This is a genomic window from Allobaculum stercoricanis DSM 13633 (assembly GCF_000384195.1).
GTDB lineage: Bacteria > Bacillota_I > Bacilli_A > Erysipelotrichales > Erysipelotrichaceae > Allobaculum > Allobaculum stercoricanis.
On sequence record NZ_KB913034.1, the window covers coordinates 894,145 to 951,815 of the forward strand.

Annotated in this window: 55 protein-coding genes and 1 pseudogene (2 of these 56 only partly in view); 37 read left to right on the forward strand and 19 right to left on the reverse strand. The window is 35.9% G+C overall.

What is annotated here, in order from left to right:
• The 6 genes from ALLST_RS0104140 to ALLST_RS0104165 all read left to right on the forward strand — a co-directional run.
• Positions 1-687, forward strand: the 3' portion of a protein-coding gene (locus ALLST_RS0104140; RefSeq protein ID WP_019892821.1) for a pseudouridine synthase. 39 nt of this gene lie to the left of the window's left edge; only the last 687 of its 726 coding nucleotides appear in the window; the start codon falls outside the window, past its left edge; it ends in the stop codon at positions 685-687.
• Positions 687-1,451 (forward strand): RsmE family RNA methyltransferase, encoded by a 765-nt coding sequence (locus ALLST_RS0104145; RefSeq protein WP_019892822.1) that lies wholly within the window; start codon positions 687-689, stop codon positions 1,449-1,451. Before ALLST_RS0104140 ends, ALLST_RS0104145 begins: the two co-directional genes overlap by 1 nt.
• Before the next feature lie 77 nt (positions 1,452-1,528).
• Positions 1,529-2,842, forward strand: a complete 1,314-nt coding sequence (gene mtaB, locus ALLST_RS0104150; RefSeq protein WP_019892823.1) for a tRNA (N(6)-L-threonylcarbamoyladenosine(37)-C(2))-methylthiotransferase MtaB — start codon at positions 1,529-1,531, stop codon at positions 2,840-2,842.
• Positions 2,829-4,277 carry a UDP-N-acetylmuramoyl-L-alanyl-D-glutamate--2,6-diaminopimelate ligase gene (locus ALLST_RS0104155; protein WP_019892824.1) on the forward strand — a complete coding sequence of 483 codons (1,449 nt, stop codon included), beginning with the start codon at positions 2,829-2,831 and terminating at the stop codon, positions 4,275-4,277. The genes mtaB and ALLST_RS0104155 overlap by 14 nt, the downstream gene beginning before the upstream one ends.
• Before the next feature lie 279 nt (positions 4,278-4,556).
• A complete protein-coding gene (gene rpsU, locus ALLST_RS0104160) occupies positions 4,557-4,736 on the forward strand; it encodes a 30S ribosomal protein S21 (RefSeq protein ID WP_019892825.1) in 180 nt (59 codons plus the stop codon).
• A 224-nt stretch (positions 4,737-4,960) separates the two neighbouring features.
• The gene (locus tag ALLST_RS0104165) at positions 4,961-5,917 is read left to right on the forward strand and encodes a PhoH family protein (RefSeq protein ID WP_019892826.1); all 957 of its coding nucleotides are present in this window, start codon (positions 4,961-4,963) and stop codon (positions 5,915-5,917) included.
• Between the two features lie 157 nt (positions 5,918-6,074).
• On the opposite strand, the gene ALLST_RS0104170 is transcribed toward ALLST_RS0104165, so the two are convergent.
• Positions 6,075-6,494, reverse strand: coding sequence for a Spx/MgsR family RNA polymerase-binding regulatory protein (locus ALLST_RS0104170; RefSeq protein ID WP_019892827.1), 420 nt, complete (start codon positions 6,492-6,494; stop codon positions 6,075-6,077).
• Between the two features lie 577 nt (positions 6,495-7,071).
• On the opposite strand from ALLST_RS0104170, the gene ALLST_RS0104175 reads away from it, so the two are divergent.
• Entirely contained in the window at positions 7,072-7,794 is a 723-nt protein-coding gene (locus tag ALLST_RS0104175; RefSeq protein ID WP_019892828.1) for a YebC/PmpR family DNA-binding transcriptional regulator, read from the forward strand.
• Between the two features lie 83 nt (positions 7,795-7,877).
• On the opposite strand, the gene ALLST_RS10080 is transcribed toward ALLST_RS0104175, so the two are convergent.
• Positions 7,878-8,678, reverse strand: coding sequence for a tRNA 2-thiocytidine biosynthesis TtcA family protein (locus ALLST_RS10080; RefSeq protein WP_019892829.1), 801 nt, complete (start codon positions 8,676-8,678; stop codon positions 7,878-7,880).
• Positions 8,679-8,932: 254 nt separating this feature from the next.
• On the opposite strand from ALLST_RS10080, the gene truB reads away from it, so the two are divergent.
• From truB to ALLST_RS0104255, 15 genes are all read left to right on the forward strand, one after another.
• Entirely contained in the window at positions 8,933-9,757 is an 825-nt protein-coding gene (gene truB, locus ALLST_RS0104185; RefSeq protein WP_019892830.1) for a tRNA pseudouridine(55) synthase TruB, read from the forward strand.
• Positions 9,757-10,716 carry a bifunctional riboflavin kinase/FAD synthetase gene (locus tag ALLST_RS0104190; protein ID WP_019892832.1) on the forward strand — a complete coding sequence of 320 codons (960 nt, stop codon included), beginning with the start codon at positions 9,757-9,759 and terminating at the stop codon, positions 10,714-10,716. The genes truB and ALLST_RS0104190 overlap by 1 nt, the downstream gene beginning before the upstream one ends.
• Positions 10,717-10,755: 39 nt before the next feature.
• Positions 10,756-11,085, forward strand: coding sequence for an Asp23/Gls24 family envelope stress response protein (locus ALLST_RS0104195; protein ID WP_019892833.1), 330 nt, complete (start codon positions 10,756-10,758; stop codon positions 11,083-11,085).
• Between the two features lie 43 nt (positions 11,086-11,128).
• Positions 11,129-11,731, forward strand: coding sequence for a transcription antitermination factor NusB (gene nusB, locus ALLST_RS0104200; RefSeq protein ID WP_019892834.1), 603 nt, complete (start codon positions 11,129-11,131; stop codon positions 11,729-11,731).
• Positions 11,718-13,121, forward strand: coding sequence for an exodeoxyribonuclease VII large subunit (gene xseA / locus ALLST_RS11025; protein WP_019892835.1), 1,404 nt, complete (start codon positions 11,718-11,720; stop codon positions 13,119-13,121). Before nusB ends, xseA begins: the two co-directional genes overlap by 14 nt.
• Positions 13,122-13,233: 112 nt before the next feature.
• Positions 13,234-13,455, forward strand: coding sequence for an exodeoxyribonuclease VII small subunit (gene xseB, locus ALLST_RS0104210; protein ID WP_019892836.1), 222 nt, complete (start codon positions 13,234-13,236; stop codon positions 13,453-13,455).
• Entirely contained in the window at positions 13,439-14,296 is an 858-nt protein-coding gene (locus ALLST_RS0104215; RefSeq protein ID WP_019892838.1) for a polyprenyl synthetase family protein, read from the forward strand. Before xseB ends, ALLST_RS0104215 begins: the two co-directional genes overlap by 17 nt.
• A gap of 66 nt (positions 14,297-14,362) precedes the next feature.
• Positions 14,363-16,309, forward strand: a complete 1,947-nt coding sequence (gene dxs, locus ALLST_RS0104220) for a 1-deoxy-D-xylulose-5-phosphate synthase (protein ID WP_019892839.1) — start codon at positions 14,363-14,365, stop codon at positions 16,307-16,309.
• Entirely contained in the window at positions 16,299-17,027 is a 729-nt protein-coding gene (locus ALLST_RS0104225) for a TlyA family RNA methyltransferase (RefSeq protein ID WP_019892840.1), read from the forward strand. Before dxs ends, ALLST_RS0104225 begins: the two co-directional genes overlap by 11 nt.
• Positions 17,020-18,660: a DNA repair protein RecN gene (recN, locus tag ALLST_RS0104230; RefSeq protein ID WP_019892841.1), complete on the forward strand. Its 1,641-nt coding sequence runs from the start codon at positions 17,020-17,022 to the stop codon at positions 18,658-18,660. The genes ALLST_RS0104225 and recN overlap by 8 nt, the downstream gene beginning before the upstream one ends.
• Entirely contained in the window at positions 18,653-19,840 is a 1,188-nt protein-coding gene (gene dinB, locus ALLST_RS0104235; RefSeq protein ID WP_019892843.1) for a DNA polymerase IV, read from the forward strand. Before recN ends, dinB begins: the two co-directional genes overlap by 8 nt.
• 3 nt (positions 19,841-19,843) lie before the next feature.
• Positions 19,844-20,560, forward strand: a complete 717-nt coding sequence (locus ALLST_RS0104240; RefSeq protein ID WP_019892844.1) for a tRNA1(Val) (adenine(37)-N6)-methyltransferase — start codon at positions 19,844-19,846, stop codon at positions 20,558-20,560.
• A 12-nt stretch (positions 20,561-20,572) separates the two neighbouring features.
• Positions 20,573-21,514: a tyrosine-type recombinase/integrase gene (locus tag ALLST_RS10090; protein ID WP_019892845.1), complete on the forward strand. Its 942-nt coding sequence runs from the start codon at positions 20,573-20,575 to the stop codon at positions 21,512-21,514.
• Positions 21,515-21,653: 139 nt separating this feature from the next.
• Positions 21,654-22,535 carry an Mrp/NBP35 family ATP-binding protein gene (locus ALLST_RS0104250; protein ID WP_019892846.1) on the forward strand — a complete coding sequence of 294 codons (882 nt, stop codon included), beginning with the start codon at positions 21,654-21,656 and terminating at the stop codon, positions 22,533-22,535.
• On the forward strand, positions 22,507-23,013 hold the full coding sequence (locus tag ALLST_RS0104255; protein WP_019892847.1) for a tetratricopeptide repeat protein: 507 nt from the start codon (positions 22,507-22,509) through the stop codon (positions 23,011-23,013). The genes ALLST_RS0104250 and ALLST_RS0104255 overlap by 29 nt, the downstream gene beginning before the upstream one ends.
• A gap of 153 nt (positions 23,014-23,166) precedes the next feature.
• On the opposite strand, the gene tnpC is transcribed toward ALLST_RS0104255, so the two are convergent.
• Both tnpC and tnpB read right to left on the reverse strand, forming a co-directional pair.
• Positions 23,167-24,948 carry an IS66 family transposase gene (gene tnpC, locus ALLST_RS0104260; protein WP_019892848.1) on the reverse strand — a complete coding sequence of 594 codons (1,782 nt, stop codon included), beginning with the start codon at positions 24,946-24,948 and terminating at the stop codon, positions 23,167-23,169.
• 132 nt (positions 24,949-25,080) lie between these two features.
• Positions 25,081-25,461 carry an IS66 family insertion sequence element accessory protein TnpB gene (gene tnpB, locus ALLST_RS10095; RefSeq protein WP_019892745.1) on the reverse strand — a complete coding sequence of 127 codons (381 nt, stop codon included), beginning with the start codon at positions 25,459-25,461 and terminating at the stop codon, positions 25,081-25,083.
• 282 nt (positions 25,462-25,743) lie between these two features.
• Between tnpB and tnpA the strand changes: the two genes are divergently transcribed.
• The 10 genes from tnpA to ALLST_RS0104315 all read left to right on the forward strand — a co-directional run bounded on the left by tnpA (position 25,744) and on the right by ALLST_RS0104315 (position 34,692).
• On the forward strand, positions 25,744-26,154 hold the full coding sequence (gene tnpA, locus ALLST_RS0104270) for an IS200/IS605 family transposase (RefSeq protein ID WP_019892849.1): 411 nt from the start codon (positions 25,744-25,746) through the stop codon (positions 26,152-26,154).
• Positions 26,144-27,268, forward strand: coding sequence for an RNA-guided endonuclease TnpB family protein (locus tag ALLST_RS0104275; protein WP_019892850.1), 1,125 nt, complete (start codon positions 26,144-26,146; stop codon positions 27,266-27,268). Before tnpA ends, ALLST_RS0104275 begins: the two co-directional genes overlap by 11 nt.
• A gap of 96 nt (positions 27,269-27,364) precedes the next feature.
• Positions 27,365-27,973 carry a hypothetical protein gene (locus ALLST_RS0104280; RefSeq protein ID WP_019892851.1) on the forward strand — a complete coding sequence of 203 codons (609 nt, stop codon included), beginning with the start codon at positions 27,365-27,367 and terminating at the stop codon, positions 27,971-27,973.
• Between the two features lie 20 nt (positions 27,974-27,993).
• Positions 27,994-28,464, forward strand: coding sequence for a DUF3284 domain-containing protein (locus ALLST_RS0104285; protein ID WP_019892852.1), 471 nt, complete (start codon positions 27,994-27,996; stop codon positions 28,462-28,464).
• A gap of 563 nt (positions 28,465-29,027) precedes the next feature.
• The gene (locus tag ALLST_RS0104290; protein ID WP_019892853.1) at positions 29,028-30,296 is read left to right on the forward strand and encodes an exonuclease domain-containing protein; all 1,269 of its coding nucleotides are present in this window, start codon (positions 29,028-29,030) and stop codon (positions 30,294-30,296) included.
• A gap of 275 nt (positions 30,297-30,571) precedes the next feature.
• A complete protein-coding gene (locus tag ALLST_RS0104295; RefSeq protein WP_019892854.1) occupies positions 30,572-30,874 on the forward strand; it encodes a PTS sugar transporter subunit IIB in 303 nt (100 codons plus the stop codon).
• Between the two features lie 90 nt (positions 30,875-30,964).
• On the forward strand, positions 30,965-31,312 hold the full coding sequence (locus ALLST_RS0104300) for a hypothetical protein (RefSeq protein WP_019892856.1): 348 nt from the start codon (positions 30,965-30,967) through the stop codon (positions 31,310-31,312).
• Positions 31,313-31,571: 259 nt separating this feature from the next.
• On the forward strand, positions 31,572-32,888 hold the full coding sequence (locus ALLST_RS0104305; protein ID WP_019892858.1) for a MurT ligase domain-containing protein: 1,317 nt from the start codon (positions 31,572-31,574) through the stop codon (positions 32,886-32,888).
• Entirely contained in the window at positions 32,885-33,637 is a 753-nt protein-coding gene (locus tag ALLST_RS0104310; RefSeq protein WP_019892859.1) for a type 1 glutamine amidotransferase, read from the forward strand. The genes ALLST_RS0104305 and ALLST_RS0104310 overlap by 4 nt, the downstream gene beginning before the upstream one ends.
• Positions 33,638-33,927: 290 nt before the next feature.
• Positions 33,928-34,692 carry an SDR family NAD(P)-dependent oxidoreductase gene (locus tag ALLST_RS0104315; RefSeq protein WP_019892860.1) on the forward strand — a complete coding sequence of 255 codons (765 nt, stop codon included), beginning with the start codon at positions 33,928-33,930 and terminating at the stop codon, positions 34,690-34,692.
• A gap of 128 nt (positions 34,693-34,820) precedes the next feature.
• Here the strand turns inward: ALLST_RS0104315 and ALLST_RS11030 are convergent, their stop codons facing one another.
• On the reverse strand, positions 34,821-35,372 hold the full coding sequence (locus ALLST_RS11030) for a DUF1836 domain-containing protein (RefSeq protein WP_019892861.1): 552 nt from the start codon (positions 35,370-35,372) through the stop codon (positions 34,821-34,823).
• 183 nt (positions 35,373-35,555) lie between these two features.
• On the opposite strand from ALLST_RS11030, the gene ALLST_RS0104325 reads away from it, so the two are divergent.
• Together ALLST_RS0104325 and ALLST_RS0104330 are read left to right on the forward strand one after the other, a co-directional pair.
• Positions 35,556-36,488 carry a hypothetical protein gene (locus ALLST_RS0104325; RefSeq protein ID WP_019892862.1) on the forward strand — a complete coding sequence of 311 codons (933 nt, stop codon included), beginning with the start codon at positions 35,556-35,558 and terminating at the stop codon, positions 36,486-36,488.
• Positions 36,489-36,965: 477 nt separating this feature from the next.
• Entirely contained in the window at positions 36,966-37,226 is a 261-nt protein-coding gene (locus tag ALLST_RS0104330) for a hypothetical protein (protein ID WP_019892863.1), read from the forward strand.
• A gap of 170 nt (positions 37,227-37,396) precedes the next feature.
• Here the strand turns inward: ALLST_RS0104330 and ALLST_RS10105 are convergent, their stop codons facing one another.
• The 3 genes from ALLST_RS10105 to istA all read right to left on the reverse strand — a co-directional run bounded on the left by ALLST_RS10105 (position 37,397) and on the right by istA (position 41,046).
• A complete protein-coding gene (locus ALLST_RS10105; protein ID WP_019892864.1) occupies positions 37,397-38,290 on the reverse strand; it encodes an AraC family transcriptional regulator in 894 nt (297 codons plus the stop codon).
• Positions 38,291-38,847: 557 nt separating this feature from the next.
• Positions 38,848-39,603 carry an IS21-like element helper ATPase IstB gene (gene istB / locus ALLST_RS0104340; RefSeq protein ID WP_019892562.1) on the reverse strand — a complete coding sequence of 252 codons (756 nt, stop codon included), beginning with the start codon at positions 39,601-39,603 and terminating at the stop codon, positions 38,848-38,850.
• 9 nt (positions 39,604-39,612) lie between these two features.
• Positions 39,613-41,046 carry an IS21 family transposase gene (gene istA, locus ALLST_RS10110; RefSeq protein ID WP_019892865.1) on the reverse strand — a complete coding sequence of 478 codons (1,434 nt, stop codon included), beginning with the start codon at positions 41,044-41,046 and terminating at the stop codon, positions 39,613-39,615.
• A gap of 341 nt (positions 41,047-41,387) precedes the next feature.
• On the opposite strand from istA, the gene ALLST_RS11035 reads away from it, so the two are divergent.
• Positions 41,388-41,600 (forward strand): recombinase family protein, encoded by a 213-nt coding sequence (locus tag ALLST_RS11035; protein WP_019892866.1) that lies wholly within the window; start codon positions 41,388-41,390, stop codon positions 41,598-41,600.
• 244 nt (positions 41,601-41,844) lie between these two features.
• Here ALLST_RS11035 and ALLST_RS10120 read toward each other — a convergent pair whose 3' ends face one another.
• The 7 genes and pseudogenes from ALLST_RS10120 to ALLST_RS0104400 form a co-directional block, all read right to left on the reverse strand.
• Positions 41,845-42,876, reverse strand: coding sequence for a YdcF family protein (locus tag ALLST_RS10120; RefSeq protein WP_019892867.1), 1,032 nt, complete (start codon positions 42,874-42,876; stop codon positions 41,845-41,847).
• A gap of 141 nt (positions 42,877-43,017) precedes the next feature.
• The gene (locus ALLST_RS0104360; protein ID WP_019892868.1) at positions 43,018-45,600 is read right to left on the reverse strand and encodes an ABC transporter ATP-binding protein/permease; all 2,583 of its coding nucleotides are present in this window, start codon (positions 45,598-45,600) and stop codon (positions 43,018-43,020) included.
• Between the two features lie 1,337 nt (positions 45,601-46,937).
• Positions 46,938-47,168: a hypothetical protein gene (locus ALLST_RS0104375; protein WP_019892871.1), complete on the reverse strand. Its 231-nt coding sequence runs from the start codon at positions 47,166-47,168 to the stop codon at positions 46,938-46,940.
• A 772-nt stretch (positions 47,169-47,940) separates the two neighbouring features.
• The gene (locus tag ALLST_RS0104380; RefSeq protein ID WP_156816563.1) at positions 47,941-49,110 is read right to left on the reverse strand and encodes a hypothetical protein; all 1,170 of its coding nucleotides are present in this window, start codon (positions 49,108-49,110) and stop codon (positions 47,941-47,943) included.
• A 78-nt stretch (positions 49,111-49,188) separates the two neighbouring features.
• Positions 49,189-49,317 (reverse strand): annotated as a pseudogene (locus tag ALLST_RS11685) (transposase); the annotation flags it as partial.
• Between the two features lie 607 nt (positions 49,318-49,924).
• Positions 49,925-50,689, reverse strand: a complete 765-nt coding sequence (gene lgt / locus ALLST_RS0104395) for a prolipoprotein diacylglyceryl transferase (protein ID WP_019892875.1) — start codon at positions 50,687-50,689, stop codon at positions 49,925-49,927.
• 83 nt (positions 50,690-50,772) lie between these two features.
• On the reverse strand, positions 50,773-51,666 hold the full coding sequence (locus tag ALLST_RS0104400) for a metallophosphoesterase (RefSeq protein WP_019892876.1): 894 nt from the start codon (positions 51,664-51,666) through the stop codon (positions 50,773-50,775).
• Between the two features lie 278 nt (positions 51,667-51,944).
• On the opposite strand from ALLST_RS0104400, the gene bsh reads away from it, so the two are divergent.
• Entirely contained in the window at positions 51,945-52,949 is a 1,005-nt protein-coding gene (gene bsh, locus ALLST_RS0104405) for a choloylglycine hydrolase (RefSeq protein ID WP_019892877.1), read from the forward strand.
• A 170-nt stretch (positions 52,950-53,119) separates the two neighbouring features.
• Here bsh and ALLST_RS10125 read toward each other — a convergent pair whose 3' ends face one another.
• A complete protein-coding gene (locus ALLST_RS10125; protein ID WP_019892878.1) occupies positions 53,120-54,301 on the reverse strand; it encodes an SPFH domain-containing protein in 1,182 nt (393 codons plus the stop codon).
• 533 nt (positions 54,302-54,834) lie between these two features.
• Here ALLST_RS10125 and ALLST_RS0104415 point away from each other — a divergent pair.
• Positions 54,835-55,686, forward strand: coding sequence for a hypothetical protein (locus ALLST_RS0104415; RefSeq protein WP_019892879.1), 852 nt, complete (start codon positions 54,835-54,837; stop codon positions 55,684-55,686).
• 640 nt (positions 55,687-56,326) lie between these two features.
• On the opposite strand, the gene ALLST_RS11040 is transcribed toward ALLST_RS0104415, so the two are convergent.
• From ALLST_RS11040 to ALLST_RS0104430, 3 genes are all read right to left on the reverse strand, one after another.
• Positions 56,327-56,566 (reverse strand): HD domain-containing protein, encoded by a 240-nt coding sequence (locus tag ALLST_RS11040; protein WP_019892880.1) that lies wholly within the window; start codon positions 56,564-56,566, stop codon positions 56,327-56,329.
• A 148-nt stretch (positions 56,567-56,714) separates the two neighbouring features.
• Positions 56,715-57,008, reverse strand: a complete 294-nt coding sequence (locus tag ALLST_RS0104425) for an HU family DNA-binding protein (RefSeq protein ID WP_019892881.1) — start codon at positions 57,006-57,008, stop codon at positions 56,715-56,717.
• Between the two features lie 5 nt (positions 57,009-57,013).
• Positions 57,014-57,671: the 3' portion of an NAD(P)H-dependent glycerol-3-phosphate dehydrogenase gene (locus ALLST_RS0104430; RefSeq protein WP_019892882.1), read on the reverse strand. It continues 338 nt past the right edge of the window; the window shows 658 of its 996 coding nt (coding positions 339-996); its start codon lies beyond the right edge, outside the window; the stop codon is at positions 57,014-57,016.

Below are 57,671 nucleotides of genomic sequence, written 5' to 3' on the forward strand. Positions count from 1 at the left end.
GTATGTTCTCGTCGCAAAGCAGAAGAATTAATTTTGGCAGGTAAAGTCAAAGTAAACGGAAAGACTGTTTCCATTTTAGGGACCAAAGTTTATCCAAGCGATCGCATTATGGTGGATGGGCAATTGTTATCCAAAGAAGAAAAAGTTTATTACGTTCTCAATAAACCTAAAGGTTGTGTAACAACCGCTAAAGATGATAAAGATCGCAAAACGGTTATGGATTACGTTCCAAGTGGAGCTCGCCTTTTTCCCGTCGGGCGTTTGGACTACGATACATCTGGCGTTTTGCTGATGACCAACGATGGTGCTTTTGCGAATAAAATGACACATCCACGTTATCATTTGCCTAAAACCTACGAAATTAACTTGCAAGGCATCTTAAGTGATGAAGATGTCAAAAAATTACGCCGCGGGTTTACCCATAATGGCGAAAAGTTTGCCTCCGCTAAAGTCTTTATTAAAAATACAGACTTTGCTCGTGATCGCATGTTATTAGATTTAACGATTTATGAAGGACATAATCACCAAGTAAAAAACATGATGGCTGCATTAGGTCATCAAGTGCGTCGTTTACATCGTTCTCGTTTTGGCTTTGTGACGGTGGATGATTTAAGACCAGGGGAATGTCGTCGTTTAAAACCTTATGATGTGCGCAAACTCATTGCCATGAGCGAGGAGAAAAACTAGTGAAACAAGTTTTTTATGCAAAACCATTAAATGTTGGCGATGTCGTTGAACTGGATGAAAAAACTGCTCATCATCTTTTCGATGTCACGCGTACAACCTCTAAAGAAACAATTCGCATTGTTGATTGTGATCATCAATTGTTTTATGGTCATGTGCAAACGAAACCATGGATTGAAATTGTTGAAAAACTCGATAATCAAAATCAAGGAAAATTAGACATCACATTATGTGCAGCTTTAATTAAAGCGGACAAATGGGAATGGATGTTGCAAAAAGCGACAGAACTTGGTGTGAGTCGTATTGTTCCATTTACATCTAAAAACACGATGATTCAAATCGAACCCAAAAAAGCAGGCCGAAAATTAGAGCGCTGGCAAGCAATTTGCCAAGGAGCGTGTCAACAATCGAATCGCACAGATTTAGTCCAAATTGAGCCTATTTGTACCATTCAGGAATTAGATCGCTATAAAAGTCAGATGAATGTTTGTGCTTGGGAAAAAGAGGCGCTAGAAGATCATATTTGTTGCACACTGAACAAAATTGATCAGTCTGTCACATTTGTGATTGGTCCAGAAGGTGGAATTACAGCACAAGAAGCAATGGCGTTAGAAGAAAAGGGTTTTGTTCTTTGTTCTTTAGGAGAAAACATTTTACGAGCTGAAACAGCAGCTTGTTATGTTTGTGCGACAGCGCAATATGCTTATTCGACAAATTTAGCAAAAAAGCTTGTCGACAAAGAAATTGAAACAAAAGAGATACAATAAAGTTTGCCAAAGACATTTGTGTCTTAAGCAAACTTTTTTTACAAGAAAAGACGATCAAATCGTATTGAGGAGAATGAATGAAGACGTTTACGATTGAAACGTTAGGCTGTAAAGTCAACGAATACGAATCGGCATTCTATACCTCACTTTTAGAAGAACACGGCTATCGCCAAGCTAAAAGTGATGAAAAAGCAGATGTCATTATTATAAATACATGTACAGTCACCAATACGGCTGCAGCAAAATCGCGTCGTAAAATATCGCGATTAAAACGCGAAAATCCCCATGCATTTGTCGTGGTGGTTGGTTGCTATGCCCAAGTGGTTGAGCAAGAAGAAAGAGATTCTTTACAAGCAGACTTATTGATTGGGGCATCACATAAAAATGAGCTCGTTGATTTAATCGAAAAAGCGCAAAATACGCATGAGCCGCATCAAAAAGATTTTGTCGAAAACTCACGAGATCTTACTGAATTTGAATCGATGCCAATTGGGGTGTTTGAAGGTCAACATCGCGCATTTTTAAAGATTCAAGATGGTTGTAACCAGTTTTGTACGTATTGCCAAATTCCTTTAGCAAGGGGATTTGAACGCTCACAAATTCCAAGTGAAGTCGTTTCTAGTGCGCAAAAATTAGCTCAAAATGGCCATTTAGAAATTGTTTTAACGGGTATTCATACCGGACGCTATCACTTTAGAGAAACGGATCTTTGCGATTTACTGGAATTGTTGCTGGAACAAACTCCAGAACAAGTTTGTTATCGTTTATCGAGCATTGAAATTACAGAAGTGAATGATCGCATTTTAGATTTGATGGCGAAAAATCCACGCATTTTACCGCATTTACATATCCCATTACAAGCTGGTGATAATCGCACACTCAAACGCATGAATCGCCCATATACAGTAGAAGAATTCATTGCCCGCATTGAGGAAATTCGCGCTAAAATCCCGAATATATCTATTTCTACGGATGTTATTTGTGGATTTGTACAAGAAAGCGATGATGAATTTGAAACGACGAAAAAGACGATTGAAGCATGCCAGTTCTCGTTTTTACATGTGTTCCCTTATTCAAGACGTAAAGGGACCGCAGCGGATCGTATGACGGGGTTTGTCGATGGCAATATTGCCAAAGAGAGAACAGATCAATTGCTTGAACTCTCTAAAACATTGCGCCAACGCGATATGGAACGCTTTATGCATACCCAAGTATTGATTGAACGAGAAGACGTTCATCATCCAAATTGGTATCTCGGTTATACTTCACAATACCATCCAGCGACAATTTATAGCGAGGTTCCCCTTAAAGGGCGACTAAATGTTAAAATAGATAAAATTGAAAACGGACGTTATGTCGTTTCACACGAGGCTGAAAATGAGACTATCTAAAATATTCAAGAATGTCCCAACTGTAAATACAGAAGGACTTTCTTTTGATTCACGAAATGTGAAACCGGGGGATACATATTTCTGTCTTCCTGGTTTAACGTATGACGGTCATGATTTTATTGACCAAGCAGTAGAAAAAGGAGCGATTGCGATTGTTCACTCCAAAGTGATTGACCATCCAACTAGTGGGGCAGTCTATATTCGTGTCGATGATACAACGAATGCGATGAACCAAGCAGCACGTATTTTTTATAATCGCCCAGCGGATTCAATGCGTATGTATGGAATCACAGGGACAAATGGGAAAAGTACAATTGCCAATATCATTCGCCACTTTGAACAACCCGAAACTCCTTGCGGTTATATCGGAACAATTGCGATTGCTTATGGAAATACGGTGTTGGAACCGGATTTAACAACACCAGACGCAATTTTCTTACAAAAAACATTACGGAACATGGCGGATGCCGGAATGAAAGCTTGTGCGATGGAAGTATCCAGCCATGGTTTAGCACAAAAACGGGTGGATGCCATCGATTACGATTGTGCAGTATTTACCAATTTGACGTATGACCATTTGGATTTCCATGGAACAATGGAAAACTACTTCAATGCCAAAGCAAAACTATTCTCGCATCGTGTTAAAACAAGCGGGGTTTCGATTTTAAATGCTGATGATCCAACATATAAAGATTTAAAACAACTTAGCCAAGCACGCACTATTTCTTATTCAATTGAAAGCGAGGCTGATTACCGGGCAATTAATATCAAGATGGATCAAACTTCAATTATTTTTGATTTGGTCTATGGTGGTAAAACATATCCTGTTGAATCGAATTTGGTTGGTGAATTCAACTTATATAACTTGTTAGCTGCAATTGCGGCTGTTAATGAAACAAGCGATCAAACTTTAGAATCGATCATCGCAAAAGCGAAAAACATTCCCCAGGTTGCAGGAAGAATGGAACAAATTCATGAAGGACAAAATTTCAATGTGATTTGTGACTTTGCTCATACACCAGATGGAATGGAAAAAATGATGCGTTTTGGCAGAATGATCGTCAAACCAGGTGGCAAACTTATTGCTGTGTTTGGCTCAGCTGGTAAACGTGATAAAGCAAAACGAAAAGTCTTTGGTCAATTAGCAGAAAAATATTGCGATTCCGTTTATTTAACAGAAGATGACCCACGTGATGAATCTCCAGAACAAATCGCCAATGAAATCAGAACAGGAATGAGCGCAGTGCGTAATGTTTTTGTTGCAGATCGTTATGAAGCGATTCGACAAGCGATCGAATCAGCCAATGATGGAGATACCATTTTGATTTTAGGAAAAGGTGACGAAACATTCATGTATCATGAAGAAGGACGTGTACCTTGGATGGGTGACAACAACGCTGCGAAAGAATGCATTCAGCGTTTGCTCAAAGAATAAAAAATAACATCAAACTCATCTTGCATTGGAACTGTTCATGAACTAGAGCGTCAAATAAAACGAAAGATTGGCGCTCTATTTTTAATTTGAAATTGTATTTCGATGAAAAAAAGAATGGAATTCGAACGTATTTTTGGTCGGATTATAGTCCCGATTAGTCTATTCTTAAAAAAACAGTTTGTTTCATGCAAAAATCCACTATTTTTTGTCATTCGGTGTTGAAATATTCATATCGTTCAATATAATAGTTATTGTTCATTCGGGAAGGGGGGTTGTAACATGCCAAAAGTAATCGTAAAAGAAAACGAACAGCTTGATGATGCTCTTCGCAGATTCAAACGTCAGGTTTCCCGCAACGGTACCCTTGCTGAAGCTCGTAAAAGAGAATTCTACGTTAAACCGGGCGTTAAGAAAAAACTGAAATCCGAAGCTGCCCGTAAAGCAAGAAGAGGAAAATAATCTGCGCAAGCAGATTTTTTTTTTACGCAAAAATGCGGTAGGTCTTTTATTAATTCAGCATGACAGAATAAATTGTCAGATCACATTTTTTACTATTATTTAGAAAACAAGTACAATATGCCTAACGTGTGTTTGCTTCAAACGAATCGTTTTTTTTGAATTTGAATTGAAGCACACTGATAAAAGTGAATCCATATTCATTCATTTTGAAAAGGAGTAACCAAATGAAATTTAAACTCGACTGCTCGGAACTGCCTTATGATGTCTTGATCGCACTTCCTGGTTTTCAGGACGATCACTTTAAAATCATCGAACAAGCATTTCCAGTGAGAATTAAGATGCATTCTTCAGAAATTACTTTGGAAAGCAGTCAAGAGATCGTTTTTCATCAAATCGAAAGCGTATTAGATGCAATGGTCCAAAAGATTGCTAAAGATGGCGCAATTGAAAATGATGAAATCGAACGTCTTTGTTATTTAGCGAGTCGGGGACATGATTTAACCGATGAGTTTAGTAATGAAAAGCCTGTTGTCAAAACAAAGAGTGGGAAAGTCATCTTTGCCAAAACGAGTAACCAAAAACGTTTAGTTCATGCTTTTCGCAATGAAAAAATTATTTTTGCTTCTGGTGTTGCCGGAACAGGGAAAACATATTTAGCCGTAGCTTATGCCGTAGATCAACTCAAACGGGGGAAAATTGAAAAAATTATTTTAACGCGTCCTGCTGTTGAAGCGGGGGAATCGCTTGGTTTTTTACCAGGCGATATGAAAGAAAAAGTCGATCCTTATTTAAGACCTTTATATGATGCATTAAATGAGATGCTCGGCGCAGAAACGGTTGAGCGCTATCAAGAAAAAGAAATTATTGAAATTGCTCCTTTAGCGTTCATGCGCGGAAGAACTTTAAATGATGCAATTGTCATTTTGGATGAAGCACAAAATACGACAAAAGCCCAAATGAAAATGTTTTTAACGCGTATGGGTCGAAACTGTCGCATGATTATCAATGGTGACATTAGCCAAATTGACTTAATTCGTAAGGCGGATTCAGGATTGATCCAAGCTTGTCATATTTTAAAAGGAATTGACGGGATTGCGATTCAATATTTAGATCAAAGTGACGTTGTCCGAAATCCTCTCGTCCAAAAAATTATCGAACGATACGAAACAGTTGAACAATAGCAATAAAACTCTTTTAAATAGACTCGAAATCAAAAACGAGTACTGTTTAAAAGAGTTTTTTCGATTAGATGGAAATGAATGCATAAGATAGGTAAAAGAGGAATATTGCAATAAGAAAAACAAAAACCACATGTTTGCAAGCATGTGGTCGTTTTGATTAAGGTCTTGAATAAGTAAAAATAGGAGATGCAAGGGGAGAGAATGAATCTTTTCTCTTTTCGATGGGTAACATTGTTGTGATCTCATCATGATCGTAACCAATCGCAATGTTGGATCGCGAAACGAGAATAGGACGTTTTAAAACAGAAGGATGTTGTTGAATGAAATGAGTCAATTCACCGATTGACATGTCATCGATAATATCTCTTAGTTCTTCATAAGCTTTCGATCGAGTGGAGAGAAGATCTTCTGTTCCATTTTCACAACGCGTTAGTAAATATTTGATTTCTTTTTCGTTTAACTCTTTGGACAAAATATTTTTCTCAACAAATTTGATGTGGTTCTCTTCAAGCCATTTTTTTGCTTTACGGCAATTGGCACAGCCTGGAGAGGTATAAAACAATACCGAAACGTTCATTGTGAAAACTCCTTTAATTTTGCGATCTATGGATTTAAATCAAAAACAATCGTTTTTACGTAAAAATAAATACTAAATGATTGAACGATAACTCTATAATTGAGATTCTTTTGCAAGAATCAATTGCATGTAGATCAGCCGTCTCTTCTTTATTTATGACAATTTAAGGCGTTGGTAAAGTGATTTTTATACAAGCGTTTACAATTATTTCTGGTTTTGATTGATTGTATCAATAACTTTCATTTCTTTACATGTTCGGTTTCAAAAAGCGAGCCTCTAAATCAATGCTGATGTAAAGCGGGTGTTCCCTCTCTCAATGCAATTGCGATAAATATTTAATTTTTCGTTGGATCAAACGAAAAGGACTGTTTTGAATATGTGCTTCATGTTTTTTTCTCTGAATCAATAGTTTGAGATAGAATTGATAAAAACTCGGTGAAAAAATCGCTTATTTTGCATCAATAGTCAATTTTTTAAAATAGAACCTTGTGATAAATTGAGCAGGATTAAGATTTTTTTCGTTTCTTGGCAAGAAACGTGCTATATTAAATAGGCAAAATTTTGAAAGGTGATAATAATGGGAAGACATTTTGAGGTGCGTGCAGCAGCAATGGCCAAAACTGCCGCCGCCAAAGCTAAGGTATATTCCAGATATTCCAAGGAAATTTTAGTGGCCGCAAAAAGTGGTGTTCCTGATCCAGATATGAACCAGCCGCTGAAAAAAGCGATTGCTCGTGCAAAAGCAAACTCAGTGCCTACTGACGTAATTAAACGTGCTATCGATAAAGCTAAATCTTCTGCAGATGAAAGCTTCTCTGAAGCACGCTATGAAGGATTTGGATTAGGTGCCGGATCTACAGTCATCATCGACTGCTTAACAGACAATCCAAACCGTACAATCGCAAACTTACGTGCTTGCTTCAACAAATCTCACTCCAAAATGGGTGTTAATGGCTCCGTATCTTTTGGTTATGAAGATTTAGGCGTTATCGTCATCCAATATGAAGATGAAGAAGCAATGATGGAAGCAATGCTTGAACACGATATCGACCTTCGCGATACAGAAGTTGAAGATGGATACATGACTGTTACAGTGGATCCAACTCAATTAGATGAAGCGAAAGAAGCGATTGATTCTTTAATTCCAGATGTTCACTACGAAGTATTAGAACGCCGTATGGTTCCAAATGAAGAAGTTGAACTCGAAGGTGAAGAATTAGATTTATTCAAACGTTTGTTAACTTTATTAGACGACGTGGATGACGTACAAAACGTTTACCACAACGTATCTAACATTTAATTTGAATATGAAAAAGGCAGTCTTAAACGCAATATGCGCAGTCAAGACTGCCTTTTAATTTATATCAATAGGGTTTGATGAAACTATTTTTTGGGTCTTTCGTCGTGTTGAATGATGCGCGAATTCATTCTTCCCGCTGGAGTGGTTTTGGATGGATTCGGTTTCCAGAGTTGATCAGCCGGACGATTGACGAGTGCAGTCATGAAATTATCGTGGGCATCAGGATAGAGAGTATAAAACTTGTCGAGAAGTTCTTTCATATTTTGTCGTTCAGAATGACCATCATTTGGACAGACCGGTTTAACATGTGGAATATTGTTTTGTTCACATGCTTTGATAATTTCTTCTTCTTTGAGATAAATCAAAGGACGAATGATACACATATTCATTCGTGACATATATTGCACAGGTGCAAATGTCGAAATTCGTCCACCATGAATCATATTCATCAAAAGCGTTTCTAAAGCATCGTCACCATGATGACCAAAGACGACTTTATTACAACCTAATTCTTTAGCAGTATCTAATAATGTTCCTTTTTTTAAAACGGAACAGAGCGAACATTGAATACGTCCATTTTTCTTGTTTTGTTCAAGATTTAAAATTTCAAAAATCTGAGAAGGAACAATGTGCAATTCGAGGTTATGTTGATCAGCAAATTGTTTCATTAATTCATTTTCTTTTTGTTCAAAGCCCATATCGACGTGAATTGCGCAAAGGGAAAAATCATTTTCACTAAAACGCTGATACACAGACAAAGCTAAAAACAACAACATCGAGTCTTTACCACCCGATAATGCCACAGCAAGTTTATCACCCGGTTCGATCATGTCAAAATCGATATCCGCTTGACGTAAAGCTCTTAATATATTTTGAAGTTTCATTGTATTCTCCTGGTTTAGTCAACAATTGGCTTATTGTTTGAATGTTCAAAACAAAATAGCCCGTTACAGTAAAACATAAAAATTCAAATTTGTAGATTGAAATTCTTGATCTTTGTAAATGATCTGAATTGCCTGAGTGTTTTACAATATAAACAAAGAGACATGCCAACAACTTGCCTTATTTATACACATGAGATTAAATGGATTTTGTCTTAAAGATTGGCGTATTGTGAAAATCAATTTAAAATGTAGTTATGAACGGAATTATTGTAATAAATAAACCTGCAAATATGACAAGCTTAGATGTCATTGCTTGTCTACGCAGACGATATAGACAAAAGAAATTTGGCCATGCGGGAACTTTAGATCCGATGGCGACTGGCGTCATGGTTGTTCTTGCGGGAACAGCGACGAAAATTTTACCTTATATCCAAGATACCGATAAGCAATATATTGCTTCAATTCAATTAGGTGCTAAATATGATACAGATGATGTATTTGGACAAATTGAACAAGAAGCACAGATCCATACGGATTTTGATTTTGAAGCGGTTTTAAAAACATTTATTGGCAAACAACATCAAAAAGTGCCTAAGGCTAGTGCTAAAAAAATACAAGGCAAAAAGATGTATGAATATTTACGAGAAGGCTTGGAAGTACCAGATGTTTATACCGACATTGAAATCTATGATGTTAGTGTGATCGATCAGCAAGAATTGAGTTTTTCGATCGATTGTTCTTCGGGAACTTATATTCGCTCTGTTTGTCGTGATTTTGGCCAAAAAACGAACAATTTAGCTGCGATGAAAAGTCTAGTTCGCACAAAAGCAAATGGTTTTAGTATTGAACAAGCACAAGATCTAGATGCCCAAGAACATGTGGTTTATCCAATTAACAAGTTGTTAAATTTGCCAGAAATTCAAGCGCCAGAACCTGATCGCATTCGCAATGGACAAACTGTCCAATTAGATTGTGATGATGATCTTGTTTTGGTTATGGATCAAGGTGAAAACTTGGCGATTTATAAGCGAAAATACGAAGGGAAAAATTGGTTTTCTTGTGAGCGGGGGTTGCGATAATGAAAACAATTCGTATCGATCATAAAAATATTCCAAAACTCCAAGAAAGCGTTTGTGCGATTGGCTATTTTGATGGCTTACATATTGGACATCAAGAGTTGATCGAGCAAGCAAAAGCAGATGCCCAAAAATTACATGTGCAAAGCGCTGTTGCTACATTTGATCCTGATCCTTGGAAAATTATCCACCCCGATGCGAATTTAGAACATTTAAGTGATTTAGATGACAAAGCGACGTTATTAAGCCATAACCAAATCGACGTATTTTATATTTTAGATTTTACTGCTGACTTTGCAGAACTTTCGATTGAGTCTTTTCATCAAGTGATTGAAGATCTCAATATTCGCGAACTCGTCTGTGGTTATGACTACCACTATGCAGCAAAAGGGGCAGGGAGTGTTGAAACTTTACAACAAGCACGAGGATTTGAAACGAAAGTGATCGGTCAAGTCTCGAAAGCAAATGATAAAATTTCCTCAACTCGTATCGAAAAACTGATCCGCCAAGGCGATGTTAAAGAAGCCAATGAACTTTTAGGTTATATTTATTCAATCAAAGGGATCGTTGTTCATGGTTATCAACGAGGTAGAATTCTTGGCTTTCCAACTGCTAATTTAAGTGTTGGACCAGAATCGATCTTACCGAAAAATGGAGTCTATGCCGGTTATGTTCAAATTCGCGAAGATCTTTACCCGGCAATGATTAATGTTGGGTATAATCCGACATTCAATAATCAAGAAAAAACGATTGAAGCGAATATCTTAAATTTCTTTGAAGACATTTATGATGTTCCAACACGCTTTTACTTTGTTGAACAATTAAGAAACGAGAAAAAGTTCGATTCACTAGACGAATTAAAAGCACAGCTTACAAATGATCAAAAAAGTGTACTTCCTTGCTTAAATAAACAAAAGGCTCTCTATTCTCGAACCACCAAATTATGGAGTTTGCGCTCTTAGGATGTTATACTAATTGAGTAAAAAGAGTTAGGTGATATTATGTCAAACGAAACCAACAGCATGAAAGTTGCGGGCGAACTCGGAACGATTGTTTATAACCGCAACGTTTTTGCGACAATTGCTCGCAATGTCATTGAAGATGAAAAAAATGTCGAATTAGTCGACAATACTAAAATTTCTAGAAACGATCGTTTAGCAACGATCGAAGATGGCAAACTATATCTTACAATTCCAGTACGTATTGGATGTCAAGCGAATGTAAGTGACGTTTGCGCCAATTTACAAAACAAGATCTTTGAAACGATTGAATACATGACGGAATACAAACCTGAAGCGATTAAAATTCAGGTCGTCGGATTTATCTTTTAAGGGGATCTTTGGATTCCCTTTTTTTGAAGAAAGGATTGAACTCATGAAACAAACTGACCGTAAAGAAAAAAAGACATTGGCTGATGTGAACCCGATGGAACCTGAAGCATTAAAAAAAGGTATTGAAAATCTTCCACCTATTATCCACGATGCGATTAAAGATCGACTGGATGAAATTCCAGTTTATATTCAAGAAGCTTTAGTCCAAAGAATTCAATTACCACGGCGTGCGATGATTGATTACAAAATTCCATTCAACCGCCACCAAATGCGCTTGTTGGCATTAGAGGCTGTTTATCAACATATCTTATTAGAAAAAGATATTAAAAAATGCTTATTTGATGTGTTATGCGAAAGCAATCAAGTAGACGGCTATTTATATTCCTTAACGATTGGAACAGTCGAAAACGAAGAAAAATACAAAGAAATGCTTTCTGACCGTTTACGTAGCGACTGGGAATTTGAACGTCTTTCCATTTTGGAACAAGGTATTTTATTAATCAGTTGCCAAGATTTATATGTGAATGCGATCCCAAAAGCGGTTGTTATTGATGAAGCAGTCACTATGGCTAAAGAATACTGCGATGATGCAGCGCCAAAAATGATTAATGGTATTTTGGATAACTTAGAAGATGTTACAGATTAAAGTTAGTGTCTTGGTTAACAAGGTCAATGCATTTCTATCTAGCCATGTTAAACTCGATCAAGCCCTCGTCTCTGGGGAATTGTCGAATGTGAAATATATTAATGGGCATTGTTACTTTGATCTCAAAGATGATCAAGGACAACTTTCTTGTACGTTATGGAAAAGCAATGCCGCAAAATTGGGCTTTACTTTAGAAGATGGAATGGCAGTTCTTGTCCATGGCAAACTGACCGTTTATGAAAAACGCGGACAATTGCAACTCTCTGTAGACTATGTGCAACGTGATGGGATTGGTGCTTTAGCAATTGAATTAGAAAAAAGACGACAATATTTTGAAAAGCTGGGTTATTTTAATCCAACGATCAAAAAGCCTCGTCCTCAAGAAATCAATCGCATTGGTGTCGTTACTGGTCGCACAACTGCAGCTTTACAAGACGTGTTAAAAACCGTTCGTAATCGCTGGCCAATGTTACGTGTCCATTTATTTGAAGCACCTGTCCAAGGTGTTGATGCGCCAGCTAAAATTGTCAAAGCGCTTCAACAAGCGGATCAAGCAGGAATGGATGCGATCCTTTTAGTGCGTGGTGGTGGAAGCTTTGAAGATCGTTTTTGTTTTAATGATCCGGCTATTGTCGAAGCTTTACATGTCATGAAGACTTATACCGTTACGGGGATTGGTCACGAAGTGGACTCTTCTTTAGCTGATTTTACAGCAGACCATTATGCATTTACCCCAACAGCCGCTGCCCAATGGGTGACACCAGATCAATATGAAGTGCGCCAAACGCTGCAATCGTTTGAGCAACAACTCAAAAAAGCCGTGACGCACCATTTTGAAACGAACGCTCAACGTTTGATGTACTTACAATCAAATCCGCTTTTAGCCAATCCCTTAGAATTTGTGCAAACGCGAAAAAATAAATTGAACTTTTTAAGTGTTCAACTCTTGAATTTAAGCCAACAGCGTTTTGTTGCTTTAAGGTCAGTGGTACAAACGAATCGCAATGAACTCGAAAAAGAAATTCGTCAAATTCAAAATACGAATGAAAAACGTGTTCAATCTTTGCACAATCGTTTACTTTTACATTCGCCTTTAAACGACATCCAAATGCAAAAAGCGCATTTGCTAGCGATGGATCAAAATATGATTCGTTCGTGTCAATATATTCAATCGAGTGCAAAAGCAAAGTTGGATTCCTATCAACAACTGATGGATAGTTTGAATCCACAACAAGTTTTAAAACGCGGGTATTCGATTGTCACTTTAAATGGTCGTGCGATTAAGCAAGCAACTGACTTAACGTTGCAAGATCAAATCGAGATTCAATTTGATCAAGGTCACGCAACTGCTTCAGTGCTTTCGGTTGATCAAGACCAAAATCATGAATAAGTATCATTCATAACAACGAATTTAAATCATAAAGATAGATCTGAGTCAGATCGAATGAAAAGCAGGCATTGCGAATCAAGCGATCAAGCCTGCTTTTTTAGAAAGGATTTTTATGGCAGAACAGAAATTGACATTTCAACAGTCCATGTCACGCTTAGAACAAATCGTGAATACTTTAAACAATCCAAATGTTGAATTAGAAGAAGCAATGACTTTATTCAAAGAAGGATTAGAGCTGTCTAAAACTTGTCAAAAACAATTAGACTATTTCGAACATGAAATGAATCAACTGATCGAAAAGGATGGTCTTGAAAATCATGATCAAGATGAATGATGAACGTGTATTACACGAATTTGAAACGTATTTAGAACATTGCTTCGATCATTTACCCGCTTCAAGAACAAAAGAAGCGATGAAATATTCTCTATTAGCACCAGGAAAACGGGTGCGTCCTATGTTGCTTTTTGGGGCATTGGATGATTATGGAATGGACTATCATCAAGGATTTGCTTTTGGGGCAGCAATCGAAATGATTCATACATATTCTTTAATTCATGATGATATGCCAGAAATGGATAATGATGATTGGCGCCGAGGCCGTCTTGCTTGTCATAAACAATTTGGTGTCGATGTTGCGCTTTTAGCTGGCGATTCTTTACAAAGTTTAGCTTTTGAACAACTTGCTAAAATCGATGATGTAAACCAAGTCGCTAAGCTTTGTTTGCTTCTTGCTCAAAAAATCGGGGCGAATGGCATGTGCTATGGACAAGATCTCGATTTAAAAGCCAATCAAAATACAACATTAGAGCAATTGATTGAAATTGAAACGTATAAAACGGGATGTTTAATTGCTCTTCCTTTAATGGGTGCGGCAATTTTAGCTCATGATGAAACATCTGTAGCGAAGTGGGAACAAATCGGCCATTTACTAGGCATTCAGTTCCAGATCCAGGATGATTTATTAGAGATCACATCTTCCGTCAGTGCGATAGGCAAAAGCTTATCTGATCAAAAAAATGATAAAGCAACGGCATTAAATTTCTTTAGCTTAGAAGAAGGTCAAGCTAAAGTGCAACAATATAAACAAGATATTCAAGCATTACTTACCCAATTATCCATTCAGACCCCATCAATTGGGATGATGATTGAACAACTTTCAACAAGAACAAAATAAACAATGAATATTTCGCATTCCGATTGATTTTTTCAATCGGAAAATTTAGTAAAAAGGGGAGGTTTCATGAAACTTTCGCAGCTCGAAAATCCAAGTCAGATTAAAAATCTATCTCTTGAAGAATTAGAGGATTTGGCGAATCAAATACGCCTTTTCCTTTTGCAAAGCATTAGTCAAACAGGTGGCCATTTATCCAGTAATCTAGGCGTAATTGAACTGACACTTGCGCTTCATTATGTGTTTGATTCACCGAAAGACAAAATCATATTTGATGTCGGCCATCAAAGTTATACCCATAAAATTATTACAGGACGGCTATTTGAATTCGATCATCTTCGCCAATTTAAAGGTCTGTCGGGTTACCAAAAACGCAATGAAAGTGAGCATGATCCTTGGGAAGCAGGACATTCTTCCACTTCCATTTCGGCCGGACTTGGCCTTGCGATTGCGCGTGATTTAAACCATGAACATTATGAAGTGATTAGTGTGATTGGCGATGGTGCTTTAGGTGGGGGAATGGCTTTAGAAGCATTAAACGATCTTGGTGCGCAAAATCGCAAAATGATTGTTGTGTTTAACGATAATGCCATGTCCATTTCGCCTAATATTAGTGGTATTGAAAGCTCGATCACAAAACTTAGAACGTCTAAAGTGTATCGAGATACGAAAAAAGACTTATACGATTCTTTAATCACGACAAAAACTGGACTAGAAATATTAGATTTTCTTCGTCATTCTCGTGATTGTATTAAAGAAAAAGTGATTGATGCGCCTTTGTTTAGCGACTTTGGCTTGGATTATATCGGGCCAGTTGACGGAACCGATATGGGCAGTATGATTTCTGCTTTACAAACGGCTAAAGAACATGATGGACCAATTGTTGTTCATGTTTTGACGACAAAAGGAAAAGGCTATGCGTTTGCGGAAAATGACGAAATTGGTGAATGGCATGGTGTTTCACCCTTTGATTTAACAAGTGGTCAAGCAAAAGAAAAACCAAGTTTAGATACGATCTCATGGTCCCAAGTCATTGCCCGAACACTCAATCGCTTTGCCTTTAACGATCCTAAACTTTGTGTGATCACACCGGCAATGGCTACTGGAAGTGAGCTTATTCCATTTTCTCAAAAGTATCCGGACCGCTTTTTTGATGTGGGCATAGCCGAAGAGCACGCCGTGACCATGGCGGGCGCCATGGCGCAAGGAGGATTACATCCTTTCGTTTCGATTTATAGTTCGTTTTTACAACGCGCTTATGACCAAGTGTTACACGATGTCGCTCGTATGGATTTACCTGTCGTATTTGGCGTTGACCGTGCGGGGCTTGTCGGCAGTGATGGGGATACGCATCAAGGCATTTATGATATTGCCTTTTTGTCCACGATTCCAAACACAATCATTGCGCAACCCAAAAACGCAACTGAAGCGCAAAACTTGTTATATACGGCATTCCAACAAAAACATCCATTTTTTGTTCGTTACCCAAGAGGAAAAGTCAATTATTCCGTCAATCTAAATTTAGAACAACTACCAATTGGAACTTGGACTTATTGTCAAACGCAAATTCAAAGTCAAAACTCTACTTTTAATTTTGATCATCAAGAAAAAAAATCCAATCAAAGTCGTGATGAGATTACGCGTTTAAAACAAATGTCTGCAATCGAACAAATTATCATTTCTTATGGTCCCCAAGTGGAAACGATTGAACAAAGGGCAATCTTAGAAAATAAGAATTGGCTAGTCGTCAATGCACGTTATTTAAAACCTTTAGATATAGAAATGTTAGATGTTTTACAAGGTATGAATACACCGATTACGGTTTATGAAACGGATGAGGCCCAAGGTGGATTGGCAGATCAAATCGCCGCTTATTTCTATAAAAAAGAACAAGATTACCATGTGGTTACGCTGCGTGATGGCTATATCCAACATGGCAAAGTCGATCAACTTTTAAAAGAACAAAATTGCTCGATCGATGACTTATTTGAACAGGTGAATGCATATGCGTCTTGATCAATATCTTGCAACTTCACTAGGCTCGAGAACAAGAGCAGCGGACGCAATTAAAGCGGGACGTGTTTCAGTGAATGGCCAAGTGATTACCAAACCAGCGTTTGACATGAATTTGGATGATCAAATTGAAGTCCAACAAATTGAACATGATTATGTTTCACGAGCAGGCGGGAAACTCGCAGCTGCTTATGATGCATTTTCAATCGATACCCTAAACCAAGTTGTTTTAGATATTGGCGCAAGTACGGGTGGATTTACTCAATGTGCTTTAGAACATGGGGCTAAAAAAGTTTATGCGCTAGATGTCGGACATCTACAACTCAATGAAACTCTTGCCCAAGATTGTCGTGTAGTCAAAATGGAGGGTGTCAATGCTAGAGGCATGCAAAAAGAATGGTTTGAGGAAACAATCGATTTTATTTGTATGGATGTTAGCTTTATTAGTGCTATTACAATTTTAGAACCTGTTTTTGAACAGTTTGTACCACTACATTGCGTCATTTTATGTAAACCGCAATTTGAATGTGGTCCAAAAGCATTGAATAAAAAAGGCGTAATCCGCCATGTGAAATATGAAAAAGAAGCGCTTGAAAAACTCACCCTCTTTTTAAAGCGCTACTATAAAACGGTTAAATCGATTCCTTCGCCAGTAGTTGGCCGCAAAGGCAATCAAGAATACGTTCTTTATGCGAAAGGAAGGAGGCTTTTCGATGATTGATCAGTTAATGGTTCAAGATTATATCTTGTTTGATCATGCAGTAATTGATTTTAGACGCAATATGGCTGTGATTACCGGTGAAACAGGAGCGGGTAAATCGCTTTTAATCGATGCGATCCATGTCATATCTGGAGGAAGAGTCTCTAAAGACGTTGTGCGTAAAGGGAAAAAACGTGCCGTTTTACAAATGGTTTTGAGTGAGCCAAATGATGAAGTCAAAGAAATGCTCAATGAGGCAGGATTTGATGAAGATGAAAGCATCATTTTAACGCGAATCATTCAAGCCGAAGGAAAGAGTCGAATGCTGGTCAACGATCGGCAAACGACCAATTCCTTTGTTGCTAAGCTGGTTTCCAAAATGATCGATATCCATTCTCAAATGGACACGATTCGGTTAATGGATCCTGCTTTACAATTGGATTTGTTAGACCGTTATGCGAAAAACGATTCGTTACGTAAAGAACTAGAAGTGGCTTATCGCAAGCTGCATGCCAAAATTGTTGAGATCCACAAGCTCAAGCAAGAAACGTTTTCCGATGAGCACTTAGAAAAGATCACAAAACAAATTAATGAAATTGAACAAGCTAAAGTCAAACCCCAAGAACTAGAACAATTACAAGAAAAAATCGAGCAAGCAGACAGAGCTCAATCTACATTAGAAAATCTATCCCAAGCGCTTTATTTATGGAAAAAAGAACAAGGCATTAACGATCAATTTGCCCAAGCAATCAAACGCATGGAATCTGTTTATACTCATGAAGACTATGGTTTGAAAATGCAAGATTTGTATTATCAAGTACAAGATATATTTGAACAAATTGAACAAACCAAAGAGGATGTTACAGAAGGTTCGCTGCAATTAGATGCGATGCAAGAACGCGAATTCTTCATTCAATCCCTATATAAAAAATATGGTGGAAATTATGAAGAGATGATGGAAACGTTAGCAAACTTAAATGAGCAAGTCGATCGTATATTAAATCGCCAAGACGTTTTAGATCGTTTAGAAAAAGAAAAACGTGAACTGACTAAATCATACACACAACTAGCAAGTGCGATTCATCGCTCACGAAAACAAGCCGTCGAATCTTTACGCCAGCAAATTGAAATGCACGCTAAAGATTTGATGTTAGAACATTGTCGTTTTGATATTCGCTTCAATCAAAAAAAGGCTTCTAAAGATGGTATGGATGATATCGAATTTATCGCAAGTATGAATCCGGGTCAGCCTTTAACACCATTAAAACTATCTGCTTCTGGTGGTGAATTATCCCGTTTAATGTTGGCTTTAAAAGTTGTGTTTCAAGCTGAAGATGGCATTGGCACGCTAATTTTTGATGAAATTGATACGGGTGTTTCGGGGAAAGTTGCCCTTGCCATGGGTTCAAAAATGCATGCGCTTGCAAAGCATTATCAAGTGCTTTGTATTACTCATCTTTCCTCAGTTGCTGTATGGGCGGACGATCATTTTTGCGTTGTTAAACGTACGGATGGCTTAAGTACGACAACGAGTGTCAATCCACTAAATGAACAACAACGTTTAGAAGAGCTCGCAATTATGACGCACGGCATGGCCGATACAAAAGCAATCGAGAGTATGAAAGAATTACTAGAAAGAGTACGACATGGCTAAAGTATTATTTCATATTGATTTAAATGCATTTTTTGCTTCAGCAGAAGAGCTTCGGCACCCCGAATTAAAAAACAAGCCCCTAGCGATTGGCTCAAATAGCGCTAGGGGCGTTCTTTCGACTTGTAACTATGCTGCTAGAGAATATGGTGTCCATAGCGCAATGCCCTCTTATCAAGCAAAACAACTTTGTCCTGATCTTGTGATTTTAGATGCAGATCACAAGTATTATCGATCTCTATCCAATCAATTTTTTGCGTATTTAAAACAATATACAGGAAAAATTGAAGTGTTATCGATTGACGAATGCTTTATGGACGTCACGATGATCATTTCTAAATATCCACGACCTTTAGATTTAGCTGTTCAAATTCAACAAGGCGTATTGCATAAACTTGGATTGAAATGCTCGATCGGCGTAGCGCCAACCCGCTTTTTAGCCAAAATGGCGTCTGATTTAAGAAAACCGATGGGGATTTCAGTCATTCGTAAACGCGATATTGAATCTAAGCTGTATCCGCTTGATGTAGGAGCATGTTTTGGGGTTGGAAAAAAGACCGTTGGTAAATTGAAAGAAGTTGGAATTAACACGATTGGAGATCTAGCGAATCCTGAACATGAAGATCTGGCACAAAGTGTTTTAAAAAATGCGTGGCCGGAGATTCAAGAGAGAATTATGGGTCGGTCTAGCGATGAGCTCATTTATTCGTCAACTCGTAAATCTGTTTCGCATTCCAAAACGTATAGTACAGATGTCTATACAATCGACGAAGTGATTGTTCGAGCGAGTGAATTAGTCAAAGAGTTGAGTGCAGCGATGCAAAAACAACAAATTAAAGGCAGCGTTTTTTCGATGATCTTTCGAGATAGTCAATTTAACAATCAAGTGCGTTCGACTAAACTTCCATGTATGACCAATGATTATTACATATTAAATGAAGCGGCTAGATCACTCATTTATCGTTATTTTGAACCTGTCGGGTATCGTCATTTAGGAATTAGTGTTGGCTCTTTAGCAAACGAAGAGAAAATCGTGGATCAACCGACTTTATTTGATGACTTTAAATCGACAACAAAAGATGTCATTGCCAATTTGAATACTCAAATTGAAGGAGCAAAGCTTATGACACTTTCCCAAATGCTCAAAGAAAAAGAAAACCAAAAGAATGAGAAAGGAGAATAATGAATGACCTGTCCAAATCAAAACGAGATGACAATTGAACAATTGCTTCAAGAATGCCGTCAAGATTATTTTGTTGAACCTTCTTGTAAAATTCTCCAACACAAAAATCATTTTTGTGTCAACTCTGATTCAGCTGATTTAGCGCGCTTTATTACGATTCGACCTGATGAAGAAATTTGCGAAATCGGGACGAATAATGGCGCATTGTTAGTGTATTTAGATCGCTTTAAACCGAAAAGTTTGACAGGAATCGAAATATTGGACATGCCCGCTTTATTAGCAAAAGAAAATTTAAAAACGATTCAACATGCGACAAGTCATGTGTTTTGCGGTTCAGTTGTAGATTTTCCGGATTACCAATTTGATGTTGTACTGAGTAATCCACCATATTTTGAATTATCCGATCGTGAGAAAAAACAAATTGAACAAGGGACTTTTTCTCATCGACAACTTGCTCGCTTTGAACATAATCTTGATTTAGAAACTTTAATTCAACAAGTTTCACGATTGTTGCGTTCGTATGGCCGTTTTTACCTCGTTCATCGACCTGATCGATTAGTGGAAACGATTTTAATGATGAATCGCTACAAGCTTGCAGCATCGAAAATTCAAATCATTTATGATGCTCGTGATCAACAACCAAAAGCATTTTTACTAGAAGCAGTAAAAGAGGGAACTTGTAAAGCAAGAATATTAGAACCTTTATATCGTGGCGCCTAGAAAGGATACATCATGGATATCGAAAATCTGATTCGTACGTATTTAATTTGGATTGAAAATGGCCAAGGCAAAGCTAAGGCAACTATCGATTCCCAAAAAGAAGATTTGAGGTTATTAGCGCGCTATTTAAAAGAAGAGAGCGTGCGATTAGAAGATGTCGATCAAATTTTCTTGCAAGGTTTTCTTGATTCGTTATCCTTACGCTATCAAGCAACTTCTGTATCCCGTCTAACGAGTACGTTACGTTCTTTTTTTGGTTACTTAAATGTCTTTTATGGATTGAAAGATCCAAGTACACTTTTACAAGCACCAAAGCGTGAAAAGAAATTGCCGGTATGGGCAGCAAGTGAAGAAATCGATGAGATTCTCAAACGTTTTGATTCAAGTCCTAAAGGAATCTTAGATAAGACTATTATCATGGTGTTATATTGTTGTGGTTTGCGAGTCAGCGAGTTATGTACGCTCAAACAAAATGATGTCCGTTTAAACCAAAAACAAATTCGTGTGTACGGCAAAGGGGGCAAAGAGCGAATGATCCCCTTAGTCGACGCATGTGTTTTGCAAATGGAAACGTATAGTCAAACGATTCGTAAACCAACCGGTAATGCAGGACTCTATTTCTTTGTGTCGCCAAAAGGAAAACAACTAAATCGGCAATACGTGTATCGTTTGGTAAAAGCTTGTGCTTTACAAGAAAACTTATCACCCCAGTTTTCACCGCACTCGCTTCGTCATTCGTATGCGACAAGACTCATTGAAAAAGATACGGATTTACGTTTAGTTCAAGAACTGCTCGGTCATAGTGACATTGCTACTACGCAAATTTATACCCATATCGATTCATCACGTTTGATCGACACGATTGATCTTGCTTTACCAAGTCCCAATCTTGATCTCGATTCTCAGGCGCTTGATCAAAAATCGCTAAATGACAATGAATCAAAAGCATTGTAAAGGTATTGAAAACAAAAAGAACTTGCTTAGTGTGCTACAATAGAAAAGCACGGTGAAAGAACAAATTTTTAAACTTTGTTCATCGACCGCATCAATTTTGAAAAAATAATTTTTATTTTTTATAGAGGAGGTTTTGAAGATGAGTTGTGAAGGATGCCCATCTGCAGGTAAATGTTCAAAAGACCCATCCAGCTGTGGTCTAAAACAAAATCCTGATAATCATATTAAAAGTATTGTTGCCGTAATGTCCGGTAAAGGTGGCGTAGGGAAAAGTACAGTAACTGTTATGCTTGCTCGTGCTTTAGCTCGCCAAGGTAAAAAAGTAGGAATTTTGGATGCTGATATTACAGGACCATCTATTCCACGTTTAATGGCATTAGAACATGAACAAGCTTATGCTGATGCAAAACAAAATGTATTGCCAATCATGAGTGAAGATGGCATTAAAATGATGTCTTTGAACTACATGTTAAACGACGAAAACGATCCTGTTGTTTGGCGTGGTCCAATCATCTCCAATGTATTAAAACAGTTCTACTCTGATGTTCTTTGGGGTGAATTAGATGTTTTATTAATTGATATGCCACCAGGAACAGGCGATGTTGCATTAACAATTTTACAAGATTTCCCAGTGGATGGTGTTGTCATGATTTCTACACCTCAACCAATGGTATCTATGATTGTTACTAAAGCAATTCGTATGTGTGGCATGATGCATATGCCAGTATTCGGTATTGTCGAAAATATGGCTTATCTCAACTGTCCACATTGCAATGAAAGAACAAACTTCTATAATCCAGAAGATTTAGAAGAATTCAAAAACAATGTCGGCGTACGAATTTATCAAACATTACCAATGTTAGATTTATTACGAGATGTAAATGCGTATGATACATTCAACTTGGCACAACAAGAAGAAGTAAATCAATTGTTTGCAGAATTTGCGAGCGACTTAATGGATGATGTTCAACTTGCTAAGGAAGGGAAGCTGAATGGAACCCCAACTGCTTCAGCAGCTTAAACAAGAATATCACGAGCTTCTGGATCAACATAACCTAGCACAAGCGATGCCTTTAATTCGGCAAGCGGCAAACTGGGGCGATTTAGAAGCGCAGATTCTGGCCAAAAATATCTTTTTGCATGGCTTATATCATCATCCTATTACCCATCATGCAGCACTTGAATATGCGCAAGTTGCAGCGATGAATGGAGATGCAAGTAGCATGTTTGATTTAGCTTGGCTTTATCAAAATGGAAAAGGAATTATCCATGATGATCAAAAAGCTCTCTATTGGCTAGATAAAGCTGCTAATCAAAACGAACCACGAGCAATGGATGCTTATGGAATGTTATATATGCAAGGAAGGATCATTCAAAAAGATCCTCAACAAGCAAAATATTGGTTTGAAAAAGCTTATGCATTAGATCCCAATGATCAATATGCCAAACATGTCAAAATGGCGAACTTGTTGATCAAAAAACTAAATCATCAAAATTAAAACTGAACAGGTTGCAGAATATTTAGTTCGATTCTGCAACCTTTTTTAATCGGTTAAAAAGAGATCAATCCTTTGTAAGCGTCAAATGAATGACGTGTGTTATTAGAATAAAAGGCGCTGTATTCTGTTTGTAGCTAAACAGAATACAGCGCCTTAATTATTTGACTGAAGATATAAGTTTTCAGGAAGATTTTTAGAGTATGGAACTAACTCTTCCACTACTTTCTGTGGAATTTGCTCTTCTTTGTAATACTTCAATGTATTCAAAACGTGTTCTAGGTACATGAATGGGTTTAATCCATTCATTTTAGCTGATTCTAGCAGTGTCATATACCCAGCAGCCGATTCTGCTCCGCTGACACTATTCGAGAACAAGAAATTCTTTCTTGCGATCACGAAACTCTTTATTTTTCTTTCAGCTAAATTATTATCGATCGGATAAATGCCATTTTCTATGTATCTCGCTAATTCTTCTTTACGCTCCAAGAAGTATGTTGCAGCTTTATGAGCTTTCGTTTTCTCTTCGAATCCTTCTGCTACAATTTCAACTTCTTGCACTAACTTTTCAAAACGAGGATTGCTTAGCTTTTTTCTGGCCTGTGTTCTCTGTTCAGTTGAACAATCAGAAAAGTCATTCTCGATTTGATACAGTTCTGCGATTTGTTTTAAAATGGCAACTAAACGATTTAAAGACTCATGTTCTTGAAGGAAGGCTTGAGCTTTTTCCGGAATATCATCGGAATTTTTATACGCATTCAAAATCTTTTTCAATTGGGCATAATCATCCCTACAGTTAACGGCATCATAAAAGTACCGTCTTGCATGTGCCAAACAAGATAGTTTTGTGCATCCTGGATAGGATCTGTAGCCTTGCAGTCCATCTGTCATGAGTGCGCCGGTAAAATCTGTCCCAAGCATACTTATGATAAATTCTTTTTTTCGACTTTCATTGAACTGGTAAAGAACCATTTGTTGTTGTGCATATTCTCCACTAACTCCACAGATCATATAGGAAGTCGATCGGTCTTTTAAGGCAAGACACTGTAGCGGTGTTTCATCCATATGGATGACATTTTGCTTCACTAGATCCTGATTGATCTGTTCGCAGATGGGGATTAGATATTGTTCATAGCACGTCTGTAAAATATTACTCATTGTCTGTCTAGACAGATCTACTCCCAAAGCAGAGGCGTCCTTTTCAAGGCGGTATAACGGTGTGCCCATCATGAATTTTTCATAAGCGAGTCCGGCAACAAGAGAAGTTGTGGCAATGCTCTTGTCAATGAGATCTGGTTCTTTCGGTTGAGCTTTGANGATCATCGATTTTCCGTTTTCATCTGTACATCCTNCCGGACAAACCTTTTTTTCCAGTTTGATTTTTCTGATTAGGTATTGAGCTGGTTGGTATTCAATAACGGTTTTTTCCGAATAATCTAAATGGGACATCTTTCTGCCACAGAATGGGCAGAGAGTGTTTTCATCGAGTTGAATAACATCGATGATATCGGGTTCGTGGTTTCTGCAGTCTTTTCTTGGTTTGTTTTTCTTAACGGCATCTAGCTTTTTCAGATCGTTTAATTGGTTGTCCAACTTTTTTCGATGATTTTGGACTTTAGCTAAAACTTCGCGATACTGTTCTTCAGTAATCTCACAGGCTTCACGTTTTTCGTTCAAGAATTCGATTGTGTCTTTTTCCAAATCAGTTGGTTCTAAGGTATCTAAGTCAAAGAGTCTGAGTTGAATGTTTTCAGTTTTTGCGGCAAAAAGAGCGTTTTGGAGATAATTATTGAGCTCTTTTCTGCCTTGAGATTCGCAGACTGTATCAATAAGTAAATTCACGACATCGTTTTTGTCCATGTCTTTTGTTTGTTCACGAATCTGAGTCGCTATGTTAGTTCGGATTTTTTGTTTAATTTCAGGATCTATTCTTACCATAACTGTATTATATCTTATTTATGCATAATATGAAACTTAATAAGATATTATATTAAATTTAAGTATGTTAAATATGTGTTTTTTCATATGTATATAGTTCTTGTCAAAAACCCAGCAGAGTGGCCTGCTGGGTTAAATGTATTTTGGTTTTTGAGGTAAAAATTGAGGGTCTGGCACAATTGTCATTCCGGATAGTAGAGCTTGTAACTGTGATGAGCTGATTGTTTGATATTGATTTATTTCAGTAAAAGGCCATTTTAAATGAGATCTAGCTAGACGTTTATAGACCAACCAGTAACCATTGCCATCATGGAGGATTCCTTTCATTTTATCTTTGGTTCGGTTAGTAAAAAGATACAAAGAACCATCCGTTGGATCTAGGTGATAAATTCCCTGAATGATAGAAGCATAACCATCAATCCCTTTACGAAGATCGGCTGGGTTATTCACTAGAATAATGTTTTTGACTTTGGAGAAATCTATTCCAAGATCTAAATAGCCGAAATCATTCATAATAAAAAGCCCCCTGAGATAACTGATCGAATTATCTCAAAAGGCTATTCATCTTAATACCCGTCATTCATTTGACGCTTACAATCCTTTCTAAAAGTGATCGATTCGTTCAACTCACATTAAATGTTGCGTTTAATTTGATAATTCACCAACAAAAAACAGGTGCGCAATACCCTTCCTCTATGAAATAGGGAGGGGTTAGCACCGTTCCCTTTACAAAATCCTTGTGTTTTTTGTTGTATAATTTAATCAGTCGTAATGTATAGAAGGGTTATAAATTCAATGAATTTCGATACAAATAATCATTCAGTGTTTTTATTACATTATCATCTAATTATGTGTATTCAATACCGTAATAAAGTGATAGACAACACAATTTCAAATAGATTACAAGAGATTTTCGAATATATTTGCCCAAAATATAATATTTTATTGGAAGAATGGAACCATGATGTCGATCATGTACATGTTCTTTTTAGAGGACAACCAAATAGCGAGATTTCAAAGTTTATTAATGCTTATAAATCTGCGAGCAGTCGGATGATTAAAAAAGAATTTCCTTCCATTCGACACTCATTATGGAAAGAAATGTTTTGGTCGCAAAGCTACTGTTTGATCAGTACAGGCGGTGTAACTGTAGACATTATTCAACAATATATACAATCACAAGGAGAAAAGAATCATGGCAAATAGAGCGTTTGTATATGCGATTCAACCAAATATAGAACAAAGTATACAGTGCCAAAAGACATTTGGTTCTTGTCGATTTGTGTATAACCAAATGTTGGATGTTCAAAGACAACGCCATCAAAATGGAGAAAAATATTTGTCAAAATTCAATGCAAATGATTATTGCAACCATGAACTTAAAAATAAATTCCCGTTTCTTAAAGAGATTGATAAATTTGCTCTTACAAACGCAATCTTTCATTTAGCAGATGGGTATGACAGATTCTTTAAACGATTAGGTGGTTTTCCAAAATACAAAAGTAAACACAAATCACGCAAGTCATATACAACAAATTTTACCAATAACAATATTGATATTGGCGATCGCTATGTTAAGTTGCCAAAATTAGGAAAAGTAAAAGCGATTATACATCGTAAAGCGCCAAGTGATTGGCTAATTAAATCCGCTACTGTATCTCAAAATAGAGATGGTTCTTATCAGGTATCTGTACTTTATGAGTATGAACAGGTGTCGGCTTCTGTTGCTGTAAAAGAAGTGCTCACTTTAGGTTTGGATTATGCATCCAATGGCTTATATGTGGATCACAATGGGAACCGTTGTAATATGCCACGTTTTTTTCGTGATTCAGCAGATCAATTAGCAAAACGGCAGAAAAAATTAAAGCATAAGGTTGTTGGCAGCGGTAATTATAAAAAACAACAAAAACGTATTGCGAAAATTCATAGACATATTGCAAATCAACGTAAAGATTTTCTACATAAAAAGTCTACTGAGATAGCCAATCAGTATTCTTGTGTTTGTGTAGAAGATTTAAATATGCGTGTAATGGCAAATAAAGGTTTCGGTAATGGAAAAGCTACATTAGACAACGGCTACGGAATGTTCGTGAATATGCTTGATTATAAATTAACAGAACGTGGTGGTTGTCTAGTAAAAGTAGACAAATGGTTTCCATCCAGTCAAATTTGTCATCATTGTGGCGAGAAATCTTCCATCACAAAGGATTTATCTATACGAGAATGGACTTGTCCTCATTGTGGAACGATTCTCGATCGTGACCAAAATGCTGCGCAAAATATTAAAATCGAAGGACTTCGTATGCTGAAAGCATCATAAAGTATCATGATTACGTAGGTGTGGGACGCGCCAAACGCAACGCTTGTAGACATTGTGGGAAAACTGCTCATAGGAGTGTGATAATAACCGCGGTGGTTGAAGCAAGAAGCTCCGACTTCTTTAAGTCGGGGTAGTTCACTAAAAACTGCTATCATTACCATTGTGAAATATACAGTTATAAAAACAATTACTTATATTGCTATGGTTTTATCGAGTGGACTGATGGTCTTCAATGTTGTCCATCAAAGCCCTATCTGGAAATTTTGGCTTGTGATCTTTACGTTATTTACTGGTGTTTATTACGCCTATTTGCGGCCTAAAATTTTACAGGAAAAAGAACATGAGATTTATACAATTCTTCCACAATCAGCCCGAAAAGCGCTTTTAGCTCACCGAAAACCGAAGATTAAGAGTAAACAACTTCCATTGTTAAAGCATGAAGAAGTGTATTGGATCGATCAAATGCGTACGAACTACTATCAATCTAAGCCGCATGTGTTTTATCTTACAAATTTACGCTTCTTTTGTTTAGATGAAGATTTTCACTTTGTTCATCGCTTGCAAGATCTAAAATTTGATTTCAATCTTACGCAAGCCAATGTAGTGAATATTCAAGTCAAAAAAGCGAATATCTCATTTCTTTGTCCTTCAAAAACAGAAATGGAATTAGCTTTAAATCTCATTGATCAGGATCAAAGTCTATAAAATATTAAAGGAATATAGTTATGCAAATTGAAGTAAACGAAGTTTTAAACGTTAGCCCTGAAGATTTTTACGATTACATGATTGATACAATTATTGAACAAATCGAAATCGACCTCGATGTTCAATTAAATCGCGAAGATATCAAAACTGGATATACCCATCGCGTAAGATCAGTAGATCAAAAGAGTGGAAAAACGACACGGACCCGCTATACGATCAAAGATGCCAAGCGCCCAGAACGTTTTGTGGTTGTCTTTTCAACGGCAGAACATTCGACAAAAGTAACGTATGAATTCAAACCGCTCGAAAATGGGACAAAAACAGACTTTTTATACATCATGGAAAAAACATATGGCGATACAGCATTAGAACCAAGAGGATGGCGAGCAAAATTCTCAGCGCGGACAACTCGATCCCGTTTGTTGCGCTCCATTAAAGCCGCCCAAAAAGATTGCATCGCAAAACTTGCAGAACAAGAACAACAAGACTAAACGAATTTACTTAAATAGTCTATTCATTTTTATATGCCACATCATCCGGAAGACAATTGTTAAAAAAGGACTTTGTGTTCCGGATTTTTATATATCCTTAATTTTCGAATTGAATTTTATCAAGAATAAAATCAGCGCTTCATAAGTGATTTGTCAGGATTAAATTTATGTAGTCAAACATTGCCTCAACAATTCTCATGAAATCAAGAGTGATTTTCTATGATTTGAGAAAGTTTTAGTTTAAAATCGCAAAGGACACAATCTATTTTTAAGACTGTTATCGCATGATCTAAGATAATTCCTAAAATCAAAAAGATTAGAGAAATGAATTTGTCTGAAATTGGAATTTTTGATCTAGCTGACAGTCAAGTATCGAAAATAGGGATTATAGAGTAAACTCTATAGTAAAGGGATTATTAATCACCCAACGAAAACAACAATGTTTGTAGACGATTCAAGATCGAATTGCTAAACCATGAATTTGGCTGGTTTGGTAAGATCTTTAGGTGATCAATCAGAGGACAAATCCTTTACGTGCTGTAAATGAAAGGGAGGTGTAGACAATGAAATTTCCATATCCAGGAAAATATACGTTTGTAGATGTCGAAATTCCCAATCTCAATAACAATTGTATTTGTGCAATCTCAATTCTTGTTTTTGATGAGGGTGAACAAGTCGTAAGTGCAACGGAACTGATTAATCCCCAAACATTTTTCTCCGCTCCTAATATTCGAATTCATCACATTCAACGCAAAGATGTCATTAATGCCCGAACACTTGAACAATTTTGGCAAGATTACAAGCAATACTTCGAACAACCTTATATTATTGGGGCGCATAATGCGATGAGTGATATTAGTGTACTCAACAAAGACTTGGCGAGATTCCATACTGAAATCCATGCTACTGAGTATTTAGATACGATGGATGTGATGGAACAGTTTTACTACAAAGGTAAACAAGGTAAAGGAGATCTAAAACTCTCCAATATCGCTGAACACCTCAATATTGAACTTGATCATCATAATCCGCAAAGTGATGTCAACTGCTGTTGTCAAATCGTTTGTTACATGTATGATCACTTTCAAATGGATATTACGCCATTCATTCATAAAATTCGTAAAACGAAATTTAAACCTAGCAAGCATCAAGATCAACCTACCGCAAGGCAATTGAAATCTTATTTAAGCTATGTCCATAAACAACTTCATTCCAATGCTCCCTCAACTAGACTTTCCGCTTCCAAAGCTAAAGCGAAAGGGGATCAATGTTATGAGGAAGGAAATTATGAAGGTGTAATTTTCAACTATGAGCTAGCGGCATTTAAGCATTGGATGTCACCTGGCATGTATTTACGTCTAGCGCAAGTTTATGAATCCTTAAATCTACGCTACGATTCCATTCGCATTCTAGAAAAAGGAATTCAAAACATTAAACGTGTTTCGCCTAATTGGAAAATGTTAAAATCGGCACAATACGATATTTATTCGCAACGGGCTAAACAAAAACGAAAAGGCAAGCGCCAACTGACTTCAAGCGGATCGATTAAAAACGCACCGAATAAAGATGCAATTGTTAAACCAAAGGCTACATTGAATAAAAAGAATATTCAAAAAGATACTGCTACAAATCCATCACTTCAAGGTCAAAAAACAGTTGAAGTGACTAATGGAGAACGCACTTCTTCGCAAAAAGCGATTAAATCGACTAAAACAACAAAGTCGAATAAACATCATAGCCAACGGACGATTTTAAGACGAAAAGCACAAACTCAAGTGGCGCAAAAAGCGAAAAAAGTTCAAAAACAAGAATCAAATACTGATTCAAAATAAATCAAGCTCTTTTTTAGTGATTCACTAAAGAAGAGCTTTTTAAGTGCATTATTTGAAGTGAAATAAGTCGTGAAATTAGATAGAAAAGATTGAATATGGATCAAATTGTTTGAAACGAGCAATAAATACATGAAAGTTCTAAAAAGAGAGTTGAAAATGCTTTTAAATATGTACAATGAATATAGTCAATCATCCACATAAATAAAAAATTGTTAAGATCAAGTCTAAACAACTGCTTTGATTTTGATCTATCGATTAACGAAGGAGGGATTTGGATGAAAAAAATTTTAATCGCTTGTAATGCTGGAATTTCGACAAGTATGCTAGTCCGAGATATGCGGGTTGTTGCCCAAAACAAAGGGGTTACATGCGATATTGATGCAAAAGATGTTGGCGAGGCAAAACGCCATTTAGATCAAGTAGACTTATTAATTTTGAGTCCACAAGTTAGACACGAAGAAAGCATTATTCATTCATTAAAGCCAGAACTTCCTGTTTATGTGATGGAAATGAAAGATTATGGTGCCTTAAATAGTTCTAAAATTCTAGAAAATGCCATGAACTTACTTGATGATTAAACCAATCTTACAAAACCTTTCAACAGTGTACCTGTATTCGAAATGAAGTATTTTCTACAATAAAGATGCATATTATGAAAGGAGATTAAGATGAAAAATCAAAGACGACACGCTAGCCAAGGACTTGTTTGTTTAGCGATGAGCTCACTTTTATTTGCGGCATGTTCCACAAAACCTGCTCAACAAACAAGCATTGATTCAACTGCTTCCGTCATTGCGACGATTACAGAAATCCAAGAAACAAATTTATTGGTTGAACCCATCGAAGGATCTGAGGAATTGAATAGTTCAGATGTATTCTCAGTTTCCTATGTCAATATTGAAATGCCGGCAGATATTCAAGTTGGAGACCAAGTCGAAATCTTCTACAATGGTCAAATTCAAGAAACAGCTCCTGCAATCTTAGATGGCGTTGAACGAATCGAATCTGTTAAATAAAAAATAAGGAGACATGAAGACGAAAAACAGGTGATCGAATAACACTTGTTCAATAAGTTTCATGTCTTTTTTTATTGCATTTTACAAATGCGGTACAATATTGAGGCACTCGGAATCTATCATAGAGAATCCAATTGTTTCGTTTAAGATTCAAAGTTGCATTTTTTGTTTTCACCAATAAATCGAATTATAATAACTCTGTAATTTTAAAAAGAACATTATGAAATAAAAAAACAGCCGAAAAGGCAGAGGAAATATTATGTCAAAATTATCTGTACTCGCTGCAAGAACTTCGTTGTGCTTGCTGTCTATGGTGGGTCGCGGTGGCTCAATGCCCGGGACAATCGCTTTGAAGCTCGATCCAGACTCACTCTCTAAGCTTAAATTTAATGGACCTGTTATTCTTGTTACTGGAACAAATGGAAAAACAAGTACCGCGAATATGATTTCTAGTATGTTTGAAAAAGCGGGAAAACGCGTCATTTCGAACCGTAAAGGCGACAATATGAAAGCAGGAATTACGACCGCTATCTTAACGCATACAAAAATGAATGGAACAGTCGATGCGGATGTCTGTGTATTAGAAGTAGATGAATTAAATATTCGCCATGTCTTACCTTATATCCCTGTTAGCGCACTTGTCGTTACAAACTTCTTTCGCGATCAATTAGACCGTGCAAAAGAGATGGAACAGCTAATTAACTCCATCGAAAGCGTCTTACCTAATTATCAAGGCACTTTAGTATTGAATGGAGATGATCCGAATACAGTACGCCTTGCTTTAAAAGCGCCTAAAGCAAATGCTGTTTATTTTGGGATTGGACAAAATCAATATTCAGTTTTAAATGGCCTTGAAGCAGCTGAAGGAAAATTCTGTCCTATTTGCGCATCACGTTTACATTACGATTATTACCAATATTCACATATTGGTCATTATTCTTGTCCAAATTGTGATTTTAAAACTCCAGAATACGATGTTGCGTTAAGTGATATCAATTTAACGAGCCAAACATTTGTCATTGATCAACATCAATATCAAGGACCTTATGAAGGAATGTATTCAATGTATAACTATGCAGCCGTTGCCGCTGTGATGAAGCATTTTAATGTTCCTGCTACTGCCTTTGATGCCATGCTCAAAGATGCGCCTAAACCAGCAGGACGAAATGAACATTTTACAAAAGGAAATCAAGAAGTCATTTTGAACTTGATCAAAAACCCAACTGGTGCAAATGAAGTTTTAAAGGTGATTGAACAAGATCAAAATGAAAAAGCGATTGTTATTGTCTTAAACGACAAAGAACAAGATGGAACCGATGTTTCTTGGATCTATGATACGCATTTTGAAAAACTGATGGACGATCAAACGAAACAAATTATTTGCACAGGAAGAAGAGCGGGCGATATGGCTTTACGCTTATTCTATGGTGATTATCAAAACGACTTAAGTATCGAAGACGATATTGATCAAGCAGTATCGAAAGCTCTAGCAAGTAGTGAACACGTTTATGTGATTGCTACCTATACTGCTTTACTTGTTGCTCGAAAAGCAATTACGAAGGAGATGGGTCTATGAAAATAAAATGTGCTTGGATGTACCACGACATCATGGATTTATATGGTGACAAAGGGAATATCATGACTCTATCGAAACGTGCTCAAGCTCGTGGAATTGATTTCGAAGTCGATACGATTGGTATTGGTCAAGAAGCTGATTTATGTCAATACGATCTTTGCTTTATGGGTGGCGGTGCGGATAAAGAGCAAGTTGCACTCATTCCAGATTTATTAAAGCGCAAAGACAATATTCATCAAGCAATTGCTCAAAATACTTTTTTCTTTTTAATTTGTGGTGGCTACCAATTGTTTGGTCAATATTACGAAACTGTAGATCACCAAAAAATTGAAGGGGTTCAAGTAGGCAGTTATTATTCATTAACTGGAAAAGATAAAAGTCGTTGCATTGGCAACGTGGTCTGCGATGCAAATTTAGATGGGATCCATCTGCGCTTAGTCGGATTTGAAAACCATGGTGGACAAACGATGAACGTCGAACATCCATTAGGTCGTGTAATTCAAGGAAATGGAAATGCGTTTGATGCCGGAATGGAAGGCTATTATGATGGTCATATTTTAGGGACTTATTTACATGGTCCACTTTTACCTAAAAATGGCGAACTTGCCGATTTTGTTTTAGTAAAAGCACTACAAAAAAGACATCCAGAATTTACGCTACAAGACCTTGCACCAATGGATAACCCTTGGCAAGCGCCTGCACGAAAAGCAATTTTGGATCGCTATCAACTAAATGATCAACCCGAATAGTCAATCAGTTCCACAGATCAACTTACAGTGAATCCTAATCAATATTGGATTAATGAATATGCTTATACGCAGTAACGATTGATTTCATACACGAATGATGAGTCTCATTTCGCTTAAAGGTAAAGTACTTTAAGTTTAGATATAGTCCACATTCAGATCCGTTCATTATATTATCTATTACATCGTAAAAATAGGGATCAGGACCTTTGGCTTGTAAAAATAAAAAAACTGCTTATATTTAGAGAATAAGGGCAGAACAATATCTGCTACGAAAGGAATTTAAAGAATATATGAATCGTTTAGCTGACAAAACTGCTGTGATTACCGGTGGGAACTCCGGTGTTGGAGCCGAAACAGCCAAACTGTTTGCGGATGAAGGGGCAAAAGTTGTCATCTCTGCAAGAAGAAAAGAAAAATTAGAACAAGTTGCAAAAGAAATCGAAGATGCCGGTGGGGAAGTCCTCGTCGTTCCATGTGATATCGCGAATGTCGATGATGCCAATCATTTAATCGAAGAAGCGATCCGTCACTTTGGCCAAATTGACATTTTAGTCAACAATGCTGGAACTCTTGAATCAGGTATGAAACCTATCGAATCTGCAACAGATGAAGATATTGATCGTATTATCGATACAAACTTAAAAGGTACAATGTATGTAACTCGTGCAGCAATCAAAGAAATGAAAGATAATGATGCAGCATCTATCGTCAACATTGCTTCTGTCGCAGGAGAAAAAGGATGTGGACCAGCTGCATATGCATCATCTAAAGCGGGTATCATTGGTTTGACTAAACATACTGCATTTCGTTATGCAGGAACTGGTATTCGCGCCAATGCGGTATGCCCAGGAACAATTGCGACACCAATGACTACAAATATGGATCCAGCTGAATTGGATAACGATATGATGCATGCCATGGCAACACATTTAGATTTAAAAGCTCCAGTATCTACTGCTGAAGACATCGCAAACATCGCGTTATTTTTAGCTTCTGATGAATCAAAAGCAATTACCGGACAAATTCTAGTTTCTGATTTTGGAGCATCTCTATAATCCACAAAATTTAAAATGAAACGGCTAGCCGATCAGCGACTAGCCGTTTTTTTTGAATTTTTAGATTACAATGGATTTAAAGAGAAATGGAAAGACACATTAGCGAATACAAGATAGACGAAAAAGCGTTATAAATTCTCTTCCATTGTTCGTTTATCTTCGCGAGAATCAGCAAGAATACTCATGCTACATAAACGGCAACAAACTGTTTTAAGGACATTGATCATTAAATCAGTTTGCCAGTTCGGCGGATCGAATTGAATATCTTCAATCTTTCCCGTTGTCATTTGCTGGTGTAACATTTGTTCAAAGATTTCTGCAAATTTATTAAAATGCGCTTCGGTATGTAAAGTATGGTCCATTGAATAATAGATTCCAATCATATCCGAGATATCTTGTAACATAAAACATTGTTTTAAAACCATTACAACGTAGAGAAAAGCTAAGTGATAGTTTGTATAACGTTTTTTGACCGGTGGTTTAACGATTGAACTTTTAACGTAATTGTTAATCATGCTCGGTGTAATACATGGTTTTTTTGAATCAAAATACAAATCATCGAGCCAGAAATTTAATAACTCGACAACTTGATCCATATATAAATCAATCGCAGGAAAATCACTCCAACGGGGAACTTTGTATTGAGTAAGCATGTCATGATGTTTAGTATTGTTTGGCATGCCGTTATTATATCAAAATGAAAAATATTCGTGAGATAGAAGTTGAAAAAAATAAAAAGCAATGCAAGTGAGCGCAAAATTAACGTGAACCAAGCATAAAACTAACTTTATCTTCAGTTGGTTTCATTGTGCAAAGGTTGAGCGAGCATGAGTTTTCTTTTAAAATAAGAAAAGGTGATAAATATGAAAAAACTAATCAGCTTTTTTGTCTCTCTAGCAATGGCTTTTTCTCTAGTGGGATGCTCTCACAAAAAAACATCGATTCCAGTTGCGGAAGATGTCGATTTTAAATTAGTCGATGTATTGGCTGTAGAAAACGAAAATGTGAATACGGCTTACTATTACTTCTTAGCAAGCGTGGAAAATAATTCTGATAAAGTGTACCATATGTCCAATTTATCGTATAAATTAATGGCAAAATCGGGATCAGAATATAAATCAATTAATCCAATTGATCAGTTTAAAACGATCATCTCTAACGATGTCATTTCGGGAATGTCTACATATATTTATGGATATATTGGCGTTCCGAAAACAAGTGATCGCAATATTGGTTTGTATGTTGATGGGCAAGATGAATTCATTCCGTTTGATTCTGTAAAAATCAGAAACATTAAAGATGAAAACGTCAAAAATTCAAGTGAATCTAAATTTATCGTTTATAGTGATGAATTTTATGAATTTGAAGTCGATGCTTCGAATTTAAGTTATCATTACGCAAATGGTAAATCTTCCGTCGAAGGTTTAAAGATCAATTATAAAAACAAATCGGACAAATTCTTGGTTGTTCCATTTTTATCTCCGGTATGTACGATTGATGGATTAAAAATCTCATCGTTGACCGATGCCGATAAACTCAAAACAATGAGCCAAGAAGAAATCTCAAAACAAAACTTCTCACAAAACGATATGGAAGCTAAAACAGAGTCATTTAAAGCAGAAACGTATGGCTATCAGCTCTTCTATTTGGATGCTCAACAAGAACTATCTGTTAATGTTTTGTTTGAAGCAGAAGATGTTATTCCAGATTTTTCCGCAAAACAAAAAAATGGAATTACCATTTCGATTAACTCGCCAGCATTAGGCTATAGACAAAACATCAAAGTTCCTTATTAAATTCAGAATGAATAAGCAAGCTGAATATCATCCAGACGTTTGTGATTGATATTCAGCTTTTTTATATATGAAATAGAATAAGAAATGCATGATCGATAGAGGCTTATTTATTTTTTAAAACTAGATTTTCAGTAGCTTTATATAAACTGTCCCCCTAAAACTGGACACGAATCGACCAACATACCTATGACTACAGTCAGAGATCTAGATGACATAAAGTAAGCATAAAATGCTTTAAGTTAACTAATCTAGAATTATTCGAGCATATAATTTAAAACGATTCGGATTATTCGTTACTATGTAAATATATTATAGACTGTAAAAAGTTCAGAATTATCCCATATCATCACGATAAAAGAGTTTATAATAAGTATGAAGATGCAACATATTTATAATCATAAGAGTGGTAGGTTTTATTAGCGGAAATATAAAGTTGATATATTTCTCAAATCATACATTCCATGGAGGAATTGCCAAATGAGTAAAACAAACAAAATCAAAAGCTTGCTTGCACTAAAAGGAATCAAAAGCATTGAGTACACTCGGATCTTAGGCTTATCTAGACCACAAGCTCTGAATACAAAGTATTCACGAGATGCATTTTCAGCAGATGATTTGATCCGTTTAGCGAGTTTAACGAATACTCGTCTATCGTTTATCGATCCAGTTACTAGGGAGCCTTTAGTGACTTTTGACATGGGAGATGTCAAAAACGAGAAAGACGAATTAGATCGATAATATCCCCCAATTCGATGATCTATTCTATGTTTGTTCTGGAAAAAAGATAAATAGACCAGAACTATGACTCTATGACATGTGAATAAAAATCCCTATTTCTTTCACTCATATTTTCGTGAGTCTTTGAATAGGGATTTTTTTTCTTGCTTTAAAGAAATCAGCCAAAAGATCTATTTGAATTTAGAAGATTTGGTCTTTGCGTTTGAATCACTAGCCTTAAATTGTTGCCGATAAGCAGTTGGGGCTTGATTCATCTTTTTTCTAAAGAGTCTAGAGAAATAGAGTTCATCATCATAACCAACGGACCGACCGACATCACCGATGGAAAGATTAGTAAAACGCAGCAACTTACAAGCGTTATCCATGCGCACTTGCAATAAGTAATCTTTGATACTAACACCCATTTTTTCTTTGAAAATACGATGTAAATAACTGCGGTCGAGGGCAAGGGCGGAAGCAATTTCATGAACCGTGATTTTTCGATCATAGTTTTGATGAATCAAAACCAAAATTTGATCTACATAATGAATAGGACTAATACTTGGCTCTTTATGAGGCGGAAAGGAAACTGTCATTTGATAAAAGATTGAATACATTAAGGCATTTAATCGTAAATCATTATTCTTAATTGGCTTGATGGTAGATAAAAGTTGAATTTGTTTAAATAATTCACTTTTTGGATCGTAGCGAAATACAGGATTATTCCACAATGATGTACGTCTTAAAAATTCTTCGATTTTTGCCCCACGCCACCCGATCCACCAATATTCCCACGGATCATTGGGATCAGCGCAATAATAGATACGTTCTTTTTCTGTGATAAGAAAACCTTCGTTTGCGTCAAGTTCAAATTTCTTGTCGCCTTTAACAACCGTTCCTTTTCCTTTTGTGACAAAGTAAATGAAATAAGCATTTCGTAAGGCAGGGCCAAAAGATTGATGCGGACTCGACTTTGTATAACCAAAACCTAAGATTGTTGCATCTAGGCTAAGATTAAAATCATTCGAGAATAAAAACGCTTTGTTGTCATCGATTATTTCGTTTTCTTTATAGAAAGTCATCATGCATTTACCCCTTTCTAAAATTGAACAAAAAAGAATCTTTTGTTTTTGATTCATGAAGTAAAGGATGTGATTGAATGTTGTTGTTAAGAGTATTTTAATTCATTTTATTTTTTATTTTAAAATTAAACATAATCTTTGTGGTCTTTGGCTGGTTTTGTTGGGATTAACCGTATACTTTAACGATAACCATCATGATTTCGGAGTGTGTCAATGAGAGTATAAATTCTTTTGCATAACTTAAATGAATCTTAAAATCGATAAAAGACTATTCATTAATCCTCGAAATTATTACAAACAATGCTATAGAAGAAGTTAAAAGAAACAATATGACTTCTCAGATAAAGGCTTAAATTGCCTTTGCTTGATGCTTTTTACTCAGTGTTAGTGAAAAGAAAATCACAAATCTTTTTAAAGTTAGTTCGATAGGTGTTTTTGTCAATTGAAAATTGGTCCATTTGCGTAATTGAAATCTGATCCACTTAAGGGAGAAGAATACTGCTCTTTCAAGAGCAGTCCCTTCTCCTTAACACCCCTAGGGGTGTCGCGTTTTTTTAAATTTATTTCTCTGATTTTTCTTCAACCCATTTCTTCGTTTCTTTCAGCCTATAGCTCTGACCAGTCATATTGATCATGTGAGCCTTATAAGCAAGTCTATCTATCATCGCTGCTGTCAATACTTCGTCCCTGAAGATCTCTTTCCATCGATTGAGCTCCAGGTTACTGGTGACAACGATGGATTTCTTGCCATTTCGGCTTGAAATCAAATTAAATAGTATTTCTCCTGATTTCTGATCGAATGAGCAATAACCTAGTTCGTCTAGTATAACAAGATCAAAACTTTCAAAACGTTTCTTATAGCGAAGAATTTGGTTCTGGCTCATTGCTTCTCGGATCTCAATCAAAAGATCAGATACACCAATAAATAGAACGCTCATGTTGTTCAAGCAGGCTTCTACACCTAGACAGATTGATAACGCACTTTTTCCTGTCCCTGGATTCCCAATAAGTATCACGTTTTCTCCTTTTTGGATAAACTCTAAAGTCGATAACTCTTTTACTTTCTGCTGAATCTCAATTCTTAGATGTTCCGTCTGAAAATCTTCGAGTGTCATTCGATTGGGAAAATGCGCTAACTGCAGCCGTTTTTGGATACAGTTCTCATTCCGACTCATCGTCTCCCCCTTAAGAATCTCTTCTAGGAATTCTGCATAATCTGGTTTATTTTCTCTTGCATCCGCAATGAGATCTCTGTAGTTATTCCGAATAAAGGGCAGGCGAAGTCTTTTGGCATATACTTCTATCATCATTTTCATACTCACTTTCTAGGCAAACAGTGCCTGGTATCCCTGCAATTGATCAGCTAGGGGCTCGTAAACTGGTTGAGGGTAAGGCGCTTGGCAAGCTTCCATTTTGAGCAATTCTTTCAGTTGATCTAAAGGAAGATTCTTATTCCGAGTGAGTATAGCTATGAATTCTCTCGGTTTTTCGCTAAAATAGTTGTCGTAAATAGTTTTAAGTTCTGGTTCAGCTTTGAGGGCGGCGCTGTTTCTCAATGCTCCAGGCTTTTTTCTCAGCGTGCTTAGATAGTGTCGTATATCGAAGCACGTTTTTTGTTTTCCATCATTGATTCTTCTATGTTCAGCAACTTGACTATGTTCGTAATAGACCTTAACTGTTTCTGTATAAATTTTCACTCTGACTTCTTTGCCGACGAGATGATCAGGAACCGAATACTGATTTCCATCTACGCTGATCAAAGAATACTTGTTGACTGTTCGGTCAACAATTTTTGCGGATTCGTAATCTGGAAGAATAGGGATAAGAAATAACTGTTCTTCCTTCCATTTTGTGTCCTTATTCAGATCGACAAGGCATTTTTTAAGCCACATTCTTGCTTCTTCTAAACTGTCAAACTGATATTTCAAGGCAAAGCTTTTATTTCTAACAACTTCTACTGACCGTTCAACCGATCCTTTCTCGTTTCCAGAAAATGCGTTGGTCACATTGACCAGAAAGCCATAGTAATGGGCAAAACGGATCAATTCTGGATTGATTTCTTTTTCAGTTTTACCGATGAATTTTGAGATGACGTTTCTCATATTGTCGAAAACGCCTTCTTTAAAGCATCCTCCAACTTCATGAAAGAAGCGGATCATTGATTCGAAAAATACCTGACTTTTTTGATTTTCGTATAAGTAAGCAGCTCTATATCCTGACCAAGGAGAAGTCATAACCGCCAAGTAAAATGTTTTTTTCTGACCGTTAATCATCAACTTCACTTCGCCAAAGTCGTATTCAAATCTATCTCCTGGTTCATATCGTTGGCTGATGAAGCATTCTTTGTGTCGGTTTTTCTTTTCTTTGATCTTTTTTGTGATCGTCGATAATCCAACATCGAATCCAGCGTCTTTGATTAATTCCCAGATCTGCATGCATGTTAGATGTTGTTTATGAGAAGTCCCCAATAAACGTGTTTTTTCCTCTTCGTTTTCAAGAATTTGATCCAGTAAAGCATCTACTTCTGGAGTGTACTTTCTTGGGCGCCGTGTTGAAGTGTTGTAAGAAGGAGGAACAAGACACTCCTCGATCAATACCTGACTGTTTTCCCAGGTTGGATTATCCACAAGAGAAGCTCTGTTCTCTTTGAATTTACGATAATACTTTTCTCCAGTTGTTCTCGATATAGCACACAGCTCAGCAGCTTTTCTAGATGAAATTCCGCTTTCTCGTAAATCTATATATTCAAAAATCTTCATAATTGAAAGCACCTTTCTTGTCCTCCTTTACGGAGAAACATTACAAGCAAGGTGGTACAGATTTCAAATCCGATCAGCACTTTTTTGGCCCATTTTTAAAATACGAAAAACAGATAGGGCAAACATTTTCATAATACTTTCCGTTGAATAAAAAAATTCAATTAAGAGATAAATTATTCTAATAAGATTAGGATATTAACCGGTAATTGATTTATTTTATCGTGTTTAAGGTTAAGAGCATAAATTTTTGTGAATTCATAATCTAAGGTATATACACCATTTTATAGATTGCTTGAAACATATAATCTCTTCTATAAATTGAATAATTAGGAGGAATTGAAATGAAACAGTATGCCTATATTCGTGTCTCAAGTAAAGATCAAAATGTCTCTAGACAAATTGAAGCAATGCAAAACGCTGGGATATTGGAACAGGATATGTATATGAATAAAGAATCAGGAAAAGATTTTAATCGAGAACAATACCAACTGTTATTAAAGAAGCTGAAAAAAGGTGATGAGCTTTATGTTAAATCGATTGATCGCTTTGGATGAGATTATGATGAGATACAAGAACAAATCTTTTATTCAGTTCAGTATTATTACTTATTTCAGGAATTTGAGCTCTCATTGCAGTTGGCATGAGATTACATAAATTCAATGATGAAATTTAATAAAGTGTTAGTATAGGCAGATAAAAAAACACTCTAAAATGGGAACAGACCAGTCGCTTCAATACGAAGATCAACTGGTCTGTTTTTTATTATTTTCTGCATTTAAAAAGCTGCATATAAATTGATTAAATTATGAAGAGAGTAGGTAGCCAAATAAGAGCAAGGACTAAGAGTTGGCGTTTTTTTGTCATATTGAGATAGGCGATATATTCTCTTAAAAAAGCATTAATCGTAAAATACAACTTCGTGCGCGAACCATAACCTAATGCGTTAATATTCATTTTTTTTGAGAGTAATAAAGCACGGAATACGTGATAGTAAGTTGAAACAATGCACGTTTTTCCATTAGGCTTCGAAAATATTTTTCTCGAAAATTCTAAGTTTTCTTCTGTGTTTCTTGATTGATCTTCGCAAATCGTCCGATCGGGATCAGCACCATTTTGTAAAGCCCATTTTTTCATCGCGCGACCTTCTGGAACTGTTTCTCCTGGCCCTTGTCCGCCGGATAGAATCATAAAGGCATTTGGATTACATTTTTGCATTTTGATTCCTTTACGAATCCGACCTTGTAAAAGGGGAGGAACTTGATCTCCAAATAGCCCAGAGCCTAAAACAACTATTTGATCAAAATGTTTTCGTTTACCAAAGTGGATGAGGTTAACGATTGCAGAAAGTAAAAAGATGGCAAGTTGGAACGATAAAAATGAAGTTGCTGTGGTCATTAAAGAGGCAAATAAGCCTAAAATCGGGTGTGAAGTCGGATTTATATAACACAATATAAAGACGTTTAAAACAATCCCAAAGGCAAGACCTAACGTTAGACAATTTGTAAATGAAAATCCCTCTTTGCGAATCAATTGGATTCCTTCAATGATTAAAAATGTAAATAACAAGAGCGGGAACATCGCAAGGATCAATAAAATTGCTAAAGCAGCAAGCTGCATAAGTGCATAGAGAATTTTTTGTTCCATAATCCATTGGGAATAGCGAAACATCACAAGCAGCAAGGATAATCCTGATCCAAATAAACAACATAAAGCACCAAACCCTGACCATAATGATCGTCGATTTAAAACAAGGATAACGATGAAGAAAATACTTGTCATATAAAATGGCATCATCGTCGCAATCCATATGATTAGTTCCATCTGATCCATAATATCCCACCTTAATTGTTACGATTAGTATAACATTTGTGTTGATTTAGATTTTGTTTCTTTCAGTATTGTCACGATCTGTAATTTTGCGATAAAAAAGGCGACTTCTATATAAAGCCGCCAAGGTATTACAGGGAATAATTATTCATTTCGTAGTGCTTCTACCGGGTTTTTACGTGAAGCTATCGAAGCTGGAATTAATCCGGCAATGATCGTTAAGATCAAGTTAATGGCAATTAAAATCAACCCCCCTTGCCAAGGTAATGACGCAATATTTGCGACATCGGTTAGATTTTGAATGATCATCGAAATTGGGATATTCAATAGAACGGTAATTAAAATACCTAAGACACCGGAAGTTAGACCAATGATAAACGTTTCTGCGTTAAATACATTACGAATATCACGTTTCGAAGCTCCCATAGCTCGTAAAATACCAATTTCTTTAATGCGTTCAAGAACTGAAATATAAGTAATAATTCCAATCATGATAGAAGAGACAACTAGGGATACGGAAACAAAGCCCATTAATACATAAGAAATCATATTGATGACGCTTTGAACTCCCGATAACATCGTACCGATTGTATCTGTATAAGAAATAATGTTTTCTTCTTTACCCGCATCTTCTTGTGCTGTGTTATATTCAGTAATCAAATTCGATAGTTCTTCCTTTTCATCAAATGAATCAGAATATAGTTTGATTGAAGAAGGTGTGTCTAAATCGATGACTCCTAGTTTTGTGATATTAGAATCATAAGTTGCATTCACATTGTCGTTGTAGGTTGTGATATATTCTAAGATTTGTTCTTGAGACATTGATTGAAGTTGCATCATTTCCTGTGGAGTTAAAGAATCCATGGAGAATTTTTCACCAGAAGAGAACGGTTTTCCGGTGAATACGTTAGTGGAAGGATTATCTTTTTGTTCTTGAACAATTTCGGCTTCATCCGCTTGTTGACCACACCAATTACGTAGGGAAGAATCATACAAGATTCCACCTAATGCTGATGTGCTAACCGTTTTGTCAGCTGGCTTGACGATTCCAACAATTTTGACCGTTTTTGCCTTATGATTCAGGACATCTTGAACAAAGTCTTCGTTTTCACTACGGTCAATCCACAAACCGTTTTCTTTAGCGTAAAGCGCACTATCAGAAACAACTTTAAGTTCCATTCCTAGAAAATCATCATTGGTATATTCTTTGGATTCAATGTTTTCTAATTTATTGGTCTTACCGTCGATGACTTTGTTATAGTTTTCAACTAAAGCATCTTGATCGAGCAAACCAAGTGAATATAATGCAAAGTCAGTAATTTCATTTTTAGAATTGACTGCTAGAAGGATTTCATCCTCGCTTTGTGGCCAAGAACCATCGATTAATTGATAGTTTTTATCTCGTAGAACTTGCGAATCTGGCATTTGAATCCAAACTTCTTGATTCATTGGCGAAGACATACCTACTGTTGATTGCAAAGTTCCGATTTGAGATAAGCCAAGTTTATCCATTAACCCATTTGGCGAAACTTTGACTAAACCATAATCAGAAGCATCGTTATAAACACTCATGTTCATTCCATAAGAATATTCAATTGCTTCGGAATGTTCTTTAAATTTTGTTCCTTGATCGGATTCTAGGTACTTTTTGAATTCAGAGAGGTTATTGGTTTTCGTATTTGAAATCGAATTTAAAATCGATTCAACCATTTTTGAAGTTTTGATCTTAGATGAATCTTCTTGTGGATCAGCTTCATCAGACATATCCATCATTGTTGTCATCATGACGGACATATCCATCGTGTTATCTTTTAATTCGATAGGATATTCAGCCATCGTATCGCTTTGTACACGATTGATATACGTCTGCATCCCATTAGATATCGACATGATCAACCCAATCCCGATAATACCAATAGAGCCTGCAAATGCTGTTAAAAATGTTCGCGCTTTTTTGGTCATTAAGTTATTGAAGGAAAGGGAAAGAGCAGTCGAAAATGACATACTCGGTTTAGTTAGAATTTTCTCTTTTTCAACAATTTCTGCTTCGGTAACTGGTTGGGAATCTGAAACTAACTTACCATCTTTCAACCGAACGATACGAGTTGAATATTGTTCGGCTAGTTCCGGGTTATGGGTAACCATAACAACTAGACGATCTTTTGCGATCTCTTTTAACAGATTCATAATCTGAACGGAAGTTTCAGAATCAAGTGCACCAGTTGGTTCATCAGCTAATACAATTTCCGGATCGTTCACTAAAGCACGAGCAATCGCCACTCGCTGCATTTGACCACCAGACATTTGGGTTGGTTTTTTATAGATTTGATCTTTTAAACCAACTTTTTCTAAAGCATCAATCGCTCGTTGTTTTCGTTCTGACTTTGGCACGCCGGAAAGAGTTAACGCCAATTCAACGTTTCTCAATACCGTTTGATGCATAATTAAGTTGTAACTTTGGAAAATAAAGCCAACGCGATGGTTTCGATACATATCCCAATCTTTATCAGTATATTGCTTCGTACTTTTTCCATTGATGATTAAATCACCACTAGTGTATTGGTCTAACCCACCAATAATATTTAAAAAGGTTGTTTTACCACACCCAGACTGACCGAGGATGGATACAAATTCATTGTCCCGAAAGGTAAGGGAAAGATCGTTAACGGCCGTAACCACTTGGTCGCCAGCATAATATTCTTTAACGATATGTTTACATTGAAGCATAAAAGTCCTTTCTGCCTTAAATTACTCAAAGAATACCCAGATTAAATATGAGGATATTTTCAAGTTATGTAGTAGAGTATATATAATTGTTCAAATAATTATCCAAATATATATAATTTGATCAAATATATGAACAAATTATATTATGATCACATTTAATATGATGTCCAACATTTTGGATTGATTTAAGTAAACTTTAAGAAAAAAGCAAATGGCTATTGTGAAGAATTCACAAATCGATCTTTATGCGGATTCAGGAGTAAAAAATGCAATAAAGTTTAAAGTGAATAGACAAGACATAATCGATTGAGAAATTACATCAATTAGGGGAGCACACACAGCAAATGAGCTCGACAAAATTTTAGTTCTATCAAGATTTTACTATATAATTGAATTGAGATAATACAAATTTAACGCTCATCAAACGAGATGATCATCTCTAAAGCCTAAAAGGTTAAAAAGATAAGACTATCATGCACAAAAATAAAACAAAATGAGAATCAGCGGGTCATAGACGATAAATGACGAGCAAACAAGGATAGCGAAGTAATGAAGTCATTATGATTGAGAACTTATTTGGACAGCTTAGATCAGTAATCTATATTAAATCTGCAAACGAACTAAAAGATGTGAAACGAATCATTGACGGTGAGCATTATTTTATCCGATCGTGTAAAATAAATAATTTTAATGCGAAACGGAAAATCAAAACAGAAAGAAGGTGTACTTATGAAAAATTATGTTATTCAATTAATCTTTTTCTCAACAATGTTGGGTTTTTCGATCAATAATTTTTCATGGATAATTTCATTGATATTATTCGTTATAGATATGTATTTTATATACAAACAGATACAATTAAACAAAAATAAAGAATGAAAACTACTCCTATATTTGCCCAATCTTTGCTGAAGTAATGAGAAGCTCCCAATCTATAGAACACGATCAATATATAAATCATGTTCATGGATAGGAGCTTTTCTTAATCTATCTGAAATCCTAGCAACTAAATGTTACATAATATAAATTATGCGAAGTTATTGATATGACAACATAAACTGCTTCAAACAGAATAAATTGAATAATTTGACTCAATTATGGAATCATATGCCCTACACTACACATGTGGCTTGATGCAAATTTTCCTTAGTGGATATTTCTTTACTGAATATATCTATAACTCGCAATAGATCAATCTGCCCTAAACATATTTTAAGTCCATATATAAATCTTCCGTATCATTTTATTTGCAATTTAAAAAGCACCCATTTCACTGGATGCTTTCCTCGTGTTTTAAGTCAATCTAAGCGATGGCTTTGATTAAATGACTCATATTATTACTTATTTTTTGCGTCTGGATAATTATGTTTGAATCGCCCGCCATAAGCACTGTTTTTCGCACCGATTAAATATAGTGCTAATGTCGTAGCGAGTACGCAAATAAAAATAATTAAAGCCCCGGTTTTCAACTCTACCCTACCTGACATAGTAAGGTATAACATGACTGCTACTACAACAAAAATCAAAACGAGTAACAGTACGTTAAGCAGATTGTTCTTCTTTTGCATATGCAGCCTTCCTATCATTACAAGAATGAATTTTTAGAATAATTTTAAAATTTTTAAATTTTGGAGTAGTGCCTTAAAACATGGTAGGTATAATATACGAAACATTAATTCTCATTAAAATTAAAGCTATACAAAGTAAATTCCCTAATTGAGAAATTCGCACCACTATACCCATAACCGCCTCCAACTAAACAACTATAAGGATCATTAACATACGAACGATAATTAATCGTATATGTTAATTTTGACATATTTGGCGTAGCCCACTAGCCTGTAATTTCACAAGTCAATAGTGCGGGAACATAAGTAACGCTTGTAATTGTCGATCCTTTACTTAATATTTGTGCTGGTCAAAGATTCGATTTCAAAATTTTCTAATAGTATTCCTCCTTTTAAATATTTTAGATCAATAGAATGTTTCAATTGATAGCGCTATCTTTATATAAAGAGTAGCATTCAACATTCTAATTGTATAGTCATATCGAATATTTAATCATATAAAAAATCAAATTATATATTAAAATATATCTCTTTGCAACAGAACAGATTCTAATTACATAAACGAAATCACACTTTAAAGTGTCAAAATTTTGAATAAACTAGATCGTATGAATTGTTTTTACATATATAAATGTAAAGGCGAAAAAGGATTGAACTTTACTTCTGAAAAAGAAGAAATACAAATGCTTTTTCGCCTGTTTTTAAATTGATTAGTTTGAAAAAAGGTCTCGCAAATTTATGGACTAGAGACTTTAGTGTGTCATGTCGTTTGTTATGCTGCCCAAATATCAAATGCACCTTCAATATGGGAGGGCAATTGATGTTGGGACTCAAATTGTTGTGCAGGAATGTTGTAAATCCATATTGCTTTTGAAGTTAATACGAGGATTCGATCTGCATCTAAACGTCGAATAGATTGTAAATACTCTGTTTGCTCTACATTATAAGATTGTGGATCAATCGTAATGAAATGATTCGAAAGATCATGAATATTCAATAACGTAAATGACATTACATTTGAACTTGATGTATCACTATAATCAATAGCCACTAATCCATTTCGAAGATCAAAAATGTTGTGATAATCATATCTTTCACTCGTTACGGTTTGTCGTTCTCCAGTCAAAATATCATCAATGATAATTGTAGGTAAAACTACATTCTCTTGACCCGTTACTACATTTCGTCCTCCTCGAATTGTAGTGACTAATTTATTCTCTACGAGAGCCGAATTTCCATAATACGTTGTGACGTCTGCAGTATCGAGCCGAGTTTCTTGTACCAAATTTAATTGACCATCGACAAGGTCAAAATGATAAAGATAACTTGCAATATTTTCATTATCAGCCATAGATAATCCATACATATAGATTTGATTGCCGTCTACTGAAAAGCTATTTGCGTATATCGGACGATTGAAGACATATTTATCTACAAGTTCTAGGTTTGGCGAATATACTGCAAGATAAGTATCATAATAATTATATTGAGAAATAAAGAAATATTCACTAGATTGACCTGTTGTTTGGGATCCAGCATCGAGTTCTGTTTTTGTAAGGACCTTCCCTAATTCAAAATCAATTGAAACAAAACGGCCTGTCTTCCAAGAAGGTCCATAATAATCACTCAATAATAAATAACGATTTTGTATGATTGGGCGGTTTATATAATTATTTAAACCATGCTCGATCAGTTTGAATGAATTATGAGAAGTTTCTTGAAGCAATCCATCTTGATAAGAAAAACTGCTGATTCCGTTTTGTGCAACAACATACAGATCTGCTTCATCTGGGGTATCAAAACGATAACTTTGATGATCTTTATAGTAACGATATCCTAAAAATCCTGCGATACAAAAGGCAATGACGCCCAATAATGTTAACCACCTTTTTCTTCGCTTTACTTTATTTGTTTTTGTTTTCTTCTTGTTGACCTGTTTCATAAATAAATCCTTTCGTTTGCCATAGACGGAAACCCACTACCTTCAGGTGGTGGAAGGCGCCTTGTGAATCTTTAGCCATTAACCCTGACTCTCAATATACTTTTGTATAGTCGCTGACGATACTTCTCCAATACTGCAAGCAAAGTATCCGTCTGACCAAATTATCCTTTTTTTCCAATACTGTTTAGACAGAAACGAACCATACTTTGCCAGATGTATTTAAATTATACTAAAGGTATGAATTAAATATCCATTGTTATTTAAACAAATAGAATTAAAACGATGCAATTCAATTTTATCTATAAAATACGGTTAACGATAGAATTGTTTCGATAAAAAAAACAGGATATTGATGATTATCCTGTTTCAATTTCAATCAACTTTCGCAATATAGAGGCTTATGTCTTTAGATTATATGAGTTGCATATAGCTGAGATAAGCATAAACGAAATAGAGGCCTACTCCTCCAAAAAGTATCATCAATGTCGTCTTAATTGACTTAATTGGATGGAAGATGATTTGGCAAACCAATGAGATAGCAGCAAGAATGAAAAAAAAGATAAAAGAATAAACTAACATACTACCAAAACTAACCATAGTGACCTCCTTAAAATCTATATGTGTAATTATAGCACACCAAAATAAGTCAGAATTGTATTCGCTATGAAATGATGTTTTCTAAATTTAAGAACGAATCGTGGATAAAAGATACTTATATTGACCTGCTACATTGTCCAACATGAATTTTTCTTGATCAAGAAAAAAATCGTTGTTCTTTGCATTTGAGCTAGAGCAACGATTTTTTTCGTTCAATTTATGATTCGTGATTTTCTTTAGATCGTTTTCGACCAACGAAAATCACAGCTATACCCACGATTGCTGTTAGTATGGAGATGTATTGAGAAGTGGATAATCCATTGACCACTCCACGGACAAGATCACCTCTAAAGAATTCAATAATAAAGCGGCCAAACGAATAAGCGAGCAAATAAATTGCCCCGACTTCCCCTTTAAATTTTTTCTTAGAAGTAAACCATTCTAAAAAGAAGAATAGTCCAAAATCAAACGCCGACATGATCAGCTGACTAGGAAATAAAGATACACCTGATGGAGCTAAAGAATTGACAGGAAAAACAATGCCAAAGGATTCCATTTCTACACCATAACAACATCCAGCTAAGAAGCATCCAATTCGACCAAATCCTTGTGCTAAAGCAACATTAGGAATGACTAAATCAAAGATCCGCCAGAAATCCATGCCATGATTTTTACAATAAACCCATCCAGCAATAAAGCCGCCAATGATTCCTCCATAAACAACCCAACCATCACCTAAATTTGTTAAGATCGTTGGATCATTTGGAATATCTGGTAAACGTGTGATCCAATATAGCAGCTTGGAACCTAAAAACCCACCACCGATGACTGAGAAAAACAACCATTCTAAGCGGCCATTTTCTAAACCAAACTTACGAAATTTTCTTTCGACAAGACTATATGCGATTAAAATCCCAATGGCGATCATTAACCCATACGAATAAATATGTACAGGACCAATGGAAAATAATATAGGAAGCATAGTAACTCCTTTCTCATTCATACAAATGCGATATACGTTTTATTCTAATCATTCACAATCACAATTTGCAAACGAATCGCATTTTATCTACTTGTTTCTTTGGATGCGCATTGATCCGCATTAACTTTTGCATGCAATGTGATCAAAACAAGTTCAGGTGGATTGAATAGTCGCGGAACAATCATTTGATCCCCTAATCCACAGGACACAACCATTTGCATGCGATCTCTTTGATAAATTCCCCTTGTATACTTAGGAAATAAAACTCGTCGATCGCCATTAAAAGGCGAAAAAATTCCACGATTGAACAGACGGCATTGGCCACCATGCATATGACCACTAAAAACTAGATCAGCAAAGTTTTCTGGAAGTTCATCAAATAAATCAGCTCGATGATTAATGAAAATCCGCGGAAAGATTTGACTTGGTATTACTTCGAGATTTTTGTGAAACTGTTCAAGCCTTTGTAAGTATGTCCAATTGTAGTCTAAATCTGGATCTTCAATTCCACAAATCTCTAACGTTGCTTGATGCAGCGTGAATTCTTCACGTTTATTATCTAACACATGCACTCCCATCGCCTTTAAGTTTTGTTTTGTTTGTGACCAGTTTTTTGCATAGTATTCATGATTACCACTGACAAAATATACGGGCGCATACTGTAAGACTTTTTGAATAAATTGGGTGGTTTCTTCTACTCGTTTAACTCCATCATAAATATCACCACTACATAGAATAAGATCTACGTGTTCTTGATCTAAAACATCAAAAACGGGGACATGATCATTGCCATGCAAATCACTAAGATGCGCAATGCGTAATCCATCTAATTGAGGATCTAATGCATCTATATCAATAGAATATCGGGATGTAATTAATGTTTTTGACATCGCCATCCCGATCAACAAAAAGACGACAAGGGCAAGTATAATTGTGATTAAAAGGATGAAAATTAAGTGTTGTTGGATAAAGTTCATAATTTCCTTTCTTCATTAGCTTTATAAAAATAAGTGAAGAATCTCCTCATTTTGTTTTAAGGATTTAATTTTCCAATACTTCACTCTTAAAGATCGTATTATTGCTCCATTTTAAATAAAAGTGGCTTTTCATTCGAGCGAAGTAACCTTTCTCTAAGATTATACCTATACTTTTTCGGTCAACCGATCAGTAAGTTGTGGAATAGGATAACTATACTAAGCTATATGAAATAAATAAATCCACATATGGATTTAAGAATAGTGTAGGTGAAAAGTATATGTGTACTGGATTATCTTTTAAAAATGGAGATCACCATTATTTCGGTCGAACTTTAGATGTTGAGTATTATTGTCCTGTTTCCGTGACAATCGTTCCACATCATTATGATTTTAAATTTAGACATGTTTCTAGCCCAAGAAATCATTACGCAATGATTGGCATGGGATTTGTGCAAGACGATTATCCATTATTATTTGAAGCTGTAAACGAAAAAGGACTAGGTATGGCTGGACTAGCATTATGGAACTCGTGTCATTACTTTCCAGTTCAAGAAGGCAAAACCAATGTCGCTTCATTTGAGATAATTCCCTATATTTTAGCATCATGCCAAAATGTGCAAGAAGCTAAAGACGCTTTGCAAAACATCAATATCACAGATGAAATGTTTACCAAGGGACAACCCAATAGTCCATTACATTGGCTAATTAGTGATGAAAACGAATCGATCGTTTTAGAAAGTACAAAAGATGGTGTTCATGTCTGCGAGAATCCATATCAAGTTTTAACCAATGAACCTCCATTTCCTTTCCATGAAATGAATTTGAACTACTATTGTAATGTGTCTAATCATATCGAAAACTTTGATCGTTCTCGTTTTGCTCGAGAAGTTCCAAATTTCAAGCATATCGGCGCAGGATTAGGGACCACACAATTACCCGGCGGATTAGATCCGATCTCGCGTTTTGTTCGTGTCGCATATTTAAGCATGAACTCTGTTACTCAAGATACTGAACAATCAAATGTTTCCCAATTCTTCCATATTCTCCAAGGGGTAAGTCAACCTTTAGGGGCAAACCAAAATAAACCAAATGATTACGAATACACGCAATACACTTGCTGTATCAATACGAAGACATTGCGTTTCTATTATTCAACATATGATAACCAATCATTAAATGCAGTTGATCTAAAAAGCGAAAATTTAGATCGCAACCAAATCATCACTTACCCTGTCATTCATGATTTTCAGGTGAATGTTCAAAACAAAGTTCACAAATCATAGTGATCTATCTTGATTAACCATAATCATGATTTTCAATCATAAAGGAATTCTCGTTCAATTTTCGTTCGTGAATTCCTTTTTTAATTGGAATAAAAAGAAAGACTGACTATTCTCTTCCTTTTTGAAAGTGTAGTCAGTCTTTCTGATTTCAATATCTTGAGAAAATAAAACTATTGTTTTTGACCGCAGTTTGGACAGAATTTAGCATCTGGCGAGATTTGTTTTCCGCAATTTGAACAGAAACGTGTCGTTGGTTTTGGCGTTCCATCTTCTGGGCAGAATTTACCATTGCATTGATTTCCACAAGTTGGACAAATCCAAGTCGTGTCGTTTGTTGTTGCAGGTTTGGCTTGAGGTTGACTTGCTTGTTGAGCCATTTTGGCTTGAAGTAAACCTTGTGCATTCATGCCTTGGCCACCAGCTAAACCCATGCCCATAAATCCATTCACCGCACCATTCGCATTGGCAGCAGCATTTTGCATTGCTTCATTTTGCGCATTGATCATCGAACCAAATGCCATATCGACATTAGATAAAGTTTTCGCATTTTCTAATTGAGCAACGCGCTTTGCATCCTCTGGATTGAGTTCAGGCGTTAATGCAACTTTGACCAATTCAATTCCCCGTGATTCAAGCCATTCTTCTTTTAGTGCTTCATTTAATGCATGTGCTAAATCTTCATCATGTAAGTAAATATCTTGATAACCATTTGTACAAAGTGGTGCAATCCGTGCTAAAGCAGCTTGGATTTTAGGGATCATTTCCATGCGCAATTGCTCGGTGATCTCATTTTTTCGATATTTAACAGATGGATCCATAAGCAACTTTTCATAAAAAGTTGCAGGATTTGAAATTCTAAACGTATAGTAGCCATGAACGCCCATTAAAAGACGAGTATTTAAATAATTGTCAATAAATGGAACTTTCCCTGCACCGACAGGGTTTTCTGCAATTTCTTTTAAATTGATATAAATCAAATGACAAGTGTTTGGGGAGTGTCCACCGTATGTAAAACGGTCTTTCACCATTTTCCAGACATTATCCCAGTTTTTAGAGCCACCGTTTAATAACGAAGGTTCGGCATTTGTATCATAAATATATTGTCCTGTTGTTTCTTCCGTATCAGCAATGACAAAGTCGTGAACTTTTCCATTTTCGATTAACAGAGCCGCTTGATTGATGCCGACATTAAAAACTGAACCGTCAGTTAAAACAGTCGTTTCGCGACCATTTTTCACGGTTGCCGGAGCAGCAAGGATATCGTTGGATAGTCCTTGACAAATTAAAACTTCTTTGGGCTGATCAGTATAAGCAGAACCTGCTGCTTGCAGCCCCCATCTAATGATTCCCATAATTGATCCTCCATAAAGATCATCCGGATATATCCAGGTTAAATTAAATATAACATATCCAAACATAATGTTTATCTTGATTATTCTTATTGTTTCCTAAAATCATTCAGTAGACTTTTCATCTTTCTTTTACAGCTTTTTTATCTTTTCTTAATGTTTAGAACGTTTATTATGTTGCCCGAAAGTTGTGTTTTTAAATTTGCGGCAAAAAACTGATACAAATCACGCAAGAGATTTCAAAACAATCAATAATTTGATCATTTAAACGAATAAAATTATTAAACAAATATTTTTCAAATAATACATGGAATTTATGAATTTCGTCCTTGAGATAAATATTTATCCTCATAAAATAACACTCGAACAGACACCTAAACTTGTTCAAATCAATAGATCAATTGGAATAGGACAGATTGTCGTTTATCGATTCCCTATCTTGCATACGTTTATGCATTTACTTCATTCAAACAACTGCCGGCATTGATTGAATCTAATTGGTCTTTTCATCTTGATGCAAAGGAGAACAACAGTCCATGACCCCCATTTTAAGCTCTACCAAAATGATTCAACAATTAGCGAATCCTCTATTCAAACAAGACTTAGTGAAAAAGCACGAGTTTTACCAATGCATTTATCCGATTTTAGATGACCTATATATCCCGGATAAATCGTATCACGATCCTCATCCACCATACTTTTCAATTATTAATGATCATTATGGTTATCAAGAAGATGATCCCATGACACCAGAACGTTATGAATTTGAAACAACAGAAGCCTACTATCGCATACGTCAATATAAAAAGGAACTTGCGATGCTATGTAATGAAACAGAAAAAAATATGGCTATGCGAAATCATGATCCTTACCTTTCGGATACTGAATTTCGACAATTTGTCCTTCTTCGTTATTTGCGCAATCTGACAATCAATCATCTAAAAGAACTAGGTTCTAGGTATCCTTTTACTTCATATGAATCCTATCTTGAAATTTTTAACGATAAGATCGTTGACTATCTTTATGGAATGAGTATTACATTTCGTAAAATCGGTGAACCCGAGCATGTTTTACATTTTTTAATGGATGTAAATTCGCAAAAAGTTATTAAATTTCATGAAATAGATCAACAAATCGTCGAACAAAGCGTACTTCAAACGATCGATCGCCTCGACATTATTAATACATTAATCGAATTAAATTTATTTGATTGGCATACTCGTTATGAAGCAAAACAAATTGACAATCGAATTGAACATGGAGGACAAGCAGATTGGCATTTGCACTTGTATTTTACTAAACGTAAAAATAGTGGATTTGATGTTTACGGCTCAGAAACTGTTCCTTGGAATTTCGTTCGACTAGCCAATATCTTAAAAGCGAATTAGTTCAAGTTATAAAATAAAAACAATAAAACTGAATGGATGACATCACTTAGTGATCTTAGATAGATCATTGTATTGAATTGTTTATAAAAAAAACGTGCATCAGTGTTGCACGTTTTTTTTAGCATTTGACTTATCATGTATTTTTCTTATCTCTTTTTACAATAAAAATTGAGTAAATGGCGAATTTATTAGTTGAATTTAATTTTGGTTAAAAATGAGTTAAAACTATTTACCCGACTCTTATCTTCGGTGTTATTGTGAAGTAAAATCAATAAGAAAATTCAAGAAGAGCTCATAACCTTAAAAGTTGATTTACTATGTCATTATCATTCTATCGTCAATCGACAAACATCTCTTTTATAATATGTTTTCCAATTGCGATTTAGCATCTAATGGCCATGGATGAATCACTTTAATTCCATGATCTAATAGATAATTTATATAAAATAGAGCAGCTTCTTCTAATGAACACTCAAGTTGTTTTAACAGATCATCTAAATAAGGTGGAATGCCATTTTGATCCCAAGCGATTTTATCAGCTAAAAAGATGATAAAACTTCAATTCGATAGTTTTTTCTTAGTGTTGTATGGCATTCTATACTATCTAAATCTGTGTATTTTCAATGTCGAAATATTCTTGTTAAAGATATCTTGAAATTTTTTGATGGATAATTAAAGGAAAATAATATTCCTTAGCGACTAATTCAATTCCATATCGTTTTGCGAATAGCACTCTTTGATCGTTAGGATAGATTCCTCCTACATCATGAAGTAAAGCGGCAATATAAACATTATTTTTAATCTCTTTTCTAACGTGAAAGCGATTGGCTAATTCGACTGCATTATTGACTACTTGTAAAGAATGATTATAAATATGCATACATTCATTCTGTTCGAATAATTCTTTTATTCCATTTAATAAATAAATAGTCCATTCAGGGCGTCCTTTAAAATATAGGTTTCGATTAATCAATAAAAAAGAAGAAGTAAACTCATTACGAAGTACTTCTTCTCATATACTTTATAGATTAATATTTGTCGTTGCAACGTTTTTTCAAAGTTAAGCTTGGCTTGAACTTAGGTAATTTAGTTGCAGGGATTTCCATTTTTTCACGAGTAATAGGGTTGATGCCCATGCGGCTTTTACGATCAAAAATAGTGAATTTACCGAAACCAGTGATTTCAACAGTACCACCTGTGATTAAAGCTTCTTCCATTTCTTCGAAGATTGTGTTGACGATATCAGTCGCATCTTTTTTCTTAATGTGGTACTGAGAATATAATGTTTGAATCAAAGATTCTTTATTAACAAATTTTGTCATCGTATTTAAAACTCCTTCTTTAGGTTTCTTAGCATTAAATCATTAGCGCATTCTTTAGGTTCTTTGCCATTAAAAAGAATTTGATAAACTTCTTCACAAATTGGCATTTCAATATGTTCTTTGAGGGCAATGTCATGAACAACTTTTGCCGTACGAATTCCCTCGGTTGTTTTCGTGTTTGTTTCTAAAAAGTGACGTACATCATTTTCTTGACCAATTTGCTTTCCGGCTTGGAAATTTCGTGAATTTTCAGATGAACAAGTCACGATTAAATCACCTACACCAGTCAGACCAATGAAGGTTTCATGACGACCGCCAAAATGAGTACCAAAGCGGATCATTTCTTGTAAGCCACGCGTGATTAAAGCAGCTCGAGTATTATCTTTGTAACCCAAGCCAGCAATAATCCCACTTGCAATGGCCATGACGTTTTTGATCGCAACTCCGAGTTCAGAGCCAATTTCATCATCGCCTGTATAAATGCGTAAATAGTGATTGGAGAAAAGTTCTTGGACCGTTGACGCATCTATTAAAGATTGAGAAACAGCATCAATTGACGTTAATTGACGGACTACAACTTCTTCAGCATGAGAAGGTCCAATTAAGGAAACAACAGATTTTAGTTTTTCAGCTGGAACTACACGACGAATTACTTCACTCATT

Excerpts from the sequence above, each read along its gene's own strand:
- mtaB (WP_019892823.1), top strand. The coding sequence starts at position 1,529 with ATGAAGACGTTTACGATTGAAACGTTAGGCTGTAAAGTCAACGAATAC.
- ALLST_RS0104155 (WP_019892824.1), top strand. The coding sequence starts at position 2,829 with ATGAGACTATCTAAAATATTCAAGAATGTCCCAACTGTAAATACAGAA.
- rpsU (WP_019892825.1), top strand. The coding sequence starts at position 4,557 with ATGCCAAAAGTAATCGTAAAAGAAAACGAACAGCTTGATGATGCTCTT.
- ALLST_RS0104165 (WP_019892826.1), top strand. The coding sequence starts at position 4,961 with ATGAAATTTAAACTCGACTGCTCGGAACTGCCTTATGATGTCTTGATC.
- ALLST_RS0104170 (WP_019892827.1), bottom strand. The coding sequence starts at position 6,494 with ATGAACGTTTCGGTATTGTTTTATACCTCTCCAGGCTGTGCCAATTGC.
- ALLST_RS0104175 (WP_019892828.1), top strand. The coding sequence starts at position 7,072 with ATGGGAAGACATTTTGAGGTGCGTGCAGCAGCAATGGCCAAAACTGCC.
- ALLST_RS10080 (WP_019892829.1), bottom strand. The coding sequence starts at position 8,678 with ATGAAACTTCAAAATATATTAAGAGCTTTACGTCAAGCGGATATCGAT.
- truB (WP_019892830.1), top strand. The coding sequence starts at position 8,933 with ATGAACGGAATTATTGTAATAAATAAACCTGCAAATATGACAAGCTTA.
- ALLST_RS0104190 (WP_019892832.1), top strand. The coding sequence starts at position 9,757 with ATGAAAACAATTCGTATCGATCATAAAAATATTCCAAAACTCCAAGAA.
- ALLST_RS0104195 (WP_019892833.1), top strand. The coding sequence starts at position 10,756 with ATGTCAAACGAAACCAACAGCATGAAAGTTGCGGGCGAACTCGGAACG.
- nusB (WP_019892834.1), top strand. The coding sequence starts at position 11,129 with ATGAAACAAACTGACCGTAAAGAAAAAAAGACATTGGCTGATGTGAAC.
- xseA (WP_019892835.1), top strand. The coding sequence starts at position 11,718 with ATGTTACAGATTAAAGTTAGTGTCTTGGTTAACAAGGTCAATGCATTT.
- xseB (WP_019892836.1), top strand. The coding sequence starts at position 13,234 with ATGGCAGAACAGAAATTGACATTTCAACAGTCCATGTCACGCTTAGAA.
- ALLST_RS0104215 (WP_019892838.1), top strand. The coding sequence starts at position 13,439 with ATGATCAAGATGAATGATGAACGTGTATTACACGAATTTGAAACGTAT.
- dxs (WP_019892839.1), top strand. The coding sequence starts at position 14,363 with ATGAAACTTTCGCAGCTCGAAAATCCAAGTCAGATTAAAAATCTATCT.
- ALLST_RS0104225 (WP_019892840.1), top strand. The coding sequence starts at position 16,299 with ATGCGTCTTGATCAATATCTTGCAACTTCACTAGGCTCGAGAACAAGA.
- recN (WP_019892841.1), top strand. The coding sequence starts at position 17,020 with ATGATTGATCAGTTAATGGTTCAAGATTATATCTTGTTTGATCATGCA.
- dinB (WP_019892843.1), top strand. The coding sequence starts at position 18,653 with ATGGCTAAAGTATTATTTCATATTGATTTAAATGCATTTTTTGCTTCA.
- ALLST_RS0104240 (WP_019892844.1), top strand. The coding sequence starts at position 19,844 with ATGACCTGTCCAAATCAAAACGAGATGACAATTGAACAATTGCTTCAA.
- ALLST_RS10090 (WP_019892845.1), top strand. The coding sequence starts at position 20,573 with ATGGATATCGAAAATCTGATTCGTACGTATTTAATTTGGATTGAAAAT.
- ALLST_RS0104250 (WP_019892846.1), top strand. The coding sequence starts at position 21,654 with ATGAGTTGTGAAGGATGCCCATCTGCAGGTAAATGTTCAAAAGACCCA.
- ALLST_RS0104255 (WP_019892847.1), top strand. The coding sequence starts at position 22,507 with ATGGAACCCCAACTGCTTCAGCAGCTTAAACAAGAATATCACGAGCTT.
- tnpB (WP_019892745.1), bottom strand. The coding sequence starts at position 25,461 with ATGAATGATTTCGGCTATTTAGATCTTGGAATAGATTTCTCCAAAGTC.
- tnpA (WP_019892849.1), top strand. The coding sequence starts at position 25,744 with ATGAATTTCGATACAAATAATCATTCAGTGTTTTTATTACATTATCAT.
- ALLST_RS0104275 (WP_019892850.1), top strand. The coding sequence starts at position 26,144 with ATGGCAAATAGAGCGTTTGTATATGCGATTCAACCAAATATAGAACAA.
- ALLST_RS0104285 (WP_019892852.1), top strand. The coding sequence starts at position 27,994 with ATGCAAATTGAAGTAAACGAAGTTTTAAACGTTAGCCCTGAAGATTTT.
- ALLST_RS0104290 (WP_019892853.1), top strand. The coding sequence starts at position 29,028 with ATGAAATTTCCATATCCAGGAAAATATACGTTTGTAGATGTCGAAATT.
- ALLST_RS0104295 (WP_019892854.1), top strand. The coding sequence starts at position 30,572 with ATGAAAAAAATTTTAATCGCTTGTAATGCTGGAATTTCGACAAGTATG.
- ALLST_RS0104300 (WP_019892856.1), top strand. The coding sequence starts at position 30,965 with ATGAAAAATCAAAGACGACACGCTAGCCAAGGACTTGTTTGTTTAGCG.
- ALLST_RS0104305 (WP_019892858.1), top strand. The coding sequence starts at position 31,572 with ATGTCAAAATTATCTGTACTCGCTGCAAGAACTTCGTTGTGCTTGCTG.
- ALLST_RS0104310 (WP_019892859.1), top strand. The coding sequence starts at position 32,885 with ATGAAAATAAAATGTGCTTGGATGTACCACGACATCATGGATTTATAT.
- ALLST_RS0104315 (WP_019892860.1), top strand. The coding sequence starts at position 33,928 with ATGAATCGTTTAGCTGACAAAACTGCTGTGATTACCGGTGGGAACTCC.
- ALLST_RS11030 (WP_019892861.1), bottom strand. The coding sequence starts at position 35,372 with ATGCCAAACAATACTAAACATCATGACATGCTTACTCAATACAAAGTT.
- ALLST_RS0104325 (WP_019892862.1), top strand. The coding sequence starts at position 35,556 with ATGAAAAAACTAATCAGCTTTTTTGTCTCTCTAGCAATGGCTTTTTCT.
- ALLST_RS0104330 (WP_019892863.1), top strand. The coding sequence starts at position 36,966 with ATGAGTAAAACAAACAAAATCAAAAGCTTGCTTGCACTAAAAGGAATC.
- ALLST_RS10105 (WP_019892864.1), bottom strand. The coding sequence starts at position 38,290 with ATGATGACTTTCTATAAAGAAAACGAAATAATCGATGACAACAAAGCG.
- istB (WP_019892562.1), bottom strand. The coding sequence starts at position 39,603 with ATGAAAATGATGATAGAAGTATATGCCAAAAGACTTCGCCTGCCCTTT.
- istA (WP_019892865.1), bottom strand. The coding sequence starts at position 41,046 with ATGAAGATTTTTGAATATATAGATTTACGAGAAAGCGGAATTTCATCT.
- ALLST_RS11035 (WP_019892866.1), top strand. The coding sequence starts at position 41,388 with ATGAAACAGTATGCCTATATTCGTGTCTCAAGTAAAGATCAAAATGTC.
- ALLST_RS10120 (WP_019892867.1), bottom strand. The coding sequence starts at position 42,876 with ATGGATCAGATGGAACTAATCATATGGATTGCGACGATGATGCCATTT.
- ALLST_RS0104360 (WP_019892868.1), bottom strand. The coding sequence starts at position 45,600 with ATGCTTCAATGTAAACATATCGTTAAAGAATATTATGCTGGCGACCAA.
- ALLST_RS0104375 (WP_019892871.1), bottom strand. The coding sequence starts at position 47,168 with ATGCAAAAGAAGAACAATCTGCTTAACGTACTGTTACTCGTTTTGATT.
- ALLST_RS0104380 (WP_156816563.1), bottom strand. The coding sequence starts at position 49,110 with ATGAAACAGGTCAACAAGAAGAAAACAAAAACAAATAAAGTAAAGCGA.
- lgt (WP_019892875.1), bottom strand. The coding sequence starts at position 50,689 with ATGCTTCCTATATTATTTTCCATTGGTCCTGTACATATTTATTCGTAT.
- ALLST_RS0104400 (WP_019892876.1), bottom strand. The coding sequence starts at position 51,666 with ATGAACTTTATCCAACAACACTTAATTTTCATCCTTTTAATCACAATT.
- bsh (WP_019892877.1), top strand. The coding sequence starts at position 51,945 with ATGTGTACTGGATTATCTTTTAAAAATGGAGATCACCATTATTTCGGT.
- ALLST_RS10125 (WP_019892878.1), bottom strand. The coding sequence starts at position 54,301 with ATGGGAATCATTAGATGGGGGCTGCAAGCAGCAGGTTCTGCTTATACT.
- ALLST_RS0104415 (WP_019892879.1), top strand. The coding sequence starts at position 54,835 with ATGACCCCCATTTTAAGCTCTACCAAAATGATTCAACAATTAGCGAAT.
- ALLST_RS11040 (WP_019892880.1), bottom strand. The coding sequence starts at position 56,566 with ATGCATATTTATAATCATTCTTTACAAGTAGTCAATAATGCAGTCGAA.
- ALLST_RS0104425 (WP_019892881.1), bottom strand. The coding sequence starts at position 57,008 with ATGACAAAATTTGTTAATAAAGAATCTTTGATTCAAACATTATATTCT.